Genomic DNA, 56,438 nt, shown 5'->3' with positions numbered 1-56,438 from the left:
GGCCCTGCCGGAAGTCACGGCACCTGCACGATGAAAGCGTAAACTTATCGTTATGCGCTCCCTCACCCACGCCCGCCGCCTGCTCAGCTGCCTTGCGCTGGTGCTGGCGTTGCAGGCGCAGGCTCAGGCGCGGCCACAGGCGCCGGCCGCTGCCGCCCCGGACGCCGAGCCACGCCAGCTGACGGTGGCGGCGCTGGAACTGCCCAGCCGCGACGACGCGCAATGGAAGCTGCGCCGCGAGCAGGTCGCGCAGCTGCTCACCGAACTGCAGCCGGACGTGATCTCGGTGCAGCAGGTGCTGCAGCAGCAGGGCCGCAACCCGGCCTGCTGGCTGGCCAGCCGGCTGCGCTACAGCTGCGACTTCGTCACCGCCGACCCGCCCAGCCAGTCGCTGCGGCATGGCAACGCGATGCTGACCCGGTTGCCGGTCAGCGAAGACGGGGTCACCCTGCTGCATCCCCCGGGCACGTTCAGCGCGGCCGGCATGATGCGCCTGAAGCTGGGCCAGGCGCTGGTGAACATCTACGTGGCGCGGTTGCGCCCGGACCCGGACGAGACGGCCGCCCGCCAGCATCAGACCAGCGACCTGATGACCTGGATCGGCGCCACCGCCGAAGGCATGCCCAGCCTGATCGCCGGTGATTTCTCGGCAACCACGGTGGAACTGGTGCGCAGCACGCCCGGCTTCCAGCCGGCCCGGCGCAATCCCGGCGGCCGCCCCGAACCACCTGCGGCCAGTGGGGGCGGCGCCAGTGGCCACGGCCTGGACGTGCTGTTCCAGGTCAAGCACTTTGGTGGCATCCGCCAGCAGCCGATCCTGCTGCCGGCCGACGGTGACCTGCCCGGCCTGCGCCTGGGCGTGATGGCGACCCTGCGCCTGCAGGGTGATACGGCGTCTGCCGACTAGGTAGTGCGGGCCGCTGGCCGGCTCCTCCGGCACCACACGGTTGCCGGCCAGCGGCCGGCACCAGCGGATGACCGCTGCAACAGAAAAGGCCGGAGTCTCCCCCGGCCTTTTCATTTCATCCAGTCATCCAGTGACGCAGATCAGGCAATCGCATCCTGGTAACGGCGCTCGACTTCGTTCCAGTCGATGACGTTGAAGAACGCGCCGATGTATTCCGGGCGGCGGTTCTGGTACTTCAGGTAGTACGCGTGTTCCCACACGTCCAGGCCGAGGATGGGGGTGTTGCCTTCCATCAGCGGGCTGTCCTGGTTGCCGGTGCTCTCGACCACGACCTTCTTGTCCGGGGTCACGCTCAGCCACGCCCAGCCGCTGCCGAAACGGGTCAGCGCCGCCTTGGTGAAGGCATCCTTGAACTTGTCGAAGCCGCCCAGGTCCTTGTCGATGGCCTTGGCCACGTCACCCACCGGGTTGCCGCCGGCATTGGGCGCCATCACCGTCCAGAACAGCGAGTGGTTGGCATGGCCACCACCGTTGTTGCGCACCGGGCCCTGCAGGTTCTCCGGCAGCGACTTGAGCTTCTTCACCAGCTCTTCGACCGGCAGGTCAGCGTACTCGGTGCCTTCCAGCGCCGCGTTGACGTTGTTGATGTAGGTCTGGTGATGCTTGGTGTGATGGATTTCCATCGTCGCCGCATCGATATGCGGTTCCAGCGCGTCGTAGGCGTAGGACAGCTTGGGCAGGGTGTAGGCCATGATGCATCTCCTGATTGCGAGGGCACCCGACGGCGTCGGGCGGTGCGCGGTGAATGATGGGGACAGACCATCAGATTACCAAGGGGGATGTAAAGGAAATTGCGTCCTGCCGGTGAGCATCAGGGCAATTGTTACGCGGCAGTGACGTGTCGCGCTCCTCATGCACCGTGCAGCGCGCAGGCGCTACAGTGCGTGCATCACCCTCGCCCGCCCCTGCCCATGCGCAACCCCCGGCTGCTGATCACCGCCATCGCCCTGCTCCTGCTCGGCCTGGTCGCCAACCATTTCCTGCAGCGGCCACCGGCGCCGCAGTTCGCGCCCGACCTGCAGGGCACGCCCGCCGCTCGCACAGTGGCGGCGCGAAGTGCCGGCGATGCCAGCGGGCTCCCGTCGTTCCTGCCCGCCGAGGCGCGGCAGACCATCGCCCTGATCCAGCGCGGCGGCCCGTTCCCGCACCGCCAGGACGGCAGCACCTTCGGTAACCGCGAGCAGCAGTTGCCGCAGCGTCCGCGCGGCTACTACCGCGAGTACACCGTCGATACCCCGGGCGCGCGGACCCGCGGCACGCGCCGCATCGTCACCGGCGGCGATCCGCCGGAGGCGTGGTACTACACCGATGACCACTACGCGTCATTCCGCAGCTTCACCGTACCGGCCCAGGGAGCGCAGTGATGAGCCACGATGATTTCGGCCTCGGCCTGCATGACATCAACAATGCCGGCGTTTACGCCATCGACAGCGAGGACATCGGCGCGCTTTCCGCGGCGATGCGCGATGCCGGCCTGAAAGTGATCCGCATCGATCTGGAAGGCGTGGCGGACAAGCGCACATTGCTGGCCCGGCTGGCCGCGCAGCTGGATTTCCCGGCCGGCTTCGGCGGCAACTGGGATGCCCTGTCAGACAACCTGCGCGACCTGCAGTGGCTGCCGGCCAACGGCTATGCACTGTTCCTGGCCGACGTGGACGCACTGCGGGCCGCCACGCAGAAGGACTTCGGCACCCTGCTGGACGTGATGGACGAGACCAGCCGCGACTGGGTCGGCCGCGACGTACCGTTCTGGGTGTTCCTGTCGCAGAGCGCGTAAGGTCACTGCCTTGGCGGATGCCGACCTTGGTCGGCATTTCTGTGCCAACCAGGGTTGGCACCCACCAAAGCGCGAGCCGGCCAGCGTGTGGGGCGTGGCCCCTTGCCTACCGGCTGCCGTTGTTTTCCTGCAGGTCCTTCTTGAACGGGATGTCCGGCGGCGGGCGCGCCACGGCCGGCTGGTCCTGCATGTTCGGATCACTCAGGCCGCAACCGCCACCGGCCTGCAGGATCGAGATCACGCAGGAAATCCGCGTGCTGGTTCCCGGCAGGGGAATCTCCATCGTCTGGATGCCCTTGCGCACCCACTCGGCCAGCAGCGATTCCTGCGGTACCCAGTATTTGTCGAACGAGGTGGGCGTGTAGTCATAAGGCGGCCGCTTCAACCACGTGCCCGACTGGGCAATGCGCTCCCTGCTCCAACCATCATTGGCGCCACCAGGCGCACCGCGCTCGGCATGCCCCTCACCGTCCTGCCCCGGCACGCGCACACTGCCATCGGCATTGAACAGGCCACTGCCCTTGCCGGCAGTACTGGCCTGGCGGGCACCGTTGCTGCTGCCGTCGCGGTTGCGGCTGGAAGCCCCCCAGTCATCGCCCTTGGCAGGTGTCGCCCAGTTGCCTGGATCAGGCGCCGGGCGCGCTCCCGCGTTTGCCGGTGTGCTGCTGGATGCTGACGGGCGCGCGCTGCTGCTCGCCTGCGTCGCGCCGCCATGGGCCGCAGTCGCAGGCGTCGCCGTGGCACTGCCACTGGAGGATGCCGGCGCTGCCACCGGTGCCGAGGCCACTTCACGTTCCCGCACCTGCACGTCGCGGCCAGTGGTCGCGCGTACGGCGGGCTCACGCCCGGCCACCGCCGCCATCCGTACCTGCGGATCGGCCACGGCCTGCACTTCACGTTCGCGCACCTGCACGTCGCGCTGCGGCACGCGCACCTGCACATCGGCCGTGCGCAGCGGCTGCGGTGCAACCGGCGCATCGACCGTACTGACTTCGCGTTCGCGCACCTGGATGTCACGCACCTGCGGCGTGCGCACGGCCAGCTCCGGGGTACGCACCTGGCTTGGTGTCGGCGGCGCCTGCACCGGCCGCACGCTGCGCTCGCGCACAGCGGGTGTGCTGTCACGCGGTACGACGCTGACTTCGGTGCGCGGCACACTGACCGGCGGCACCACGAAATCCGTGCTGGCCTGCGCCACGTCGGTGGCCTGGACGGGCGAAGGCGGCGGCGCGGCCACCGGCGTCGGCTCGGCTTCGGCCGGCGGTGGTGGAACGCTGGCGGTCGGCGTGGATGCCGGGGATGAGGCGGTGGCTTCGGCAGCGACCGGACGCGGCGCAGGGGCCGTGGCAGCGCCCGCCTCCTGGCCCGTCGCAACCCGACCGGCCGGCGCGGCCGCAGCCGCTTCAGCGCCTGGCTGATCGCCGCCGCCCTCCTGGCTGGCGCGGCCGACGAATTCCACCTGAACGCGCTCGCCCTCGGCGCCCTCTTCGTCCGGCGCCGTGGTGCGGATCACCGCCACCCACAGCAGCAGAACAAAGAACAGTAGATGCAGCAGCGCACTGGCCAGCGCGGAAGTCCAGCGCATCCAGCGCTGGTCCCGCGGCGCGGCATCCCAGTCCTGCCAGAACAGGCGGCGCACGGCCTGCCAGGGTGACAAGCCCGGCAGCCGGCCCGGCGGGCCCGGCAGCGGGCGCGGCAGCAGCACCGCAATCACCTCACGGGCGTGCAGTGGCCTGGGCAGCGGACCCAGTGAGCGCAACCACAGCGCCCAGCCATACGGCAGGCGCGTGGTCTTTTCGAGGATAGTGCCTGGCTGCTGGCGCGCCAGCAGCAGGTCGATGAGTTGCTCGGCCCGGGTCAGAGGCACGCGTCGGCGATCAGGCGGCGTTGCCGCGCGGAATGTACGGCGCGTGGCCGCTGTCGTGGTCGGTCGCGTCACGCACAGCGGTCACGCCCGGCACGCGTCCCATCAGGGTCTTTTCGATACCCTGCTTGAGGGTCACGTCGGCCATGCCGCAGCCCTGGCAACCGCCACCGAAGCGCAGCAGCACCACGCCTTCGGCCGAGACTTCCTGCACGGCCACCTTGCCACCATGCGAAGCCAGCTGCGGATTGATCTCGTTTTCCACCACCCAGTGCACACGCTCGACCAGCGAGGCCGCATCGCCGGGCGCTTCGCCCTTGATGCGCGGCGCCTTGATGGTCAGCTGCTGGGTGCCGGCGCTGCCGGCGACGATATCGATCTCGGCGCCGTCGAGCCAACCGACGCTGCCGGCATCGACGTAGAGGGTGAACCCGTCGCAGTCCACCGCCCACTCGTCACCCAGCAGGTCGGTCGGCTCGGCGAATTCCAGCCGGGCGTCGGCACGCGGGGTTCCGGGATCGACGGCGCTCAGGCGCACGCCCATGCCGGGCACGCCCTCGCGTTCGATCAGCTTGCGGAAATGGGTCTGGGCAGTGTCGGAGATCTGGATCATCAGGCTATTCTAGCCAAGTAAGCGTCGGCCGCTCATTCGGTTTATACACCGTCCGGCGCATTGTTCAGTCAATACGAGGTGGAGGAACCCATGTCCGACCTGATTCCGCTGGCACAGGCGCACTGCGTGCCGCGAAAGGGCAGCGACCACAAGCTGGGCGAGGCCCGCCTGGCCGAGCTGCTGCCGCAGGTGCCGGGCTGGGAGCTGGCCGAGGCCGGCCAGGCGCTGGTGCGCACCTTCCGCTTCAGGAACTACTACGAAACGATGGCCTTCGTGAACGCGCTGGCCTGGATCGCCCACCACGAGGACCACCACCCGGACCTGGGCGTGCACTACGACCGCGCCGTCGTGCGCTATTCCACCCACGACGTGGGCGGCCTGAGCGAGAACGACTTCATCTGCGCGGCAAAGACTTCGGCCCTGACGGAGCAACTGCCATGAACGTACGCCTGCTGAGCCTGTCCCTGATTGCTGCGACCGGCCTGTCCGGCTGTGGCCCGTCCGAGCCGCCGGCACCGCCGCCGCCGCCGCCGACCGAAGTGGCCGCGGTGAAGACCCCGCCGCCACAGTACCCGCTTGAACTGGCGTGCATGGGCGTGGGTGGCACCAGCACCTTCAAGGTGACAATCGGAACCGACGGCAAGCCCAGCGAGGTGGCCCTGCTGACCGGCGCCGGCAATCCGCAGCTGGACGAACTGGCCAGGACCGCCGTGCAGGGCTGGCAGTTCAAGGCCGCGACCCGCAACGGCCAGGCGGTGCCGGCCACCATCCAGGTGCCGGTCAGCTTCAACCCGCCGCAGCCGAAACCGGACCAGTGCTTCGCGATCGAAGAACGCCTGCGCCGCGGCGGCTGATCGCGCGCACCCCGACGAGGCCCGCCGACGCCCGCCTCGCTCTCGCCGCCCCGGCCTTGCCCGGGGCGGTTGTCTGTTGACCAGGACCGCGTCGGTACATGCTGCAGATTCCCCCCGAAAACATCTGGATCGCGCTCGCTGTCACCCTTGCGGCCGGCCTGGCAACGGCCATCGGCAGCCTGCTGGTGTTGTTCTCGCGCCGCCCCAATCCGCGCCTGCTGGCGTTCGGCCTGGCCTTCGCCGGCGGCGCGATGGTCTATGTGTCGCTGTCGGAGATCCTCAACAAGTCCATCGCATCGTTCGCTCTGGCCTATGGCGAGCGCACCGGCTTCACCTACGGCACGCTGGCGTTCCTGGCCGGGGTGATCGTGATCGTGCTGATCGATCACTTCATTCCCAATCCGCATGACAGCCTCGACAAGCAGGACCCTGCGTTCCGCGAAAACAGCCGCGAGTACCTGAAACGGGTCGCGCTGCTGACCTCGGTGGCGATCACCGCGCACAATTTCCCGGAAGGGCTGGCGACCTTCTTCGCGACCCTGGAAAGCCCGTCGGTGGGCATGCCGCTGGCCTTCGCCATCGCCATCCACAACATTCCCGAGGGCATCGCGATTGCGGTGCCGGTGTACTTCGCCACCCAGAACAAGTTCTATGCGTTCAGCGCCAGCCTGCTGTCCGGCCTGGCCGAGCCGGTGGGCGCAGCGCTGGGCTACTGGCTGCTGTCCGGATCGCTGTCGCACGCCACCTTCGGCTGGGTGTTCGGGCTGATTGCCGGCGTGATGGTGTTCCTGGCACTGGATGAGCTGCTGCCAGCGGCCAAGCGCTACGCCAAGGGCCACGAAACCGTTTATGGCCTGGTGGCGGGCATGGGCACGCTGGCGATCAGCCTGGTGCTGTTCAAGTGGTGAGGGACTCCCGGCTCGCCCTGTAGAGTCGAGCCATGCTCGACTACTCTCCGGTCGGCTCGCGCGGAACGCCAGTCGAGCATGGCTCGACTCTACAAGGGTTCCTTACTTCAGGCGGTCCAGCGCCTCGGCCAGCTCATCGGCCAACGGCGCATTGAGCACATACGGGGTCTTGCCGTCGTCCAGCGCGAACTCCAGCGAGGCCGCATGCAGGAACAACCGCTTCAGCCCGATCTGCTCACGAAGCCGCTTGTTGACTGCCGGATCGCCGTACTTGTCGTCACCGGCCACCGGATGCCCCAGATGCTGGGCATGCACGCGGATCTGGTGCGTGCGGCCGGTCTCGATGCGCACCTCGCAATAGGAATGGCCACCGCGGCGCTCCAGCACCCGGAAGTGGCTGATCGATTCCTTGCCGATCGCGTTGACCTGCACATGGCGCTCGCCGCCCTGGCGCAGGCCCACGTGCAGCGGCGCGTCCACCGTCATCACACCGTCCGGCATGCGCCCGGCCAGCAGGGTCAGGTAGCGCTTGCGGATGCCGGCGCCGTGGTCCTCGCGCAACAGCGCCTGCAGCTCGCTCAGCGCCGAGCGCTTCTTGGCCACGATCAACAGGCCTGAGGTGTCGCGATCCAGCCGGTGGACCAGCTCCAGGGTCTGCCCCGGGCGCAGCGCACGCAGCGTCTCGATCGCGCCGAAACTGATGCCGCTGCCGCCGTGGCTGGCCACGCCGGTGGGCTTGTTCAGGGCCAGCAGGCGCGCGTCCTCGAAGACGATGGCCCGCTCCAGCCGGCGCATGAACGCTTCGGGTGGGCCCGCCTTGTCTCCTTCTTCCGTGAGACGGACTGGCGGAACACGCACCTCATCGCCCGCCTCCAGCTTGCGTTCGGCCTTGGCGCGGCCGCCATTCACGCGGACCTGGCCGCTGCGCACCAGCTTGTAGACCAGGCTGCGCGGGGCGCCCTTGAGCTGGCCCAGCAGGAAATTGTCCAGGCGCTGGCCGGCACGGTCGTCGGGAACGGTGATCATGCGCACGGACGGCTTGTCGCCGGCTGGCTGGGTGGGGTCTGAGGCAGTCATCTGGCTGTTTATTCTGTTACACTCGGGGGGCGAGATAAGGGATTGATTTCGTTGGAAGTTACTCAGGGCCAGAAGCCCAGCTTCCGACGAATCCGGCACAGTGCGCGACCACCGCCCGCGGGGCGGCCATGTTAGCGGCTCACCGGCCTTCCCGGCCATCGCCGGATGCCTGACACGCAACCGTGCTGAACATGTCCCGCGTGGCGCTCCAGCCTGGCTGACAGCTGCCTGCGGCCCTGCAACACCCAAAACCCATAAGAGTGAAGCGCTCCCGCGGCCTGCCGTGGTGTCGTAGCGCTGGAAACCCAAGCCGCCCTCCCCGCGCTTGCGCGAATGGGCGGCGAGCCGTGTCCAGAGGCGAAACCCCATGGCGTTCCGCGCGGTAGCCGCTTGCGAGGAACGCAACAATGAAGCGAATGCTGATCAACGCCACGCAGGCTGAAGAGCTGCGTGTTGCCATCGTGGATGGCCAGTCGTTGTATGACATCGACATCGAACAGCCGTCGAAGGAACAGAAGAAGTCCAACATCTACAAGGGCCGGATCTTCCGCATCGAGCCCTCGCTGGAAGCGGCCTTCGTCGAATACGGCGGTGGCCGTCATGGCTTCCTGCCGCTGAAGGAAATCTCCCGCGACTACTTCCAGGCCGGCGTCGACCACAACAAGGCCGGCATCCGCGAGCTGCTCAAGGAAGGCCAGGAAATCGTCGTCCAGGTCGACAAGGAAGAGCGTGGCAACAAGGGCGCGGCCCTGACCACGTTCATCTCGCTGGCCGGCCGCTACATGGTGCTGATGCCGAACTCGCCCAGCGCCGGCGGTGTTTCCCGTCGGATCGAGGGCGAAGACCGTGCCGCCCTGAAGGACGCGCTGGACAAACTGAACATCCCCGACGACATGGGCGTGATCATCCGCACCGCCGGCGTCGGCCGCGATGCCGAAGAGCTGCAGTGGGACCTGGACTATCTGCTCAATGTCTGGCGCGCCATCGCCGACGCCGCGCTGAGCAAGCCGGCCCCGTTCCTGATCTACCAGGAATCGCGCCTGATCGTGCGCGCCCTGCGTGACTACCTGCGCGCCGACATCGGCGAGATCCTGGTGGACACCGAGGAAATGTACGAGCACGCCCGCGAGTTCATGCAGCAGGTGATGCCGCAGACCCTGCGCAAGCTCAAGCATTACAAGGACGACATCCCGCTGTTCAACCGCTTCCAGATCGAATCGCAGATCGAGGGCGCCTACGAGCGCAACGTGCGCCTGCCGTCGGGCGGCTCGATCGTGGTCGACCAGACCGAAGCGCTGACCGCGGTCGACGTGAACTCCTCGCGCGCCACCAAGGGCAGCGACATCGAGGACACCGCGTTCCAGACCAACCTGGAAGCGGCCGAAGAAGTGGCCCGCCAGCTGCGCCTGCGCGACCTCGGTGGCCTGGTGGTGATCGACTTCATCGACATGGCCTCCAACAAGCATCAGCGCGAAGTCGAGAACCGCCTTGCCAATGCGCTGAAGTACGACCGCGCACGCGTGCAGGTCGGCCGCATCTCGCGCTTCGGCCTGCTGGAAATGAGCCGCCAGCGCCTGCGCCCGAGCCTGGGCGAATCCAGCCAGATCGTCTGCCCGCGCTGCGACGGCCACGGCCGCATGCGCAGCGTCGAGTCGCTGTCGCTGTCGATCATCCGCGTTGCCGAAGAGCACGCGATGAAGGAAAACACCGGGCAGGTGCTGGTGCAGGCCCCGGTGGAGATCGCCAACTACCTGCTGAACGAGAAGCGCAGCGCGCTGCGCGAGATCGAGCGCCGTCACGAAGCGCCGATCGTGATCGTTGCCGACGAGCAGCTGCACACCCCGCACTACACCGTGACCCGCCTGCGCGAGAACGAGCTGGGTGAAGAGAGCAACAAGCCCAGCTACCAGCGTGGCACCCCGCGCAAGCTGCCGGTGCATGCGCTCACCAAGGGCCAGCTGAACATCCCGCCGCCGGCGGTGACCCAGGTCAAGCACACCTCCCCCGCCCCGGTGCGCGAGGACGTGGAGCCGGCCAAGGCCGCGCCGGCTCCGGTTGCCGCAGCGCCGGTGGCACCGGCCCCGAGCGGTGGCGTGATCGGCTGGCTCAAGCGCGTGTTCGGTGGCGAACCGGCGCCGGCCCCGGCGGCAGCGCCGGCGGCACGCCAGCAACAGGATGGCGGCCGCAAGGACCGCAACAAGGATCGCAACAAGGACCGCAAGGACCGCCGCGACGACAACCGTGGCAATGGTGGCAACGGCAACGCGCAGCAGCAGAAGGACGGCGGCAACCGCAAGGACCGCGGCGAGCAGCGCAAGGACGGCCGCAACGGCAACAACGGCAATGCCCAGCAGCAGCCGCAGCAGGGCAAGCAGAAGGAGCCGCAGCAGAAGGATGGCCAGCCGCAGCAGAACAAGCCGCGCAACGAGCAGCAGGGCCAGAACCAGGGCCAGCAGCAGCCGAAGCTGAAGCAGCCCAAGCAGCCGCGTCCGCAGCAGCAGGACGGCGACAAGCCGGCCGACAAGCCGCAGCGCAGCGCCGCCGAGGCACCGGTCGACGCAGTGACCGCAGCTGCCGCTGTGGCCGCCAACGCCGTCGCCGCCAACGTGGTGACCGCGCAGGAAGCCACTGCACCGGTCGCCCCGGTTGCCCCGGTGGCCGCCGCTCCGGTGGACGCAGTACCGGTCGAGACCGCTGCCGGCGAGGCCGAGGTGGTTGCGGTTGCCGGTGAAGAGGCTGCAACCGACGCCCATGGCGAGCAGGCAGGCGAAGGTGCGACCCGCCGTCGTCGTGGCCGTCGTGGTGGCCGCCGTCGTCGTCGCGGTGGCGCCGAGAACGCCGCCGGCAGCGATGCCCTGGGCGATGACCAGGATGACGCTGACGAAGGTGATGACAGCGACAGCACCGACCAGGTTGCCGACAGCAACGCCGGGGCTGCGCCGGTTGCCGTGGTGCAGCCGACGCGCTCGCAGCCGGAGTTTGATTTCGATGATGAAGCCGAGCCGGCGACCGTTGAAGCCGACAAGCCGGCCCGCGCTGCCGCTGCCGTGGCTGCCGCACCGGTTGCGGTGGTGAGCAGCGCCGTCGTCGCCCCCGCAGCGCCGGTCGTGGCCGAAGCTCCCGCCCCGGTCGAAACCGCAACCCAGGCCGGACCTGTGTCCTCGCCGGTGCAGACCAGCATGCTCGACGCCATCGACGCAGCGACCCCGGTCCAGCCGGTCGCCGCTGCCGCGCCGGTGATCGAAGCGATTGCGCCGGTGGCTGAAGCCAAACCGGTGGCGGTCGAGCCTGCGCAGGTGGTTGAAGCGAAGCCGGAGATGGTCGAAGCCGCTCCGGTGGTCGAAGCCAAGCCGGTGGCCGTTGAGGCTGCTCCGGTGGTCGAAGCCAAGCCGGTGGCCGTTGAGGCTGCACCGGTGGTCGAAGCAAAGCCGGTCGTCGAGCCCGTCGTGGCCGCCGAACAGCCGGTCGCTCCAGTGGCGGTGGAAGCCGCGCCGATCGAAGCCGCTGCACCGGTCGCCGAAGCGGTGCTGGCGCCGTCGATCGACCCGGTCGCCGATGGCCACGCCGACGCTGCAGCCCAGGCTGCAGAAGCCAAGGCCGACGAAGAAGACGAAGAGGCCGCCAAGCGCGCGCCGCCGGCGAACTGATCGCTCCTTGATCGCGTGAAAACGAAACGGCGGGGATCAATGATCCCCGCCGTTTCCATTTGTGCGTCGGGCGCGTGCAGCGCTCTGGTAGAGGCCAACCCTGGTTGGCGCCGTTGTTCGAGCGAACGCGGACACATCCGTGCCAACCAAGGTTGGCACCGACCGAAGCGTGCCGTCAGGGGTTCGGCGCGAACTGCAGGCGGGACCACACGCCGTAGTGATCGGAAGCCCAGCGACCGCTGTCATCGGGCTGGTCGAACAGGATCTCCGCTTCGCGCGCGACCATCGCGTCCTGCTGGAAGAAGATGTGGTCGATCCGCGACGGTGCCTGGTAGTAGTGCCGATTCAACGTGCTGACCCCGGCCAGGTCGGTGTTGACATGCACGCTGCCGTAGCTGTCACCGTAATGGCTGCGCAGCTCACTCAGGTCTCCGGCATCGACCAGCGCGTTGAAATCGCCGGCGATGACCACCGGTGCGCCTGCCGAGGTGGTGCTGATGAAGCGCAGCAGGTCCTCCACCTGGGTGCGCCGGATGCGCTGGCCACGCTCGTCGCTGCGCTCGTTCAGATGCGTCGCGTACACGTTCACCGGGCGGCCGTCGACATCAATACGCAGATGAGCCACCGTGCGGTAGTCATCCAGCGGTTGCAGCAGATGATCGCCGCGCGCCAGGATCGGGCGCCGGGTCAGCAACGCATTGCCATAGCGCTTGGGCGCGCCCACCGGATCGGTCGACACGAACACGTACTGGTAGCCCAGCTGGCTGGCCAGCCATTGGGCCTGGTTGCGCACGTTGCGGCGCTGGATCACCTCCTGCAGGGCCACTGCATCGGGTTGCAGGCGCTTGAGCTCGGCCAGAATGGTGCGGCGGCGGCTCGGCCAGTCCTCGCGGTCATGGTGCAGGTTGAACGTGACCATGCCCATGCCCGCTGCCCTGGCAACGTCGGTCGCCGCAGTCGTGGTGGCTGGCTCGGCCGCCATCACAACGCCCGGCAATGCCAACGCAATCGCCAGCCCCAGGGCGCGCACCGATGCGCGCGCCCTCGCTCCCAACTCCCTCATGGTTACTGCCCCTTGCGTTCGGCGCGGCGCACCGCGCTCGGTACATCGATCTCGACCCGCGCCGGCAGCTGGTGCACGTGCAGCTCCTTGTTGATCCACTCGGCCGCTTCGCCGTTGATGGTCGCCTCGCCCGGCTCACCGGTATACGGCCATGGCAGCACCACGCCGCCAACCGGTGGCAGCAGGCCCGGCTGCATCTCCAGCACCAGCTGCTTGTCGCTGCGTTGCAGGCGGTAGTTGAGCTGGCCCTGCGGCGTGCGCAGGCCCTGCACGGCGATGCCCTCACCCTGCAGCCACGACGTCGGCACGCCGGCAGCCAGCACCAGCGCGTCATCCATGTCGCGGCTGTAGGCGAACATGTCCAGCGCCGAACGCACGAAGTCCGACGCCACCCACGCATGCGGCAGGTCACCGACGAAGAACGGCTTGCGCGGCGTGCGCGAGACCACTTCGGCCCACTGGTTCCAGGCCTGCGGCGCACGGTCCTTGAAGAAGAACTCGGTCGCCTGCCAGGCACGATCGCGCCAGCCCAGGCGCACGAACGCCGCCACATTGCGCCACTCGTACGGGGTGTAGTCCTTCCACTCACGCGTGCCGTCGCGGCGGGCCACGAACTCCTTCCAGTAGCGCTCGAAGGTCGCCTCCAGGGCCTGCTGTGGCAGGCGGCCCTGCTCGCCGCCCGGGGCCAGCGCGATGGTGGTGGAGGTGGCATCGAAATCGCCCAGCTCGGCCGAACCCGGCAGGTAATCGATGTGATGCTGCTGCATCGCCGACAGCAGCGACGCCTGCAGGTCATCCCGGAACTGGTCGCGCGATTCGGCCATCTGCATCGCCTCGACCTTGCCGAGCTGGGCCGCCAGCAGCGCCGCGTCCTTGTAGCCGCGCAACGCCCAGAAGTTGTCCCAGTACGAATGCATCGGCTTGGCCGAATAGCCTTCGTGGCTGATCGAGGCCGGCATCATGCCGTAGAAGGCCGGATTGCGCGCACGGTTCTCTTCGGTACGCTCGCTGGCACGCAGCTGCTCCATGTAGGTGTAAGCGCCCTGCACGTGCGGCCACATCAGCTCGGCAAAGGTGCTGTCGCCGGTGTAACGCCCGTACTCGGCGATGCTGTAGATCAGTTCGCCGTGGCTGTCGTTCTCCGGCACCGGGTCGCTGCCGCGCGCATCGACACAGCACGGCACCTTGCCGTTCTCGAACTGGAACGGCGCATACCAGTTGATGTAGTCACGTACCGCGTCGCTGCGGCCCATGCGCAGCAGGCCTTCGGAAATCATCGCGCCATCGCGGATCCAGCTGCGCGCGTACGAACGCGTGCCCGGCTGCAGGCGCGGCCCCACGCGCGAAATCAGCATGTGCGCAACTGCCGTACGCAGGGTGTCGACCAGCGCCTGGCCGGCGGCGGGCACCTGCAGCGAGACCACGCCCAGCTTCTGCCGCCACTGATCGGCCACCTGCGCCTGCGCCTTGGCCACGTCCAGCGCCTTCGGCGCCCAGCCACCGGTCTGCGGCAGCACCACCGCCACTTCCCGGCTCTGCCCCGGCTCCAGCTTGATGGTGTACAGCAGCGCGCCGGAGGCCATGCCGGTGCTGTCCTTCACCGCGGTGGTGGACGGGTACCTGCCGTCCGCCAGATGCATCGCATCAAGCTTGCCATCGAAGGTACTGGCAAAGCGCGCGTCCGGCACCTGCAAAGGATAGAGGCGAGGCTCGCCATTGACCCGCACCAGCTGCTCGCCGACATCCAGCGCATCAATCCGGCTGAAACCGCCGACCGTGTTGAGGAACTGGGTGGGCGGATTGACCTGCCACGGGCGGATCGCCAGTGCCAGGGTGTACTCGTGCGCGACCTTGTCCGGATTGCTCAACCGGTAGCGGCCGATCAGCTGCGCACGCTCCGGGGTGCCCTGCACGAAGCTGGTCACCGCCAGCCCGACCTTCTCGTGCACCCAGTCAACATTGGCGATCGGCAGGTAATGGTCCTGCAGCGACTGGGTGATGGCGACCTTGGACCAGTCCAGCAGCTTGCCATCGAGGCGGATGAACGGCTCAATGCTGAAGCTGCCCTTGGCCGGCTCCAGCGCGCCGTCCTCGCTGATCAGCGCCTGTTCCTGGCCGCCATCGAGGCCGAGCAGGGTCCAGTAGGGCTGCTCGCCCACATACGCACGCGGCAGTGAACCGCGCGGCAGGTCGGCCGCCACCGAGGACAGGAACGCGTTCGGCGTCGCGGCGAAGGCCAGCGGCTTGAGCGTGATGTCACGTATGCCATAGCGCCAGTTCGGGCCATCGAGCAGATCGAAGCGCACGTAGCGTGCGTCGGTATCCGGCAGGGCCAGCCAGTCGCGGCCTCCCGCGCCCCCGGTCACCTCGCGCACCGTGCGCCAGTCGCGGCCATCCTCGGATGTCCGCACGGTGTAGCGATTGGCCTCCAGGTTCGGCAGCCAGTCGATCACCGCACCGCCGATTTCACGGCTCTTGTGCAGGTCCAGGCTGATGGTCTGCTGCTTGACCCCGCCGCTGATCCAGAACGTATCGCTCTTGCCGTCGATCATGCGGTCCTGCAGCGCGGTGGCGGTATCGGCGATCACCGACGGCACCAGCGCCGAATCATCCTGCGGTGGCAGGCCCTGCAGGGTCAGCTTGTCGAAGCACACCGTGCCACGCCCGCCGACCTTGCTGTAGATCGTGAACTCGACTGCGGCACTGCGCGCCATCTCCTTCTCGGGCGAGGGACCCCACGCCTTGTCGATCTGGCGACGACGGTATTCGACCAGCGTCCACGCCTTGGCGAAGCTGTAGCCCGGACGGTTGACCCACCAGACGTTGTCGCCGCTGGCGTCGATCAGCTTGAACTGCAGGTCGTTGGCCGGCGAATCGCCGCGCAGCTGGAAGCCGAAACGGTAATTGGCCGGGTATTGGATGTTCAGTGCGCGGCGGATGCCGACGTAGCCGGACACCTCGTGGAAGTCGTAGTCCAGGCACAGCGCGCGGCCACCGCCGGCGCCACTGACCGGGCGCAGCGAACCGCTGACCTGGTCGGACAGCACCAGCTTCCAGGCACCGATATCGTCGAAGTCGTCCAGCACTTTTGGTGCCGGCAGTGCCGGTGGTGCGGCGATCGCCAGGGAGGTCCACAACAGTCCCAGTCCAACGGCGATCGCTCGCTTCATCCCTTGACGCTCCCCAGCAACAGACCTTGGATGTAGTACCGCTGCAGCACCAGGAACAGCGCCAGCACCGGAACCACGGTGACCACCGCGCCGGCCATCATCATTTCCACATCCATGATGTGCTCGCGCGAGAGGGTGGCCAGCGCCACCGGCAAAGTGTAGTGCTCCTGGTCGGTCAACACGATCAGCGGCCACATGAAATCGTTCCATGCGCCCATGAAGGTGAAGATGGCCAGCGTCACCAGCACCGGCTTGAGCATCGGCAGCACGATCTGGAAGAAGATACGCAGCTCCCCTGCACCGTCGATGCGCGCCGCTTCCAGCAGTTCGTCCGGGATCGAGCGCGCGTACTGGCGCACCAGGAAGATGCCGAACACGCTGGCCAGCGCCGGCACGATCACGCCGCCGAAGCTGTTGACCAGGCCCAGCTGCTTCATCAGCAGGAACAACGGCAGCATCGCCACCTGCGCCGGAATCACCAGCGCCGCCATCAACACCTGGAACAGGCGTTCGCGGCCGACGAAGTTCAGCTTGGCGAAGGCATAGCCGGCCATGGTGTTGAGCAGCAGCGAGCCAAAGGTGATCGCCAGCGAGACCAGCAGGCTGTTGGCAAAGTTGCCGCCCATGCCGGTACGCGCGAACAACTCATGGTAGTTGTGCGTGGTGATGCTCGAAGGCAGCAGCGGCGGCGGGAAATGACTGGCCTCGCCCTGCGGCATGAACGAGACCGACACCATCCACAACAGCGGCGCCAGGCTGACCAGGGCCAGCACCAGCAACGCGCCATTGATCATCCACGGGTACCAGCGCGACTGGCCGATTTCACGACTCATACCAACTGCCTCCTGCGGCCAAAGCGGAGCATCACGGTGGTCACCGCCAGGATGATCAGGAACAGCAGGAACGCCACAGCCGATGCGCGTCCCAGGTTCCACCACTTGAAGCCTTCCTCGAACATGAAATACAGCACGCTGACGGTGCTCTGCAGTGGGTCGCCGCGGGTCATCACGTAGGGCTCGGCGAACAGCTGGAAGTAGCCGGACACGGTAATGACACCGACCACCAGCAGCACCGGGCCAAGCATCGGCAGGGTGATGTGCAGGAACTGCTTCCAGCGCGAGGCGCCGTCGATGCGCGCCGCCTCGTACAGGTCATGCGGGATCGCCTGCAGGCCGGCCAGGAAGATCACCATGTTGTAGCCGAAGTTCTTCCACACCGCGAACAGCATGATGGTCGGCATGGCCCAGTTGGGATCTCCCAGCCAGTCGATCGGACTGATGCCCAGGTGGCCCAGCCCGTAGTTCACCAGGCCGTAGCTGGTATGGAACAGGTAGCGCCAGATCACCGCCACCGCCACCAGCGTGGTCACCACCGGGGCGAACAGTGCGGTGCGGAACAGGGCCTTGAAGCGTGCGGCCGGTGCGTTGAGCAGCATCGCCGCGCCCAGCGACACCCCGATCGACAACGGCACGCCGATCAGCACGAAGTAGGTGGTGTTCCACAGCGACTTCCAGAACATCGGCGTCTGCAGCAGGTCGATGTAGTTGCCCAGGCCGACAAAGCGCAGGTTGCTGCTGTCGGCCAGCGCATACAGGTCGAAGTCGGTCACGCTCAGCGCCAGCGCCGAGGCCACCGGCAGGCCGAAGAACACGCCCAGCACGATCAACGAGGGGCCGGCAAAGATCCAGCCGGCAAGCGAAGTACGTTTCATTGCGCGCTCCCGGCGGCCACGGCACTGCTGGACTGCGACGACGGTGCGCGCTGCTGCAGGCGTTGTTGTTCATGCATCCAGCGGCGCTTGGCCAGCACCTTGTCCACGCGCTGGTCCAGCTCTTCCACCGCCTTGTCCTGCGCCAGGCCACCGCGCACCACCTTTTCGGTGACGATGCGCATTTCCTGCACGATGCGCTCCCATTCGAGCACCTTCGGCGTCGGCTTGACCCGCTCCAGCTGGTCGCGGAACGCCGCTGCCAGCGGATCATTGGCCAGCGACGGCGCGCTCCAGGTGCTGCGGCGCGGCGGCAGGTCGCCGATGATCGAATGGAATTGCGCCTGGATCCGCGGCCGCGATAGGAACTCGATCAGCTTCCACGACGCTTCCTTCTGCTGCGACTTGCGGAAGATCACCAGGCTGGTGCCACCGGCGATGCCGGCACCGGGGCCATCCGGGCCGGGAAGTGCCGCAGTACCCCACTGCCCTTCCAGTTCCTTCGGCTGCAGCTTCTTGAACTCACGGATGTTCCAGGGCCCGGAGATGTAGAACACGTTGAAGCCGCGGAAGAACTCGTCCCAGACGTTGGAGATCTGCGTCTCGGACATCTTCGGCGCCCAGCCCTGCTCGAACATGTTGGCGTAGAAGGCCAGCGTGCGGCGGAAACCCGGGCTGGCGAAGTTGCCCCGGGTGTCGTCGTCGCGCAGCAACGGATCGGGCTGCTGCAGGGCCAGCGACAGCTGCTGCTCGAACTCGTTGATCGGCATCAGCACCGCATAGCGGTTCGGGCCCTGCATGCGCTTGATCGCCGCCATCTGCTCGTCCCACTCGGCCCAGGTACGCGGCGGGTGGTCGTAGCCGGCCTTGGCCAGCAGGTCCTTGCGGTAGTAGATCAGGCGCGTATCGACGTACCACGGCACGCCTACCAGCTCCCCGTGGATCACGTTGGTATCCCAGATGCCCTGGAAGTAGTCCTTCTCATCAACCACCGCCGAGTGATCGACAAACGGCTGCAGCGGCGTCAGCGCATCGAGCTCGGCGAACTCGGGCACCCAGGTGTTGCCGAGCTGGCACACGTCCGGCAGGCCGTCGGCGGCAAACGCGGTCAGCAGCTTTTCGTGCGCGGCCGTCCAGGGAATGTTCTGCACATCCACCTTGATGCCGGGGTTCTCGGCCTCGAACTCGTGGATCAGTTCGCTGACCACCTCCGCTTCGCGACCCATTGCCCAGAAGCGCACGGTGGTGGTGCCCGGCTCGGTGCGTGCGCAGCCGGCCACGGCCAAAGCGGCCAGGGCGGGCAGCGCCCAGCGGCGCAGGCGGTCGGTCCAGTTCGGCATCAGGTTACTTGCCCTGGCCTGTGGTGCGGTTGGCATTGTTCTTCTGTTCCTGCGCGGCAGCCGCGCGTGATTCGGCGATACCCACCGCGCGTGCCGCCGCGGCCTTCTCATCCTTCTGCAGTTCAAGCGGCTGGAACGAGCCTTCCGGCGCCAGCCAGCCACCACTGAACCCGGCCCGCTCCAGTCCCTTGCGGATGTACGGGTTCTTCTTCATCACTTCCCACACGAAATCATCGCGGTAATTGGCGATCATGGTCAGGATCGGGCCCTGGTCGATGGCGATGTAGTCGCTGGCGACCCAGCCACGATCGGGGATGACGCGGCCGGTCTTGATCGGGATGTCGTAGTTGAAACTGGGGTTGAACGAATCCAGGAAGCCGTAGCTGGAATAGATGTAGTCGCCGTAGCGCTTGTGCATCTCCAGCGTGGCCGGGATCACCTGCTCGGGCGCGAACACCACCGAGGCGATCGCGGCGGTCGGGGCGATGGTGCCGTCATCGAAGTTCTCGCGCAGGCCGGCGCCGCGCGAGGAGTAATGGCGGAACTGGCGCTGCTCGCCGCGGTACTCCTGCGTGGTGTTCTGCGGGCCATCGCTGGCGGTCAGGCCCCACACGTTCTCGCCGTAGTCTTTCCATTGCATCGGATTGGCGATGGCGTATTCGCGCTGGGCCAGCGCAGCCGAACGGCTGTTGAGGAAATAGGTGCTGCCACGCTCGCGCATGTACGCGTCCTGGATATCGCGGAAGTCGATCCAGACGTGGCTGTACTGGTGGCCGAACAGCGGGCCGAAGGACAGGTATTCCTGGCCCTGGTAGACGCCCCAGTCGTTGTCGTAGGTGCGCGTCCACACCGTCCACGCATCCGGGCTGACCGGGTGCGTGGGCGAACCCAGGGCGAGGATGTAGACCATCATCGCCTCGTTGTAGCCCATCCAGTCATGGTCGATGAAGCCGCTCTCCGGGAACCAGCCCATCGAGATCAGCGGTGCACGCTGCTGCAGCCACGGCCAGTCGACCTTCTTGTACAAGGTATCGGCGATCTGGCGGATTTCCTTCTCGCGCGGATCGTCGCCGTCGTAGTACGACTGCGCGAACAGCACACCCATCATCAGCAGTGCGGTATCCACCGAGGACAGTTCGACCCAGCTGTCGTAGCGACGGCCTTCCTGCATGTCCAGGAAGTGGTAGTAGAAGCCCTTGTAGCCGGCCTTGCCGGTTCGCTGCGGGCCCATCGGCACGTCGCGGAAGAACTTCAGCGTGGTCAGCGTCCGATCGATCGCCTGGTTGCGGCTGACCCAGCCGTTCTCGATACCGATCGGATAGGCGGTCAGCGCGAAGCCGACCGAAGCGATGCTGGCGAACGGCCGCGACGGATAGCGGTCCGGGGTCAGGCCGTTCACTTCGTTGGTGGTGTCCCAGAAGAACTGGAAAGTGCGGCGCTCGATGTCGTCGAACAGCGGCGGCAGCTCCGGTTTCATCGGCCGCGGCGGTGCGTCGGCCTCGATCAGGATCACCGGCGGCCGCGGCTTGGCAGGCTCCTGCTGGGCCGGCTGGCAGGCGGCCACGCCCAGGCTCAGCGCGGCGGCGGACAACAGATGGCGTGCCTGCATGGCGCGGTTCCTCCGGTAGTCTGATCGATGGGAAAGCATAACGTCCAATGATCTGAAATCGTTTACAAGGCGCGCGCTTAAAAAACCACGATAGACGTGGCCTGACACCGCGATCATTGCCCACGCCGCTGCCCCCTGGCCGGCAGCGGCGTGGGCAATGGACCGGCACAAGGCCGGCCATTGCCGTTTTAACCGATGCCGCCAGCGAGCCGGCGGCATCGGGTCCTGCATCACCGCCCGGGCTTAGAAGCGGAAGCCCACTTCGGCCTTGACCTGGCGCGGCGTACCGACGATGTCGCCGGTCTCGTTGTAGCTGGCCTGCAGCTTGCCGTTGGTCTTGACGTAGTTGTAGGTGGAGAAGTTGTCGAAGTTGAACACGTTGATGATGTCGATACGTGCGTACAGCTCGGTATCGCCCGCCAGCTTGAACGTCTTCGTCGCCTGCAGGTCGACCGAACGGTAGCCGAAGATCTTGCCACCCACCAGGAACTTGCCGGTAGCGTTGGGCACGGCCGCCTGCGGGGTCGGCAGGGTGTAGCCGCTGGCCTGCATCACCGGGTACCAGTCGTTGACGGCGGTAGGGGTGGCCAGGGTGATCTTGCCGCCGAAGGTGATGCCCCAGAAGCCCGCATACGAGCCGGTCACCACCAGGCGGTGGCGCGGTGCGCCGTTGGAGCGGATGGTCGGGTAGTCACCGATCAGGCCGCGGTCAAAGGCGTACTTCTCGTTGATGTCGCGGTTATGGCGCGCGGTGGTCCAGGTGTAGGCGATCGAGGTGCCCCAGCCGCTTTCCTTGGTGAACGGCTTCTGCGCCGACAGCAGGACCTGGGTGGCACGGGTCTTGATGCCCTGCTGGCCGATGATCAGGCTGCCGAAGCCCGGCACGTTGCAGCTCCAGGCCTGGCTCAGGCCCGCGGAGGTGCCACCGCACAGGCGCGGATCATCGAAGAACTGGCCGGTCGGATAGCGGTTGCCCAGGGTGAAGGCGAAGCCGTCGTAGCTCAGGGTACGAGCAATGGTGGCGTCGGTCAGCCAGTCGCCGATCTGGTTGCTCATGCCCAGGCTGAACTGGTCCGAGTACGGCGCCTTCAGCTTGTTGTTCAGCAGGTCCACTTCCAGGCCGGCATTGCTGGTCGCGCCGACCAGTGCCTGCAGGTTGCCGATGCCGTTGAGCAGGTTCGGGTTCCAGTCATAGCAGGCAGCCTGGCCGTTGATGCAGGCGCCGGTGGCCGGGTTGCGGAAGTAGATGGTCGGCTGCGGCAGGGCCAGCTTGGTGGTTTCCAGCTGCAGGTTGTCGAACAGGTCACGGTCGTAGGAACGGCCGGCACCACCGTGGATCACGTGCTGCTCGTCGGCATTGATGTCATACGAGAAGCCCAGGCGCGGCTGCCAGGCGTCCTTGAATGCCTTGCGGTTGTGACCGTTGCTGATGTAGTCGCTGATGTCCAGGCCACCCAGTGCCAGCGAATCGGCGTAGGTCTGGCCGGCGGGGGCGCGCGGATCCTGCGAATAGATGGCGTCGACCACCTGCTGCGGGGTCACGAAGTCCAGGTAGGACGGGGTCTTTTCGTAGTCCCAGCGCAGGCCGATGTTCAGCTGCAGGTGGTCGTTGACCTGCCAGTCGTCCTGGATGAACACGCCGTACTGCTTGGACTTCGAACGCACTTCGCCGGACACGCCGGTCACGCCGGTCACCGGCTTGACGAACTGCGCCTTGTACGGAATGGAATCGGGGAAGTCCGGATCGCCCAGCGAGTAGGTGAAGGTCGGGTTGATCTGCGCCGCATCGGAAGCGTACAGGTCGATCTGCTTGTACTTCACGCCCATCTTGATGGTGTGGTCGCCCGCCCACTGGATGCCATCCAGGGTCAGGTTGTCTTCGATCGACCAGCCCTTCTGGCCCTTCACCTGCGAATCCAGCGCTGAGGCGCCACCGATCTTCACGATGGTGCGGTCCTCGGGGCCGTCCGGTGCGGTGTAGGTGATGCCGTTGGCCAGCGTCAGCGGAGTCGGGTTGTTGAACGAGTCTTCGTGGGTGACCATCAACTCGTTGTAGTAGCGCTCACCGCTGTGGTTCCAGCGCAGGGCGTAACGACGGTCGGTGTTGACCACTTCACGGCCGGCTTCCGGCGAGGTCTGGCCACTGAACTGCGACTGGGTTTCGTCGCGGTCCTGGAAGGTCAGTTCAATGCGATCGTTGTCGGTCGGCTCGAAGTCGATCTTGCCGAAGATCAGGTCCTGCTGGAACGGCTGGCTGGCCGGGCCGAGGCCGGCGGCGCCGGCCGGCGGCAGCAGGCCGGCAGCGCCGGTGACCGCGCCGTCCGGCGCGATGGTGACCGGCAGATCGAAGCGCTTGGCTTCGTAGGTCACGAAGAAGTGCGCCTTGTCCTGGATGATCGGACCGCCCAGGGCGAAGCCGTATTCCTTCTCGGCCGAGACCATCTTCTCCTTGCCACCCTGGCGCTCGGCCGGGGTCTTGGCACGCATGTCTTCATCGGTGTAGCGGTAGAACGCCTCACCCTTGAACTCGTTGGTACCGGACTTGGTCGCAGCCGTCACTGCGGCGCTCGACACCTGGCCGTACTCGGCCTTGTAGTTGCCGCTGATGACCTTGTATTCACCGATGGCCAGCTGCGGGAACGGGTTGCCGGCGCTGCCGGACTGGCCGGCCACGCCGCCGCCCTTGACGTAGCTCTTCTGGCCCACGCCGTCGATGTACACGTTGGTGCCATCGGCATTGGTGGCGCCGCCGCGCAGCGAGGTGTTGCCCTTGGCGTCGCGGGTGAAGATCAGGCCCGGCACCGCGTCGGCAAACTCCAGGAAGTTGCGCGACACCTGCGGGGTGGTCTGGATCTGCTGCAGGCTGACGGTCTTGCCGACTTCGGAGGTGCGCACTTCCTGCAGCAGGGTCGGTGCGACGACGTTGACGGTGTCCAGGTTGGTGGCAGCGGTCGAGCCCGGCGTGCTGCTGGCAGCACCGGCGAAGTTCAACGTGGCGGTCGAGGCCACGGTGACGGTGACCTTCTGGGTCTGGCCGTTGGCGACCACGTTGTAGGTGCCCGGATCCAGGCCCATCAGCGAGTAGCTGCCATCGGCACGCACGGTGCCGCGACGGACGGTACCGGTGGCCACGTTGGTGGCGGTGACTTCAGAACCGGCCTGGGCGCCGGCAACCTGGCCGCGCAGGCTGGCGTTGGCCGACTGCGCCATGGCGTTGGGGGCGGCGGCCAGCATCAGGCAGCTGACCAGTGCGGTGCTCAGCAGCCGGCGCGCCGGCGTGCGGAAGGTGGTATGCATCATCAACTCAATCTCCGGGTGGCGGTGACCGCTCGCGCGGTCCCTGCGATCAATCAAAAAAGAAGGAACGCCTCTGGCTTCAACGGCCGGATGGCGGAGTGGTGGAATCGCGAACTATCAAGCGGGGAACCAGGGTCTGCTTGTCCCCTGTCCCATCCGTGGAGGTGCCGTCCATCAACTGCATCAGGCGCGTCATGGCCCGATCGCCGAGCTCGGCGATGCTGACCTGCATGGTGGTCAGCGACGGGTGGACGAAACGCGCCAGTGGAATGTCATCGAAACCGGCCAGGGCGACATCCGACGGCACATGGACACCTGCCTGCGTGAACGCATACAGGCAACCCAGGGCCATCATGTCGTTGGCGGCGAACACGGCATCGGGCAGCGCTCCGGCTGCCAGCAACTCCTGACCGGCGCGGTGGCCGGAAGCTTCGTCGAAATCACCGGGCAGCTCGATGCCTTCGGCGCCACTGCCGAAGGCCGCCAGCGCGTCACGGAAGCCGCGCAGGCGCTCGCGCGCGTCGAAGTTGAGGTCCGGGCCAGAAATGAAAGCGATGCGGCGGTGACCGGCCTCCAGCAGGTGGCCGGTCATGGCCATCGCACCGGCGTGGTCGTCGATGCTCAGCACCGGGTGGTCCTGCCCGGGCAGATAGGTGTTGATCAGCACCGTTGGCAGCGACTGCGGCAGGTTGTCGGTCAGGAAGCCCGGGCTCTCGGCGTAGGGCGAGAGCACCAGCAACCCGTCGACCCGGCCACGCATGGCACGCAGGGCCGCGCCCTGCTGCTCCTGGTCGCCGTGGTAGCTGGACACCAGCAGGTGCTGGCGGCGGTTGCGGGCGACATTGTCGATGCCGCGCATCAGCTCGGAGAAGAATTCGCCGTACAGGTCGGGCAGCACCACGCCGACCGTGTTGGTACGGCGGCTGCTCAGGCTGCGGGCGGCGGCGTGCGGGGTGTAACGCAGCCGGGCGGCCACCTCCAGCACAAGCTGGCGGACCGGTTCGGCGACATTTTCATGCCCGTTGAGCGCGCGCGACACCGTGGCCACGGAGACCCGGGCTTCGCGAGCGACGTCTTTGATTGTGATAGCTGCCTTGTTCACGAAGCCGCCCTCCACGGCTTGGACCTACCAGCATTGGCGCGGAATGTAAGCGTTTCCATCTGGGCTTGTAAACAGTCCGTTAGGCGAATGTCCTGAAATGGACATGGAAACCTGTCCATCACCGGCCTTGGCGAAGACCTGCGATGACAGCGCGGGACAAGGGCTCAGCCCTGTTCTGACGGGGTGAATGCGCGGATGGACAACGCATGGATGTCGGTGTCCATCATCGTCCCCAGCGCGGCATAGATCGCCCGGTGGCGCGCCAGCGGGCCCAATCCGGCGAAGCGCTCGCTGACCACCAGCACGTTGAAATGGCCGCGACCATCGCGGGCTCCGGCATGGCCGGCATGGCGATGACTGTCGTCCTCGATTTCCAGCCGGGTCGGGGCCAATGCCTGCTGCAGCGCATCACGGATCCGTTCGATCCGTCCGGCGTTCACGGCAGGACCTTGCGGAATGGCCGCACCTGCACGTGCGTGTAGACCCCCGCGGCGACGTAGGGGTCGGCGTCGGCCCAGGCCTGTGCCTGCGCAAGCGACTCGAACAGGGCGATCACCACCGACCCGCTGAAGCCGGCCGGACCGGGGTCTTCGCTATCCACCGCCGGACAGGGGCCGGCCAGCAGCAGGCGGCCTTCGTCGCGCAGCGCGTGCAGCCGCGCCAGGTGTTCCGGCCGGGCCTGCAGCCGCTGTGCCAGCACATCCTGGCCGTCATACCCCTCGATCACATACCACACCGGCGTTACCTCGCTTGCGTTTTCGGGTCCGCAGATTCTAGCCAATGGCCCCTGCCGCCGCCCTCGGCTGGACACCCGCGCCACAAAGGCTTACCCTAGCGTCCATTGCACGTGGCTGGATGCAGCAGCTCGTCGGTGCCTGCGGCCAATGCGGCCCCCGACGACCGACCTGCCGCTTCAAAACCGGATCGCCTGACCGGGCCACGTAGACGACCTCCCCGTAGTTTCGTCGCTGCCGCTCGCTGCGGCGCGTCCTGCTGTTTGATATGTGTGGAATCGCGCCGATCCCGGCGTGTCTGGTGCCCTGGGGCTCCGCGGCGTTGGCCCGGCGAACCCGGTGCCGCGACTGGTCCGTTGCAATCCTGATGTCCATTAGATGACTTCCGAACTCGCGCTCGACGCGAACCCGCCAACCCGGCCGCCCGCCCCCCAGCAGCAGGAAATGCCGCTGGCCGTGGTGCATGGGCAACCGGTCCTGCAGATCCCGCAGGACCTGTACATCCCGCCGGACGCGCTGGAAGTCATCCTGGACGCCTTCGAAGGCCCGCTGGACCTGCTGCTGTACCTGATCCGCCGGCAGAACCTGGACGTGCTGGACATTCCCGTGGCCGAGATCACCCGGCAGTACGTGGAATACATCACGGTGATGCGCGAGCTGCGCTTCGAGCTGGCCGCCGAGTACCTGGTGATGGCCGCGATCCTGGCCGAGGTGAAGTCGCGCATGCTGCTGCCGCGGCCGGTCAGCGAGGAAGGCGATGAAGCCGACCCGCGCGCCGAGCTGGTGCGCCGGCTGCAGGAGTACGAACGCTTCAAGCAGGCCGCCGAGGACATCGACGCCCTGCCCCGGCAGGACCGCGACACCACGGTGGCGCATGCCTTCATGCCCGAGCGCGCCACGGTGAAGCTGCCGCCGCCGGTGGACCTGAAGGAAATGCTGCTGGCCCTGCACGACGTGCTCAAGCGCGCCGAGCTGTTCAGCGGCCACGCCATCAAGCGCGAGGCACTGAGCGTGCGGCAACGCATGGGCGAGGTACTCGGCCGCCTGGAAGACGGCAGGTTCTATCGCTTTGAAGGACTGTTCACGGCCGAAGAAGGCAAGCTGGGCGTGCTGGTCACGTTCCTGGCGGTGCTGGAGCTGGCCAAGGAACAGCTGCTGGACATCGTCCAGGAAGAACCGCTGGCGCCGATCTACGTGAAGTCGCTGGCGGCCGGCAATACCAACGCCCCGCTGCAGTTCAGCAGCGAGTTCGACGACAACGACGACGCCGCCAATGCCAATGAGTGAGCGCTGACTGCCGATGGATCAATCGCTGATCGACCGCATTGTCGAGGGTGCCCTGCTGGCTTCCAGCCAGCCGCTCACCCTGGCCCAGCTGAAGGACCTGTTCCCGGAAGAGGAACCGGCACCGCCGGGCAGCATCGAACGTGCGCTGGAACGCCTGCGCGAGGCCTGCGAAGGCCGCGGCGTGGAACTGGTCGAGGTCGCCTCCGGCTTCCGCTACCAGGTGACCGGCGAAGTGCACAGCTGGATCAGCCGGTTGTGGACTGAACGCAAGACCCGCTACACCCGTGCCACGCTGGAAACCCTGGCACTGATTGCCTACCGGCAACCGATCACCCGCGGCGAGATCGAACAGGTGCGCGGCGTGGCGGTCAGCAGCAACATCATCCAGGCCCTGGAAGAACGCGAATGGATCCGCGTGGTCGGCCACCGTGACGTGCCCGGCAAGCCGGCGCTGTTCGGCACCACCAAGGGGTTCCTGGACTATTTCGGCCTCAAGCGCCTGGACGAACTGCCGCCCCTGTCCGAACTGAAGGACCTGGGCGAGCTGGAACCGCAGCTGGCCCTGGACCGCGATGGCCCGGCCGCTGCCGGTGCGGACGGCCCGGATGTTTCGGCCGGCGCTGACGGCGCCGCCGCCAACGATGACGCCGGCCTGGCCGGCGGTGATACCCCAGATTCCGCCGATGCAGACGCTGCATCGGCTTCCGATGAGCAAGCACCTTCGCCCTTCGATGATGGGCACCCCGATTCCGCGCCGGGCGAGCGCGCGGTGCCCCTGAACGAACGCGAAGACAACGCCGTCGCGATGACGACCGTGGCTGTTGACCAAGCCGATTCCGAACCAGAGGCCGACCTCGAAACCGTCGGCCGGAGCAAAACTGATGAGTGACACCCCTCGCAAGCTGTCGTTGAACAAGCTCTCGCTGAAGCGCGAAGCCACCTCCGAACAGTTCAAGTTGGAAGAACGCCTGCACAAGGTGCTGGCCCAGGCCGGCCTCGGCTCGCGCCGCGCGCTGGAACAGCGCATCGCCGAAGGCCTGGTCAAGGTCAACGGCGAAGTCGCGCAGACCGGCATGTCGGTCAAGAGCGGCGACAGGATCGAACTGGACGGCCGCGGCTTCGTCGCCACCGCCCTGGCCGAGCCGTCGCGCGTACTGGTCTACAACAAGCCGGAAGGCGAAGTGACCACCCGCGAAGATCCCGAAGGCCGCCCGACCGTGTTCGAATCGCTGCCGCCGCTGAAGGGCGCGCGCTGGATCGCGATCGGCCGCCTGGACATCAACACCACCGGCCTGCTGCTGGCCACCACCGACGGTGAGCTGGCCAACGCCATGATGCACCCGTCGTTCGAGGTCGAACGCGAGTACGTGGTCCGCGTGCGCGCCCCGGAAGGCGAGGAAAAGGTCTCCGACGCCATCGTCGACCGCCTCGCCCGTGGCGTCGCACTGGAAGACGGCCCTGCCAAGTTCGACGAGATCGAACGTATCGGCGGCACCGATTCGCACGACTGGTTCCGCGTCGTGGTGAAGGAAGGCCGCAACCGCGAAGTGCGCCGCCTGTGGGAATCGCAGGGCTGCCAGGTCAGCCGCCTCAAGCGCACCCGCTACGGCAAGGTGAGCCTGCCGCGCGAACTGGCCCGTGGCCATTCGGTGGAACTGGGCACCGCCCAGGTCGAAGCCCTGCGCGCACAGCTGAAGCTGGAAGAGGGTGCGCCGTCGGCGCTGACCCTGCAGCCGGTGATCGGCCAGCGCCGCGCTGCCAAGACCACCGTGCGCGTGCGCGAAGGTGGACGTGGCAATGCCTACGTCAACGGCCACAACACGGCCGACGAAGGCCGCGAACTGCGCCGCTTCGACAACGTGCGCGAAGATCGCGGCCGTGGCCGCGGTGGCAAGGGTGGCGGCTTCAAGGGCGGCCTGACGGTCAGCGGTGAAGCGGCGGCCAAGCAGTCGCAGAAGCCGTTCAAGCAGCGCGCGCCGAAGAATGATCGCTCGCTGCCGGAAGGCAACCCGGCCGCGTTCCGTACCTGGTACGTGCCGGACGGTGTCAGCACCGGCCCGAGCGGCCATCGCAATGCCGGTCCGGGCGCACGTGGCCCGGGTGCCCGTGGTCCGGGTGCAGGCGGCCAGGGCCGTCCGTACGGCAAGCCGAAGGGCCCGGGCGCAGGTGCCGGTGGCGGCCAGGGCCGTGGCGGCTTTGGTGGTGAAGGCCGTGGCGGCGCAGGCGGCCAGGGTCGTCCGGCCGGTGGCGGCAACCGCTCGCAGGGCCAGGGCAACAAGCACCCGTACGGCCATCCGGGCAACGCCCCGAGCTTCCCGTCCGACCACGCGACCCCGGGCTTCAACCCGTATGGCAGCCCGAAGCCGGCACACGGCGCCCGTCCGGGCGGTCGCGGTCCGGGCGGCGGTAACAACCGCGGCCCCGGCGGTAATCGCGGCCCCGGCGGTCCGGGTGGCAACCGTGGCCCGGGGGGCCCCGGCGGCAACCGCGGTCCGGGCGGCCCGCGCCGCAGCGGCCCGCGCGGCGGCTGATCACTACTGCGACTGAAATGCGAAACCCCGGCTCCGGCCGGGGTTTTTCTTTGTCTGGCAGGTCGACCCGCGGGTGCATCCACGCCACGCGTGGATGAAAAGCGTGCGTTAGGAATTCTTTGAAAACGTGCAATTAGTGCCACAGGTCGACGCGAGCAACGCGATGAACGCCTATCGTCAAGCCTCTCACCGCATAAGGAAACGACGATGGCATGGCATACCAGCGGCTCTGTGCTGACATTGGTAAATCCCACCAATACCTGGTGGAACACAGTCTACGGCCCGGGCCACACTGTTCCCGTTTCAGGTATCTACGCCTGCCTTGGCTGCGGGCGTGAGATCACGAGCAATCAGAACGACCCCTTCCCGCCGCAGTCGCACCATCAGCACTCGACCCAGCAGGGCAGCATCCGCTGGAAACTCAATGTACGCACGAACACCGACGGCGCCTGATGTAAAACAGGGACGGAGGGGATTAAGTCGTTTCTGCCTCGCCAATTCACAATGTGGCAAAAACGACTTAATCCCCTCCGTCCCCTTTTTTGTTGTCAGCGACGGCTGATGGTGAAGGCGGCGCCGTCCACGCCCAGGTCCCAGCCCTTGCCGGTGCCGGACAGGGCCAGCGAGATGTCGCCCTTGGTCATCACCTGCGCGTTGCTGGACTTCACGGCACCCGCATGCGCGCCAACCGAGGCGTAGGTGCCCAGCAGCTCGTTGACGCTCACGGCACCGGTGAAGCTGCCACGGCCATTGGTGATCTTCGACTTGCCCACGGTCAGGCCGCCGCCCTTCACTTCGATGCGCACCGGCAGGCTGGTGCCGTTGCTGCAGCTCACCGTGCCATTGCCGGAGGCGGTCTTGTAGATCAGTGACCAGCCGGACAGGTTGTAGCGCAGCTGGCAATCAAGGTTGCCGGCAGCGTGCGCGGCCGGGGCCAGCGTTGCAGCGGACAGGGCCAGCAGCAGGGCGAAGGGCTTGTTCATGGCAGGACTTCCAGTTCGGTCGGACTGCCGGCGAATCTAGCAGCGCGCGCGTGCACGTTGGATGCAGGCGCGCGCTGCTGCGTGGCAGGCATTCAGCCGCCGTCGTGCTGTTTCAGGCCTGCTCGTCCAGATGGAAGGCATCGGCATCGAGCATCGCCGGGAAACGCGCGCGATGTGCAGCCAGTGCTTCGGCCGAAATGGTGGTGGTCACCACCTGTTCGCGTTCGCGGATCTCGACCTGCGGCTGGCCGAGGAAATCCAGCACTGCGCTGTCGCCGGCGTAGTGCAGCTGGTTGCCATCGACGCCGATGCGGTTCACCGCCGCCACGAAGCACAGGTTCTCGATTGCCCGCGCACGCAGCAGTGTCTTCCACGCATAGGCGCGCGCCGACGGCCAGTTGGCGACGAAGATCTGCAGGTCGAAGTCCAGCTGCCCGCTCCGCTCCACGTTGTAGCGGTTGCGGCAGAACACCGGGAAGCGCAGGTCGTAGCAGACCTGCGGATTGATCCGCCAGCCCTTCCATTCCACGCTCAGGCGCTCGCGACCGGCGGCATAGCGCTCGTGCTCGCCGCCGTAGCGGAACAGGTGGCGCTTGTCGTAGTACTGCAGTTCGCCGTCCGGCGTGGCAAACAACAGCCGGTTGTAGACGCCGTCACCCTCGCGCAACTGCACGCTGCCGATCACCGCAGCGTTCAACGCCCTGGCCTGCTCGCGCACCCAGGCCACGGTCGGCCCATCCATGCCTTCGGCCTGGGCGATGGCGTCGTTGGAGAAGCCGCTGGTGAAGGTCTCCGGCAGGATCACCAGGTCGGTGGTGCCGGCCAGCGGTGCCAGCAGCGCGCCGTAGTAGGCGCGGTTGCCGGCCGGGTCATGCCAGCGGGTGTCGCCCTGGACGAGGGAAATGCGCAGGTCCTGCATGTCCGTGCCTCCGCTCACAGCAGGCGCAGGCGTTCGATCGCCGCGTCCATCGTTGCTTCATTCTTGGCAAAGCACAGGCGCACCAGGCGCTGGCCGGCCGGCGGGCTCTCGTAGAACGGCGACAGCGGAATGGCGGTGACGCCCTTCTCGATGGTCAGCCACTTCACGAATTCGTGGTCCGGCAGGTCGCTGATCGCCGAATAGTCGACCAGCTGGAAGTAGCCGCCCGGCACCGGCAGCGCCTTCAGGCGGGTGCTGGCCAGCTGCTCACGGAAGCGATCGCGCTTGGCCTGGTAGAACGCGCCCAGCTCCAGGTGGTGTTCGGGTTCGTCGCGGATCATCGCGGCGAAACCGTACTGTGCCGGGCCGAAGCTGGTGAAGGTGTTGTACTGGTGCACCTTGCGGAACTCGGCGGTCAGCGCCGGCGGGGCGATCGCATAACCGATCTTCCAGCCGGTGCAGTGGTAGGTCTTGCCGAAACTGGAGATGACGAACGCGCGCTCGCGCAGTTCCGGGTAGCGCAGCGCCGATTCATGGCGGCGACCGTCGTAGATGATGTGCTCGTACACCTCATCGGAAATCAGGTAGATCTGCGTGCCGCGCAGCAGCGCGGCCAGCGCCTGCATGTCAGCCTCGTCCAGCATCGCACCGGACGGGTTGTGCGGGGTATTGACCATCAGCATGCGGGTGCGCGGGGTGATCGCCGCGCGCACGCGGTCCCAGTCCACGGCGAAGGTCTGCGGGTCCAGCGGCACGTGCACGGCGGTGGCCCCGGCCAGCTCGATCGCCGGCTCGTAGCAGTCATAGGCCGGGTCGAGCACGATCACTTCCTCGCCGGCACGCACCACGGCGTGGATGGCATTGAAGATGGCCTCGGTGGCGCCGCTGGTGACGGTGATTTCGGTGTCCGGGTCGATGGTGGCGCCGTACAGGTCCAGCGACTTCTGCGCGATGGCCTGGCGCAGCGGCGCGACGCCGGTCATCGGCGGGTACTGGTTGAGCCCGGCGGCCATCGCCTTGGCCGTCTCGTCGATCAGGCGCTGCGGCGCGGAAAAGTCCGGGAACCCCTGGCCCAGGTTGACCGCGCCGTGTTCGGCGGCGAGCTGGGACATCACGGTGAAGATCGTGGTACCGACCTTGGGCAGCTTGGTGGTGGGTTGCATCGGCCTGGGGATATGGGGAGACAGCCCCTGAGTTTACGCAATCCCTGCTTCGGTAGTGCCGGCCGCCGGCCGGCAACCTCGGCCACTCTGCGACGCTTGGCCGCATCTGCCGGCCAGCGGCCGGCACTACCCTGTGAATTCACGGCTACAATTGCCACCGCACTCCGGCATGAAGACCCCTGCCCCTTGAACACCCCTGCATTGCTGGCTGCCAGCGGCCTGAGCTTCTCCCGCAATGACGAGCCGGTGTTCGGCCCGCTGGACTTCCATGTGGACGCCGGCGAAGCCCTGCTGGTGCAGGGCGGCAATGGCGCCGGCAAGACCACCCTGCTGCGCGTGCTGGCCGGCCTGGCCCGGCCCGGCGCCGGCCAGGTGCGGATCGACGGCAGGCCCGCCAGCAATGCCGAGCGTGCGCGCTATGTCGCCTACCTCAGCCATCTGCCTGCCCTGAAGCCGGACCTCGGTACACTGGAGAACCTGCACTTTCTGTGTGGCCTGCATGGGCGCCGCGCGCGGCAGATGCCCGGCAACGCACTGGCCATCGTCGGCCTGGCCGGTTATGAGGACACCCTGGTGCGGCACCTGTCGGCCGGACAGAAGCGGCGGCTGGCACTGGCGCGTATCTGGCTGTCGCCGGCGCCGCTGTGGCTGCTCGACGAACCCTACGCCAACCTCGACCTGGAGGGCATCACCCTGGTCAACCGGATGATCTCGGCGCACCTGCGCGCCGGTGGCGCTGCGCTGGTCACCACCCATGGCGCCTATGCCGCACCGCCGGTGCGTACCCGCCAGCTCGACCTCGGCGGTGCCGCATGATCGCGCCGGGCACAGAACCGGGCCTGTGGCAGACCGCAGGCGCCCTGCTCAAGCGCGACCTGCGCCTGCTCTGGCGCCGCCGCGGGGATGCGCTGCAGCCGCTGCTGTTTGCAGTACTGGTGGTGGTGCTGTTCGCGCTGGCCCAGGGCCGCGAACCGAAACTGCTGAGCGCCACCGCCGGTGCGGTGCTGTGGCTGGCGGTGCTGCTGGCGGGACAGCTGGCGCTGGATTCGCTGTTCCGCTCCGACGCCGAGGATGGCTCGCTGGAACAATGGCTGCTGGCGCCGGTGCCGCTGGCCTGGCTGGTGCTGGTGCGCGTGCTGCTGCATTGGGCCACCACTGCGCTGCCGCTGATCGTGGTCAGCCCGCTGCTGGCCGAAATGCTGCATCTGCCGCATGACCAACTGCCGATGTTGCTGGCATCGTTGCTGCTGGGCACGCCGTTGCTGAGCCTGATCGGTGGCGTGGTCGCCGCGCTGACCGTCGGCATCCGGCGCTCTGGTATTCTCGTGGCGCTGCTGTCGTTGCCGCTGTACGTGCCGGTGCTGGTGTTCGGCGCCGGCAGCCTGGCGGCCGCCGGACGCGGGCAGGATCCGGTCGGTGCGCTGCTGCTGCTGGGCGCCGGACTGCTGGTCGCGCTGGTGCTGGCGCCGCTGGCCACTGCCGCTGCAATACGCATTTCTCTGAGTTGACCGAGCTGAGAGCCAATCCACCCCTGCTGGATAGCCGCCACGCATGAATCCGTTTGTCCGCTGGTTCCACCAACTCGGTTCGCCTCCCACGTTCGACCGTTTCGCTGCCCGCTGGTCGCGGGTGTTCTACCTCGCGGCGGTGCCGGTACTGCTGGTCGGCATGTGGCAGGCGCTGCTGGTGGTGCCGCCGGAAGCCAAGCAACTGGACAGCTTCCGCATCCTCTACATCCACGTGCCCAGCGCCTGGATGAGCCTGTTCGTGTTCGCGCTGATGGCGCTGTATGCGGCCATCGCGCTGATCTGGCGGATCAAGGTCTGCGAGATCCTTGCCATGGCCTGCGCGCCGATGGGCGCCGGTTTCACCCTGATCACCCTGCTGACCGGCAGCATCTGGGGCAAGGGCACCTGGGGTACCTGGTGGGACTGGGACCCGCGCATGACCAGCGAGCTGGTGCTGCTGTTCCTGTATCTGGGCGTGATCGGCCTGTACCACGCCATCGAGGACCGCCGCAGCGCAGCGCGCGCGGCCGGCCTGCTGGCCATCGTCGGTGTCAGCCTGCTGCCGGTGATCCGCTATTCGGTGGACTGGTGGGGCGGCCTGCACCAGCGCCAGTCGATCAGCGTATTCGGTGAATCGGCGATCAGCAGCGCAATGATCGCGCCGCTGTGGTGGATGGTGATCGGCACCAAGTTCTGGTTCGCCGGTTCGGTGCTGGCCAAGGCGCGCGCCGACAATCTCGACCGCGAGGCCGGCAAGGCCTGGATCGGTGGCCGCGTCGAACCGCAACGCCCGGCCCGGGAGGCCCAGCCATGACCCACCTGCCCTATGTGATCGGCGCCTACGCGGTGTTCGTGCTGGTGCTCAGCGCCGATGCCCTCGGTTCGTGGCTGCGCCTGCGCGTGGCACGCCGGCTGGCGCTGGCCCGCCAGCAGCGCCAGCAGACCCGTGCCGGCAAGCAGGAGACGGCCGCGTCACTGTCGACGGAGCTGGAACGATGACCCCGGTCCAGCGCCGCCGCCTGGCATGGGTGCTGCTGGCCCTGCTTGCCTCCGGCCTGGCCACCGCACTGGTGGCGATGGCACTGGAGCGCAACATCGCCTACCTGTACACCCCCTCGGAAGTCCTGCGCGGCGATGTCGATGCGCAGTCGCGCTTCCGCCTCGGCGGCATGGTGGTGAAAGGCTCCTTCAACCGTCCGCCCGGCTCGCTGGAGGCACGCTTCGAGGTGACCGACGGCGACGCGCAGCTGGCGGTGACCACCTCGCGGATCCTGCCGGACATGTTTGCCGAAGGCACCGCGGTGGTCGCCAGCGGCCGCCTGCAGGACGGCACCTTCGTCGCTGACGAAGTGCTGGCCAAGCACGATGAGAAGTACGTGCCGAAGGAAGTGGCCGACAAGATGGGCGACGCCCACCGCAAGCACGACGTGCCGGTACCGGCACCCGAGGTGCGCTGAGTGCTGCCCGAACTGGGTCAGATCCTGCTGTTGTGCGCGCTGCTGGCCTCGCTGCTGCAGACCGGCCTGCCGCTGGTCGGCGCACATCGCAACAACACGGCATGGATGGCAGTGGCACGACCGGCCGCCTTCGCGCAGCTGCTGCTGCTCGCCGGCGCGTTCGCGGTGCTGACCGCCGCGTTCGTGCAGCAGGATTTTTCGGTGCGCTACGTGGCCGAAAACTCCAACTCGCTGCTGCCGATGATCTACCGCTACTCGGCGGTGTGGGGCGCGCACGAAGGCTCGCTGCTGATGTGGGCGCTGGTGCTGGCACTGTGGACCGGCGCGGTCGCGCTGTTCTCGCGGCACCTGCCGGCACCGGTGCAGGCCCGCGTACTGGCGGTGATGGGCATCGTCAGCGTCGGCTTCCTCGCGTTCCTCATCTTCACCTCCAATCCGTTCCTGCGCCTGAACCCGGCGCCGCTGGAAGGCCGCGACCTCAACCCGCTGCTGCAGGACCCAGGCCTGATCATCCACCCGCCGATGCTGTACCTGGGCTACGTCGGCTTCGCGGTGCCGTTCGCCTTCGCCGTGGCTGCACTGCTGGAAGGCCGCATCGATGCGCGCTGGCTGCGCTGGACGCGGCCGTGGACCAACGTGGCCTGGGGCTTTTTGACCCTCGGCATCGCACTGGGCAGCTGGTGGGCCTACTACGAGCTGGGCTGGGGCGGCTGGTGGTTCTGGGATCCGGTGGAGAACGCCAGCTTCATGCCATGGCTGGTGGGCGCGGCGCTGATCCACTCGCAGGCCGTCACTGAAAAGCGTGGCACCTTCGGCAGCTGGACCCTGCTGCTGGCGATCGCCGCCTTCGCGCTGTCGCTGCTGGGCACGTTCCTGGTGCGCTCCGGCGTGCTGACCAGCGTGCATTCGTTCGCCGCCGATCCCTCACGCGGACTGTTCATCCTGGTGTTCCTGTCGGTGCTGGTGGGCGGCAGCCTGCTGCTGTATGCGCTGCGTGCCAGCCAGCTGGGCGTGGACGCCGACGATCCACGCCGCGGCTTCACCGCCACCTCGCGCGAGACCCTGCTGCTGGCCAACAACCTGCTGCTGGCCACCGCCTGCGCGATGGTGCTGCTCGGCACGCTGTATCCGCTGCTGGCCGATGCGCTGTCGCTGGGCAAGATCTCGGTCGGCCCGCCCTACTTCGGCAGCCTGTTCCTGCTGCTGATGGCGCCGATGATCCTGTTGCTGCCGTTCGGCCCGCTGGTGAAATGGCAGCGTGACCAGCCCTCGCGCGCCTTCGCGCTGCTGGCACCGTGGCTGGGCCTGGCGGTGGTGCTGGGTGCGTTGGCCTGGTGGCAGGCGCCGCAGAACGGCTGGAAGGCCGGCATCGGTGTGGCCGCCGCCGCCTGGGTCGGGCTCGGCACCGCGCGCTTCGTCTGGCAGCGCCTGCGCGGCAATGGCCGCTTCACCGCCGAGATGCTCGGCATGATTGTTGCCCACACCGGCATCGCGGTGTTCCTGGCGGGTGCACTGCTGGTCGAAGCCCTGAATGTGCAGCGCGAGGTGGCGCTGGCGCCGGGCCAGCAGCTGATGGTCGGCCGCTACGAAGTGCGCTTCGAGGGCGTGGACCATCGCGAAGGGCCGAATTTCATCGCCGACCGCGGTCATCTGCGGGTGTTCCGCAACGGCCGTGAGCAGGCCCTGCTGCACCCGGAGAAGCGCCAGTACGCCAGCGGCGGCCAGGTGATGACCGAGGCCGGCATCGATGCACGCTTCGACGGCGATGTCTACGTGGCATTGGGCGAGCCGCTGGGCAACAATGCATGGGCGGTACGGGTGCATATCAAGCCGTTCGTGCGCTGGATCTGGCTGGGCGCGCTGCTGATGGCCCTGGGCGGATTCATCACCGCCGCCGACCGCCGTTTCCGTCGTCCGTAGGAGTTTCCATGTCCGAGTCCCCCGCCCCGCGCCCCTCCCGCCCGCTGCCGCCGGTAGCCATCGTGATCGGCGTGCTGTTCTTCTTCGGCCTGCTCGGGCTGATGATCTATGGGGTGATGAAATCGGGCGACCCGCAGCGGGACGTGCTGCCTTCGGCTTTGATCGACAAGCCGGCGCCGGCGTTCGCGCTGCCGGTGCTGCACGACCCGGCGATGATCGTGCGCAGCGATGAGCTGCGCGGTGCGCCCTACCTGCTGAACGTATGGGGCAGCTGGTGCGCGGCCTGCCGCGAGGAGCACCCGGTGCTGACCCGTTTCGCCGAGAGCAAGCGCGTGCGCGTGATCGGCTACAACTGGAAGGATGACCCGACTGACGCGCTGCACTGGCTGGAACAGCTGGGCAATCCGTTCATGGTGGTGCTCAGCGATGTCGAGGGGCGTACCGCGATCGACTGGGGCGTGACCGCTGCGCCGGAGACCTTCCTGGTCGATGGCAGTGGCGTGGTGCGCTGGAAGTACAGCGGTGCGATGACCCAGGGTGTGATCGACGAGAAGCTGATTCCGGCGCTGGAAAAGATCGAAAAGGCGCAGGGCAATGCCGGCACCACCCTGCATACGGCACCGTAATCCGATGCGCTGGCTGCTGGTGCTGCTGCTGATGCTGCCACTGGCCACGCTGGCCCAGCAGCCGCTGCACGATCCGCGGCCGCTGCAGTTCCAGGATGACGCCGAAGAACGCCGCTTCCACGCGCTGGCCGCGCAGCTTCGCTGCGTGCAGTGCCAGAACCAGTCGCTGGCCGACTCCAATGCCCAGATTGCCCAGGACCTGCGCCGTGAGGTGCTGCAGCTGATGCAGCAGGGCCACGACGATGCGCAGATCAAGCAGTTCCTGGTGGTGCGCTATGGCGAGTTCGTGCTGTACCAACCGCCGCTGCAGCCGGGTACCTGGCTGCTGTGGGGCGGCCCGTTGCTGGTACTGGGCGCCGGTGCGCTGGTGGTGCTGGGCATCGTCCGCCGCCGCGGGCGCACGATGGTTGCCGCGCCAGCCAGCAAGGGCGATGAAGGAGATGGCTGGTGAACCTGTGGCTGCCGACAGTGGCCGGAACCGTGGCGGCACTGATGGCAGTGCTGGTGCTGTGGCCACTGCGCCACCACGGCCGCAAAGGGTTCGTCGTGGCTGTGCTCGCGCTCGCCGTTGCCGGTGCCTGCCTGTATGTGCTGGTGGGCGATCCGCGCGCTGCGCAGCTGAAACCAGCGGCCACGGTGGCGACCTTGCAGGACGGGGTGCAGGCCCTGCAGGACGCGCTGAAGCGCGATCCGCAGCGTGCCGATGGCTGGGTCCTGCTGGGCCGTTCGCAGGCCGAACTGGGTGACGCTCCCGCAGCGGCGGCGGCGTTTGCGCGCGCCGCAGCGCTCGCTCCCGATGATCCGGGCGTGCTGGTGGAAGCGGCGCAGGCGCGCGCCCAGGCCGAGCCGGCCAAGCAGTTCGATGACACCGCGGTGGCCTGGTTGCAGCAGGCTCGGGTATTGGCCCCCGACGCGGAGCGGGCCAGTTGGTTGCTGGGCATCGCCCTGCGCCAGCGTGGCCGCGATGCCGAGGCCGCTGATGTCTGGAGCAGCCTGCTGCCACGGCTGGAGCCCGGCGCCGCGCAGGCGTTGCAGGCGCAGATCGCCATCGCGCGCGAGGCCGCCGGCCAGGCGCCCGATGCTGCGCCTGCGTCGCCATCGGCGCTGCTGCAGGTGCGTGTGCAACTGCCTGCGTTGAAGGGCACCGAGTGGCCGGCCAGCACCCAGGTCTTCGTGCTGGCCCGTGCCGTCGGCGGGCCGCCAATGCCGGTGGCCGCACGCAAGCTGCCACTGGCCGGCTTCCCGGCCACGGTCGGGCTGGGCGACGGTGACAGCCCGATGCCGACCGCACCGCTGTCCGCCCATCGCGAAGTGGAAGTGGTCGCGCGCATCTCGCGCAGCGGCAGCGCCAATCGCAGCGACGACGACCTGCAGAGCGTACCGGTGAAGGTGAGCCTGCCCCACGACGGTGTTGTGGAGCTGCGCTTCCCGTAACGCGTCGCCCGGTAGTGCCGATGGAAACCAGCGTGTCGCCAGCTCCACATGCAGCCCCGCTAGAATGCCCGCATGACCGAATTCATCCCGCCCGGCACCCGTTTCCACGCCCTGCCCTCTCCGTTCCCGTTCAAGCGCGGCGGCGCCCTGCATGACGCACGCGTGGCCTTCGAAACCTGGGGAACGCTGGCGGCCGACGCCAGCAATGCGATCCTGATCGTGACCGGCCTGTCGCCGGACGCGCATGCCGCCGCCAATGACGCCAATCCGGCACCGGGCTGGTGGGAAGCGATGGTGGGGCCGGGCAAGCCGATCGATACCGACCGCTGGTTCGTGGTGTGCGTCAATTCGCTGGGCAGCTGCAAGGGCTCGACCGGCCCGGCCTCGCTCAACCCGGCCAGCGGTGAGCCCTACCGCCTCGATTTCCCCGAACTGTCGATCGAAGACGGTGCCCGTGCTGCGGTCGAGGTCGTGCGGGCGCTGGGCATCACCCAACTGGCCTGCGTGATTGGCAATTCGATGGGCGGCATGACCGCGCTGGCCGTACTGATGCTGCACCCGGGCATCGCACGCAGTCACATCAACATCTCCGGCAGCGCGCAGGCACTGCCGTTCTCGATTGCGATCCGCTCGCTGCAACGCGAGGCGATCCGCCTCGACCCGCGCTGGAATGGTGGCCACTACGACGACGCCGAGTACCCCGAGTGCGGCATGCGCATGGCGCGCAAGCTGGGCGTGATCACCTATCGTTCGGCACTGGAATGGGACGGTCGTTTCGGCCGCGTGCGGCTGGATTCGGACCAGGCCGACGACGACCCGTTCGGCCTCGAATTCCAGGTGGAAAGCTACCTGGAAGGACACGCGCGTCGCTTCGTGCGCTTCTTCGATCCGAACTGCTACCTGTACCTGAGCCGCTCGATGGACTGGTTCGACCTGGCCGAGTATGCCGGCGGCGACGTGCTTGCAGGGCTGGCGAAGATCCGGGTGGAGAAGGCGCTGGCGATCGGCGCCAACACCGACATCCTGTTCCCCGTGCAGCAACAGCAACAGGTCGCCGACGGCCTGCGTGCCGGCGGTGCTGAGGCGCGCTTCATCGGCCTGGAATCGCCCCAGGGCCACGATGCGTTCCTGGTCGATTTCGAGCGATTCGGCCCGGCCGTGCGCGACTTCCTCGACGCGCTGTAAGTGGCGTGGCGGCGTCACCTCGCACTGGCCGCGTTCGGTGCCTTGATCGCGCTGATGATCAGCGATGTCCTGCCGCTGTGGCTGGGCGGTTGGTGCCTGCTGGCCAGTGCGGTGTCGTTCGGGTTGTATGGCCATGACAAGCGCGCGGCGCAGCGAAAGCAGTGGCGCATTCCAGAACGAACATTGCAGCTGCTGGCCTTTGCCGGCGGCTGGCCCGGCGCGCTGCTGGGCCAGGCCGTGTTCCGCCACAAGCACCGCAAGGCGGCATTTCAATGGGCGTTCTGGTTGTGCGTACTGGCCAACGTCGCCTCGATCGCGGTGATGCTGCGCGAGTTCTCGCGGTAACCCCCGCAATCGGTTGTGCCGGCCGCTGGCCGGCAATTCCGTGTCCGTATCAAGCGCCATGAGGTTGCCGGCCAGCGGCCGGCACTACCGGTTCACGCTTCGCCGACCAGAGCCCCGTCGCGCAACCGGTACTGCGCATCGACCACGCCCTCGGGCAGTTCGTCATGGGTGATCATCACCAGGCTGCGACCGTCCAGCAACCCCGAAAGATCCTGCAACAGCGCGCGTGCGGTATCCACGTCCAGGCCTTCGGTCGGTTCGTCCAGCAGCAGGATCGGCGCATTGCGCAGCAGTGCGCGGGCCAGCGCCAGTCGCCGTGCCTGACCGGCCGACATCGTCGCGCCATTCTCGCCCACCCAGGTCTGCAGGCCACCGTTGTGCTCGGCCCATTCGCCCAGCCGCACCCGACGCAGCACCGCCCACAGCGCTGCGTCGCTGGCATCGGGATCACCCAATCGCAGGTTCTCGGCCACGCTGCCGGCAAACACCGGTGCGTTCTGCGGCAACCAGGCCAGCTGCCGATGCCACTCGGCCTGGGCGAAATCGCGCAGATCGCGGCCACCATAGGTCAGCCGTCCCTGCTGCGGATCCCACAGGCGCAGCAGCAGGCTGGACAGCGTGGTCTTGCCGCTGCCGCTGTCGCCGCGAATCGCGATGCGTTCGCCCGGCGCCAGGGTCAGCTGCACACCGGACAGCACCGGCCGCGCTGCACCCGGCCACTGGAAATGCACGTCATCCCAGTGCACGCGCGCCGCCTGCGGCACCGGCTGCGGTGCCTGCGGGTCCTCCACGGCCGGCGGCTGCTCAACAACGGCCTGCAGGCGATCGGCGGCGATGCGCCCGGACTGCAGCGACTGCCAGGCCAGCCCCATGCCGGCCCACAACTCGATCAGCGCGACGGTGAGGAACACCAGGCCCGCCGCCATTGCCGCCGCGATGCGCTGCTGTTCGGCCGCATGCAGGGCCAGTGCCAGCATCGCCACCAGCCCGAGCCCGGCGACCAGGCCGTGCAGCGTGGAGCCGGCAATCAGCCGCCAGCGCCGGCGCCGGTCGCGCGAGGCCAACTGCTTGGCGGCGACGCGCACCTTTAGCTGCCACGCTGCATCGGCATGCAGCGCGGCCAGATCAGCCGCGCCCTCCAGCCCTTCGAAGGCCGCAGTACGCAGCGCGGCGCGATGCGCGGCGCGATCGGCCTCTTCAGCATCGTGGCCACGCACGCCCAGCCACGGCACGCCAAAGGCGATCAGCAGCGCCAGCAGCGCCAGCAGCAGTGCCGCCGACGGCAGGATCATCGCCGCCGAAACGACTGCGACCAGCGACAATCCGCCCAAGGCCACCAGCGGACCGATGGCACGCACCAGCAGGCCATCGACCTCACCGATGTCACCGAGCAGGCGCGCCAGCAGTTCGCCGGTACGGGTGGCACCCAGCCGGGCCGGTGCCAGCGGCAGCGCGCGGCGGAAGAACCACACGCGCAGATCGCGGGCGATGCGCAGCGTGGCATCGTGGCCGACCAGCTTTTCAAAGTAGCGCGACACGATCCGGGCCATGGTCAGGCCACGGATGCCCGCAGACGGTGAGAAGAAGTTGAAGCCCTGGCCCAGCCCGGCCGCACCGGCCAGCGCAGCAGCGGTGAGGAAGCCACCGGACAGGCCCAGCAGTGCAGTGCCGGCCAGCATCGTGGTCCACAACAGCAGCACGGTCAGCAGCAGGCGCGGCCGATGGCGCAGGAACACCGCGCGCAGGGAATCGGGCGAACGGTTCATGCGCGCACCGCCTGCGCCGGTTCGACCAGGCGACCTTCCGGCAGCAGCAGGCAGCGGTCGGCCCAGGCGATCACGGTCGGGCTGTGGGTGGCCACCACCACGCTGCGCCCGCGCGCATACGCGGCCAGGCTGCGCAGCAGTGCCGCCTCGGTATCGGCATCGAGGAACGCGGTGGGTTCGTCCAGCAGCAGCACCTGCGGATCACGCAGCAGCAGGCGGGCCAGGCCGATGCGCCGTGCTTCGCCACCGGACAGGCCGAAGCCGCGTTCGCCGATCATCGTGTCCAGGCCCTGTGGCAGGCGCTGTGCGAACTGCAGCACCTGCGCGGCCTCGGCAACCGCACGCAGGCGCGCGTCGGTGGCCCCGGGATCGGCCAGCCGCAGGTTGTCGGCGATGCTGCCGTGGAACAGGTACGGGCGTTGGCTGGCGTAGGCCACCTGCAGCCCGGGGCGCAACTGCAGTTTACCGGCGCGCGGCGGCAGCCAACCGGCCAGCGCTTCCAGCAGCGTGCTCTTGCCACTGCCACTGGGGCCGACCAGAGCCAGCCGCTGGCCCGGCTCCAGCAGCACGTCCAGATCCTGCAGCACATCCTGAGGCGCCCCCAGCGGGCGCAGTGCCAGGCCCCACGCCTGCAATGGCGGCAACGCGGCCTCGGCCGGCTCCACCGCCAGCGGCGTGCTCTCGCTTTCGATCAGGCCCTGCTCTTCCGGCAGCGACTGCAGCAGGCGCTCCACTTCGGCGGCCGCGGCCAGTGCATTGGCGCGATCGTGGTAGTGCGCGGCCAAGCGCCGCAGCGGGGCGTAGAACTCCGGCGCCAGCAGCAGGCAGAACAAGCCGGCGCCGAGGCTCGGCACGCTCGCGTGCAGCGACATCATGCCCAGGTAGCTCAGGCCCAGGTACAAGGCCACCATCGCCACGCTCACCGAGGCGAAGAATTCCAGCACCGTGGACGACAGAAACGCGATGCGCAGTACCTTCAGGGTCCGCAGCCGCACGCCTTCGGCGGCCGCTTCCACACCCGCCAGCTCCGCCTCGCCGCGGCCGTACAGGCGCAGCAGGCCCAGTCCCTTGATGCGGTCGGCGAAATGGCCACTCATCCTCGCCAGCTCGCCCAGCTGCGCACGGCCGGCCGCCTCGGCGCCCCATCCCACCAGCATCATGAAGAACGGCACCAGCGGCGCGGTGAACAGCAGGATCAGCGCCACCACCCAGTCGACCCAGGCCACCGCGGCCAGGATCAGCAGCGGTACCACCACCACTTCGGTGCGTACCGGCAGGAAACCACTGTAGTAATTCTCAATCGCATCGCCGTGATGCAACATCAGTTCGCCCAGCTCGCCGATTCGGCGCTGGCGCAGCCACAGCGGGCCATGGCCCAGCAGGCGTGCGAACACACGCTCGCGCAGTGCCAGCCGTGCGGCATCGGCCACATCGCCGGCGGCCGCCTGCGTGGCGCTGCCCAACAGGGTGCGCAACACCAGAATCAGCGCCAGCACGCCCAGTGCCGGCAGCCCCGATGCCAGCGCGGCGCGCTCCACCAGCACCTGCTGCACCAACCAGGCGATGCTGGCGGCCTGCCCGATCAGCAACGCGCCTGACACGCTGATGCACAACGCTGCCAAGCGCTGGCGGCCGCGTGCGGCATGCGCCAGATCGGCCAGCCAGGCCGTGCGCGCGCGCCGCTGACGGGTAGTTTCAGCGTCCGGGGACAGGCTGGCGGAAGTCGTTTCGGCAGCGCTCAAGGGGTCTTCACGGTCAACGGGGGAGACAGGGCATTGTAGGCGCAGGCAACAGCCCGCCCCTGCGGCCGGCGGTCGCAGTCTTCATCAGGTTGGCATACGATCGACCGGGGCACCTGTTCATACATTGATCTGGATCAAGGCTTTCTGAAGTAGTCGGTCACATCATTCACGTCGTAGACCACCCTTCCCGCCACCTGCAACGGCACTATCCAACGAGGTAGCCAGGCCATGATTGATCAGACAGTCGTAGAACTGTCGCGGCTGCAATTCGCGCTGACCGCGATGTACCACTTCCTATTCGTACCGCTCACCCTCGGCCTGTCCTTCATGGTGGCCATCATGGAGAGCGTGTACGTGATGACCGGCAAGGAGATCTGGCGCAGGATGACCCTGTTCTGGGGCGTCCTGTTCGGCATCAACTTCGCCATGGGCGTCGCCACCGGCATCGTCATGGAATTCCAGTTCGGCATGAACTGGTCCTACTACAGCCACTACGTCGGTGACATCTTCGGTGCGCCGCTGGCCATCGAAGGCCTGATGGCGTTCTTCCTGGAAGCCACCTTCGTCGGCCTGTTCTTCTTCGGCTGGAACCGGCTGAGCAAGGTCAAGCACCTGACCGTGACCTGGCTGATGGCGCTGGGCACCAACCTGTCGGCGGTGTGGATCCTGGTGGCCAATGGCTGGATGCAGAACCCGACCGGTGCGGTATTCAACCCGGAAACCATGCGCATGGAAGTGGTCGACTTCATGGCCGTGGTGTTCAACCCGGTAGCGCAGGCCAAGTTCGTGCATACGGTCAGTGCCGGCTACGTGACCGGTGCGGTGTTCGTGATGTCCATCAGCGCCCTGTTCCTGCTGCGCAACAAGCACAAGGACCTGGCCCGCCGTTCGTTCGCCGTGGCCGCGGCGTTCGGCCTGCTGTCCTCGCTGTCGGTGGTGGTACTGGGTGACGAGAGCGGTTATGCCGCCAGCGAGCACCAGAAGATGAAGCTGGCTGCGATCGAAGCGATGTGGGAGACCGAGCGTGCGCCGGCCGACTTCACCGCCTTCGGCATCCCCAACCAGCAAACCCACCAGAACGACTACGCGGTGAAGATTCCGTACCTGATGGGCCTGATCGCCACCCGTTCGCTGGACCAGCCGATTCCGGGCATCCTGGAACTGGTGGAGCGTGCCGAGCACCGCGTGCGTGGCGGCCAGCTGGCCTACGGTGCACTGGAACGCCTGCGCGCCAACAAGAACGACGTTCAAGCACGCGAGATGTTCGACCGTCATTGGCAGGACCTCGGCCATGGCCTGCTGCTCAAGCGCTACCGCGATGACATCCTCAACGCCACCCCGCAGGAAATCTCGCAGGCGGCGATGGATACGGTGCCGCGCGTGATGCCGCTGTTCTGGACCTTCCGCGTGATGGCCGGCCTGGGCTTCTACCTGATCGCCTTCTTCGCACTGGCCTTCTACTACTCCTGCCGCAACAACTTCCAGGACAAGCCGTGGTTCCTCAAGCTGGCGCTGTGGACGCTGCCGGCACCGTGGATCGCCATCGAGTGTGGCTGGTTCGTGGCCGAGTACGGTCGCCAGCCGTGGGCGGTCGATGGCGTGCTGCCGACCTTCTATGCAGCATCGGGCCTGGCGCTGCACCAGATCGTGCTGACCCTGGCGGGCTTCACCGCGATCTACACCGCGCTGATCGTGGTCGAGATCAAGCTGATGCTCAAGGCGATCCGCAAGGGTCCGGACGAGGTGCTGCCGTCGTTGCAGTCGCCCCAGCCGCATGCTTCCCACAATGCCGCAGCGCCGGCCACCGGCCAGGCCTGAGGCAGGAGAACCAAGATGGACTTCATTCTTCTGGACTACACCACGCTGCGCGTGATCTGGTGGCTGCTGCTCGGCATCCTGCTGATCGGTTTCGCCGTGATGGATGGCTTCGACCTGGGCGTGGGCACCCTGCTGCCCTTCGTCGCCCGCAACGACGCTGAGCGCCGGCTGGTGATCAATACCATTGGTCCGGTATGGGAAGGCAACCAGGTGTGGCTGATCCTGGGTGGCGGCGCGATCTTCGCCGCGTGGCCGCCGCTGTATGCGGTCAGCTTCTCCGGGTTCTACCTGGCGATGTTCGTGATCCTGTTCGCGCTGATCCTGCGCCCGGTCGGCTTCAAGTTCCGCAGCAAGATGCCGAGCGAGCGCTGGCGCAACACCTGGGACTGGGCGCTGTTCATCGGCGGCTTCATTCCGGCGCTGATCATGGGCGTGGCAGTGGGCAACGTGGTGCTGGGCGTGCCGTTCCACTTCGATGACAGCATGCGCATCTTCTACACCGGCTCGTTCTTCGGCCTGTTGATGCCCTTCGCGCTGCTGGCCGGCCTGCTCAGCGTGTCGATGCTGGTCGCCCACGGTGCCGCCATGCTGGTGCTGAAGACCGAGGGCCCGGTGGCCGAGCGTGCGGCCCGCTTCGGCAGCATCGCGGCGTTGATCGCTTTCGTGCTGTTCGCGCTGGGCGGTGCCTGGGTGGCCTTCGGCCTGCCGGGTTACCAGATCACCTCGCAGGTGGTCACCGACGGCGCCACCAATCCGCTGCTGAAGACCGCCGAACTCGGCGCCGCCGGTGGCTGGATGCGCAACTACAGCACGATGCCGGCCACGATCCTCGCCCCGCTGGCGGGCCTGATCGGCCTGCTGGCCAGTGCGGTGCTGCTGCGGGCCCGTCGCGGCGGCCTGGCCTTCATCGCCTCCGGCGCGGCCATCGCCGGCATCATCCTGACCGTCGGCTTTGCCATCTTCCCGTTCCTGCTGCCGTCCTCGAGCCAGCCCAACTCCAGCCTGACCGTGTGGGATGCCTCGTCCAGCCACCTGACCCTGTGGATCATGCTGCTGGCCACGGCGGTGTTCCTGCCGATCATCCTCGCCTACACCACCTGGGTGTACCGCGTGCTGAAGGGCAAGACCACCAGCGAAGAGATGGGCAACAACCCGAACGCATACTGATTGACGGTGTGCCGGGCCACGCTCGGCATACCCTTTGGACAGAGGAGATTGACCATGTGGTATTTCGCCTGGATTCTCGGTGCCGGCCTCGCCTCGACGGTGGCCATCCTCAACGGCATGTGGTTCGAAGCCCGCGAGCAGAACCGCATCGAGAGGGAAAATCGTCACTGAGCCGTAAAAAAGCCTTGCCGCCTCGGCCTTCACACGGTATCTTAGGCGGCTCCTTCGGGGTGTAGCTCAGTCTGGTAGAGCGCTACGTTCGGGACGTAGAGGTCGCAGGTTCGAATCCTGTCTCCCCGACCACTCTTGTGGTCGCATTGAAGCCTGGTGAAGTCGTCCAGGCTTTTTTGTTCCCTGAAGTGGCACTGCTTCGGCAGTGTGAAGAAAACAGCATTTACCCCTTGCCGCCATCGGGGTGAATCGCTAGAATAGGCGGCTCCCTTCGGGGTGTAGCTCAGTCTGGTAGAGCGCTACGTTCGGGACGTAGAGGTCGCAGGTTCGAATCCTGTCTCCCCGACCACTTCGGTGGTCAGCAAGAAGCCTGGAAGACGACAGTCCTCCGGGTTTTTTTGTGCCTGCTGTTCAGGCGCCCCTGCCTTTGAAGCGCTGCAACGTGGCAAGGCAGCCGCCCTGCCCCGTCACACGGCCCGGCGTCAGCAGGGCCGCACGTTGAGGCCGGCGTACAGGCCCAGCGCGCGACTGGCCTGGATCAGGCCCTCGATCGCGCGACCGCCTGCGTCCTGGCCCGGCCCGCCATCCTGCTGCGCCCGCCATGGAACGCGGACGGATTGCCAGCCGGCGCCGTACGAGGCGACGCTGGCTGACAAGCGCAAACACGGCTGAGGCTCGAGTTTGCGGTGGTGGGCATTCGCGCCATTGCGGTGATTCGTGCGGTTCCCGTCATTGTTGCGCGGGGTCGGTAGTGGTGCTGCATCCTGCTGGGCAAGCGCTTGCAGGTGTCAGGTGTCACGCTGCCTGGGAAGTGACGCCCACTGGGCGCCTGCGCACAGCCCCCAGCACGACGGATCGCGCACGCGGGGAGCGTTCTGCGCGAAAACCGGAAATGGCCCTAGCCCTTGAGGCTCGGGTCGGTTACCGGCAACAGGTCATAGCTGGCCAGATCCATTTCGACGCGGTGCACCTTGTCCACCTGCGCGTCGTCGGTGGGGTCAAACACACCCGGCACCGAGACGATGACCGTGCCCAGGCCATCGACCGGGTGGACGGCATGCGCGTCGGGGATCTGCGCGTGGGTGATCTGCGCGGGGACGAAGCCCATCCAGCCAAAGTAACGACGGTGTCGATACAAGCGCCTGTCTAGCTGGTAGGTCACGAGACCCTTCTCAGGTGTTCTTGCATTGACATCCGTGCTCGCGAATGTGGGCTCTATTACCACCACCATTCTGATCAACGCATTGAGCATCAGCGAGGAAGTGGATGCTCCAAACGGCTCGACTCCCTCCAGGCTGAAGCAGTTGAAGCCTGTTGTCGGATCCAGTTCGAGCACTGCAACTCCTGGCTTACACCAGTCACGGTCGTTATCGACGTTGGCAAGCGACAAAGAAGCGCCAAGTTCGGGATAGTCACCAAATTTCCTGCGATCCTGCTCAACCTTCCCGCTGATCCGGTTAAAAAGCGCATCACTGTCTTCCAAGGGAATTGCTTTCTCGGAACGAATTGAAGGGAGCGCATACCATCGCTTCATTAGTGGATGCTGCTGTGACAAATATCGGGTCAGACTCTTCGCCAAGCTTATGACTTCCTCGGGTGATCGCGCGACAGGCGTCGTCCAAAGGTTGGCCTGGGAACTCAGAATCATCTTTCTTCTCCAAGGAAAGGCTCGTATCTGCAGAGCGAAGAATCGATTCCGCCTGTCGATACGGCCGCCGCCATCGTGCGTCGTTGCATGAAGCACCAGATAAGCCGGCCTTGCGGCTCGGCAATCGCGATAGCAGCGCGCTGCCTGAGCATCTGCTTTCGCCATGAGTTGAATATTCCAAGCCGCACAAAACTGTACTTAGCCCGACCATTTTCATCCAGAAAATGCTCATACCTCCCCTTCGCTTCCACCACCGTACAGTCCTTCAACCAGAACCCATCAAACTCGCAGGCGTTGAAATGCCACTCCTGCACGGTGCGTGAGAACCCATCGCGCTCAAGGTAGTCAAACAACGTATCCACCGAGAACAACCGCCGATCAGGATCCGCCTTGTCGGCAACCATGAAACCAAAGCGCAGCGGTGCCGAGCGCAGGTTGGCGATGTACAGCTGGTACTCGTAGTTGATCAGGTTGCTTTGGGTCACATAGCGCGGGGTGAGAGGCGGACCGACGAACCCCTCCTTCAGCAGGCACTCGTTGCACGCGGTCTCGTCGGGCATCTGCGAGCAGTCCACCTCCCGCGCCTTGGCCGTCGGCTCGGCGCGCGCATCCGGCTTGGCTTCACCACGCACCCGCTGCTGGATGCCGTACACGGCATCGCGAATGCCATCGACCACGTCGCCGGTGGTCGGCCCTCCGTAGGGCTCCACCGGATTGCCGTCTTCATCCACGCCGCCGTTGCCGCCTCCCATGCCGGGCCCAAGCCAGGGCCGCGGACCGATGATTCTGGTGCCCATCGTTGCTCCTAGTGTCCTGCCAGATTCGACGGCAGATCGGCCGCTGCCAGATTCGGATCCGTCGCGGCGCGCATCCACATGTCCGCGGCCGGGACGGCGCGCAGACCGCGCGCCCACGCCATATCCGCCTTCACCCAACGCACCAGCACCGGCAGGTGGGTGACGCGCAGCACATAGGCTGCATGGTCATGGCTTCGCACCACGTCATCCATCAACGCGCCATCGCTCAGATGACCGACGCTGCCGGGGTACTCCTCGCGGATCTCCCGGCACAACAGCGGGAAAAAGGTGGAGGGGTCAGGCAGGCGCAGCAGAGCCTCCTGCTTTTCGTTGATCTCAAACATCAACCAGTCTCCGCTGCATACAACGTGTCACGTTCCAGGGCGTAGCGCTGGCCCAGCATCTGGAAGCGCCACTGCCGCAGCGGACCCATCAGCTGCCTGCGCTGCTGCAGCGTGAAGACGCGCTGCAAGCGCACGAACACGCGACCATCCCAATAGCGCAGCAGTGCGAGTTTGCCGCTGGGGCGGCGCAGGTCCAGGCAGGCTTCCAGGTGCTGGAACACCGCTTCAAATCCGGCGTCGCTGCTGAGCCAGGCCACGACCGGCTTGTCCAGCTCCAGCGCGCGCAACCATCCCTCCACCGGGGTCTGATGCTGCGCAGGCAACTGGATCAGCCAGGGACCCAGGGAGGCGTGCGCCGCCTCGGGCTGGCGTGCCAACAGGGTCCGGTGCGGCAGGTCCTGCGCATACCAGGCCAGCGCCTTGGCCGTGTCGGCATGGGCCGCTGCATCGACAATGACGTACCGGTTCATTCAGCGCCCCAGGAAGGTCGCGCCGGAGCGCGAGGCGGCCAGCAGGCATGCTTCGCACACCGGCGGCTTGCCGGCCTGCGGCACTACGGGCAGCGCGGCCAGATCCGAGGCAGCAGCGGCGTGGCTGGCGCCGTCAGCCGCGCCGCCTCCCCCGCCCGTGTCCACATGGACACGGGACTGCTTGCCGGACATCAGCGAGCAGCCGCATGAGAGCCTGTCGCCGTGGCGAGCCACGGGCTGGCCTTCAAACGTCAGCGTGATGTCGCCGCTGACGATGGTGGCCACGCACTGGTGTTGGGGGCAGGTGGCCTTGTCGCCCACCCGCGCCACGGCCATGCCCTCGATGTCGGTAACCGGGGAGCCGGTGATGACCCTGCCACCGCCCGTGGTTGCATCACCCACCACAATCAACGTCCTTGCCACCCTGCAACCCTTCGGCCATGGATGTGGCCCGAACCTAGCAACGCCCCACACCCCCTGCACTTCGATACGGCGTCCGTCGCGGCGTGCCTGCCGCGGCCAAACGCGCGCAGGAGTCCGCAACGCAAGGGGTTGACCGGTTTCACGGTGCCTATCCAGGCCGCACCGGCCGCCCTCACCCGGCTATGCAGATCGCGACAAATCGCGCCAACAGGACCTCTCCCCGCCAGCCACGTACAATGACGCCCTCCCCCACCCACCGCGCCGGCACAGCCCTGCGTGGCACTGCACGCCAAGACGCGGCGTGCGACACCTGCAAGGACCACCGATGAGTTCCTCCCCTTCCGATTCGCCGTCGCTGCTGCACGGTCGCGTCCTCGCGTTCGCCGCAATCCTGCTGGCAGCGATCAACCTGCGCACCGCCGTCACTTCGATCACGCCCCTGCTGGACGTGCTCGGCCAGCAGTTCGGCTTCGGCACCACCATGACCGGCGTGCTCGGCATGCTGCCGACCGCCTCGTTCGCCCTGTTCGGCGTGGCCACGCCGGCACTGGCGCGCCGGCTGGGGCTGGAGCGCACCACCCTGCTGGCGATGGTGATGGCGATGACCGGCCTGCTGCTGCGCTCCAGCGCCGGCAATGTCGGCACGCTGCTGCTGGGCTCGGTGCTGGCATTGGCTGGCATGGGCATCGGCAACGTGGTGGTGCCGCCGCTGGTGAAGCGCTATTTCGCCAACAAGGTCGGCACCATGAGCACGCTCTACATCAGCGTGCTGCAGCTGGGCACGATGCTGCCGGCGCTGCTGGCAGTGCCGGTAGCCAACGCGGCAGGCTGGCGCGTATCGCTGGGCATGTGGGCACTGCTGGCGCTGGCCGCCGCGCTACCGTGGCTGATGCTGGCCCGGCGCGCGCCGAAGCCGCAGGCCGACGCCACCGATCCGACCGCACAGCCGCATGGCAAGGTCTGGCGCACTTCGCTGGGCTGGAGCATGACGCTGATGTTCGGCATGACCTCACTGATGACCTATTCGATGTTCACCTGGCTGCCGCGCATCGTGGTCGAGGCCGGTGGCACGCCGGCCTTCGGCGGGGTGATGGTGGCGGTGTTCTCGGCCCTGGGCCTGCTGCCGTCGCTGCTGATTCCGTCGATGGCGGTGCGCCTGCAGAACCCGTTCCCGCTGGTGCTGATCGGCTTCTTCTCGTTCGTGATCGCCTTCACCGGGCTGCTGCTGGCACCGATGAAAGCGCCGCTGCTGTGGGCCTGCCTGCTCGGCGTTGGCCCGTCCACGTTCCCGCTGGCACTGACCCTGATCAACCTGCGTACGCGTACCCCCACCGGCTCGGCAGCGCTGTCGGGCTTCATGCAGGGCGTGGGCTACAGCTTCAGCTGCCTGGGGCCGTTCCTGGTCGGCTGGCTGCACACCGTCAGCGACGGCTGGACGCTCCCGTTCAGCTTCCTGTTCGGCTGCGCAACGCTGATGCTGTGCGCCTCCTGGGTGGCCTGCAAGCCGCGCAAGCTGGAAGACCTCTGGTAAGCCCCGTGGGGCCCGCAACCGGCCCCACCTACCGCTCGTCAGCCCGATCGCGCATTTTGACGCCGGGCTGACAATTCCGGGCGGATAGTGCCCACGAATGCCCATCCTTGCCGCGTGCCGGCATCGGGCATGGGGGCGGCACCGCCGCCCAGGCCACCACTCGGTGTGCGGGGGACTCTCGTTTCAGACAAGACATTGCAGGTCGCTGTCCTGGTTCCGCCCATCCCTGCTGGATGGGAGTTCGCGAGGGGAGTGACGCAGGTCACGGCCATCCCAAAATCTGGCATGTGATTTGCGTCACATTTTTCAGGTTGTCTGGTTCGGAAGCCAAGGGGGTCCCCAATGGTTGTCCACCGCCGGCTGGCGCTCTGCGTCGGCCTCGCCTGCTCCGCGCTGGCCTGGGCCAGCAGTGCCGCACCGCCGGACCGCGAGGCGGCGCTGGCCGAGATTGGCCGCTACCGTGACCAGGCCCGCTGGCTGGACGCGCTGGGTGCGATCGAACGCGCGAGCCAGCAACAACCCAATGATGACCTGCTGTTCAAGTTGCGTGTCCTGACTCTGGGCGACATCGGCAATGCGTGGCGCGCCTGGGAGCTGTACCAGCAGCGGCCGCAGCTGTTCGACCAGGCCCAGAAGCAACGCCTGGAAGGCGACTATCTGGCCAAGCTGGTGGTCTGGAGCCTGGCCTACAGCCGCAGCGAAGACACCCGCCTGGAAGAGGCCGAATCCACCCTGGCGCGCATGCAGCGCTATCTTGGCAGCGAAGGCACGCCACCGGCCCAGGCCCCGCTGCGCATCCGCATGGACCGCCTGATCCTGCTCAACCGGCTGGGGCGCCACGCACAGGTGCGCGAGGAAGCACGCGTCCTGCAGGCCGAGGGTCACACGCTTCCCGACTACGTGCTGCCTGCGGTGGGCGATTCACTGATGGGAACGCTGCACCCGCAGGAAGCCATTCCGGTGCTGCAGGCGGCGGTGGCCGGCGACCCCACGCGCGATGCCTCGCACTCGCAGCTGGCCTATGCCTACCTGGAAAGCGAGCAGCAGGAAAAAGCCATCGACCTGCTGCAGGCATGGCGCGACAAGGAGCCGGCGTGGCGCTGGAGCAATGGCAAATCGCCGTATGCCAACTGGTCGCGCTACGAAGCCGACCTGAACCTGGCGATGGTGCGCGCCTACAGCGGCGATCTGTCTACCGCGCAGCACGACCTGGAATCGATGGTCGATATCGCACCGGGCAACGGCGGCCTGCAGAGCGCACTGGGCAGCGTGTACATGATGCGCGGCTGGCCACGCCGGGCGCTGCAGCGCCAGCAGATGGCACACACGCTTGACCCGCGTGACGTGGAAGCCCGGCTGGGCATGGAAGAGGCCTACCTCGCCCTGCAGCGCGATGACCTGGCGCGGCCGCTGCACGATGACCTGATCGCGCGCTACCCCACGCAACCGGCGGTCGAACGCATGGACCAGGCATGGCGCGTGCATCGCGGCTGGCAGCTGAAGGCATGGGCCGATATCGGGCGCAGCTCCGGTGGTGGTGGCACCTCGCCACTGGGCAACAACGACCGCCACTACGGCGTGGAAGTGGAGACTCCGATCCTCGATGACCGCTGGCGCCTGTTCGCCCTGGCCGACCGGCGCTCGACCGATTTCCAGGACCAGCGCATCGATCCCCTGTGGCTGGGTGCGGGCGTGCGCTACCGCTTCGGGCAGCTGGATGCGGAAGCGGCGGTCCTGCGCGCCAACGACCACATCGGCGACACCGGCCTGCGCGTCGGCGTCGGCTGGCAGTTCAACGATTACTGGCACGCTGGCCTGGTGGTCGCGCGCAATGACCCGGAGGCCTCGATGCAGGCGCGCGCGGCCGGCATCACCGCCGACAGCGTGAGCGCACAGGCGGACTACCGGCGCAGCGAGCTCACCCATTGGACGTTCGGCGCCAGCCGCTTCCGCTATGACGATGGCAACCACCGCGAGCTGTTCGGCACCCGCGTCCAACAGCGCCTGCTGACCCGCCCGCGCTGGCTGATCGATGGCCTGGCCAGTGCCTACACCAGTCGCGGCAGCCGCGACGATGCGCCCTACTTCAACCCGAGGCGCGACCGCATGGTCGAGATCGGGCTGCGCATCGACCAGCAGCTGTGGCGGCACTACGAGCGCCACTTCCGGCATCGCCTGACCGTCTCGCTGGGTGACTACTGGCAGGAGGGTTTCGGCAGTGCACTGGTGCCGTCGGTGTCCTACATGCATGAGTGGCAACTGGGCCCGGGCCGCGTGTTCGAGTACGGCGTGCGCTGGTCACGGCCGGTCTACGACGGACACCGCGAGCGCCACATCGGCTTCGAAGCCGCACTGCGCTGGGGAGACTGACATGGCCCGCATCCTGCGACTGATCGTTCTCCTGCTGCTGGCCATTGCGCCATCGGCCCCGGCGCAGCAGGCCCTGGATCTCGATGCGGTCGACAACGGCCTGTTGATCCTCAGCTACCACGACATCCGCGACCAGGTCGCCGCCAAGGGCGATGCCGACAGCTACGCGGTGAGCACGCAGAACTTCGCCGCCCACCTGGACTGGCTGGGCGCACACGGCTACCACCCCGTTTCGCTGTCGCAGCTGATCGAGGCCTCGCAGGGCCGCGCCACGCTGCCTCCAAAGCCGGTACTGCTGACCTTCGACGATGGCCTGCGCAGCGTCTACGACAAGGCCTTCCCGCTGCTGCGGGCCTACCGCTACCCGGCGCTGGTGGCGGTGATCACCGACTATGTGGACATGGCACCAGGCCGCACCATCGACTACGGCTACCGCCCGTTCGGCCACGACGACTTCGTGACCTGGGCGCAGCTGAAGCAGATGCACGACAGTGGCCTGATCGAAGTGGCCAGCCACACCGATGACCTGCACCACGGCGTGCTTGCCAACCCGCAGGGGAACTCCACGCCCGCCGTGGTCACCCGCATCTACAGCCCGGCCACGCACAGCTACGAGAGCGAGACGCAGTATGAGCAGCGCCTGCGCACTGATCTTTCGCGCAGCGTGCAGCGCATCCAGCAGCACCTGGGCGTGCGCCCGCGTGCCATCGTCTGGCCCTATGCGGCCTACAACCAGTTGAGCAACGACATCGCCGAGCAGCTGGGCATGCCGGTTTCGTTCGACCTGGAAGGCCGCAGCACGCCGGTGGCCAGCGACCTGCACGGGCTGGCGCGGTTGCTGGTGAGCAACAACCCGACCGTGGAAAGCCTGGCGTACGAACTGCGCCGTGACGTCGCGCTCGATGGCATCCGCGCCCTGCAGATCGACCTGGATGATGTGTACGACGCGGACCCGGCGCAGCAGGCACGCAACCTCGATGCGCTGATCGAGCGCGTCAAGCGCATCGCGCCTACCCACGTCTACCTACAGGCGTTCGCCGACCCGGACGGCAACAACACCGCCGACGCGCTGTACTTCCCGAACCGGCACATGCCGATGCGCG

The 56,438-nt window shown here is 67.2% G+C and carries 53 protein-coding genes and 2 tRNA genes (1 of these 55 only partly in view); 30 read left to right on the top strand and 25 right to left on the bottom strand.

The features are described 5' to 3' along the window. Positions 1-52: 52 nt before the first annotated feature. Positions 53-907, top strand: coding sequence for an endonuclease/exonuclease/phosphatase family protein (locus ARC23_RS01550; RefSeq protein ID WP_057495587.1), 855 nt, complete (start codon positions 53-55; stop codon positions 905-907). Positions 908-1,047: 140 nt separating this feature from the next. Here the strand turns inward: ARC23_RS01550 and ARC23_RS01545 are convergent, their stop codons facing one another. Then, entirely contained in the window at positions 1,048-1,659 is a 612-nt protein-coding gene (locus ARC23_RS01545; protein WP_049458515.1) for a superoxide dismutase, read from the bottom strand. Between the two features lie 219 nt (positions 1,660-1,878). Between ARC23_RS01545 and ARC23_RS01540 the strand changes: the two genes are divergently transcribed. Together ARC23_RS01540 and ARC23_RS01535 are read left to right on the top strand one after the other, a co-directional pair. After that, positions 1,879-2,331, top strand: a complete 453-nt coding sequence (locus ARC23_RS01540) for a guanyl-specific ribonuclease (protein WP_057495586.1) — start codon at positions 1,879-1,881, stop codon at positions 2,329-2,331. Next, a complete protein-coding gene (locus ARC23_RS01535) occupies positions 2,331-2,744 on the top strand; it encodes a barstar family protein (RefSeq protein WP_057495585.1) in 414 nt (137 codons plus the stop codon). The genes ARC23_RS01540 and ARC23_RS01535 overlap by 1 nt, the downstream gene beginning before the upstream one ends. Before the next feature lie 106 nt (positions 2,745-2,850). Here ARC23_RS01535 and ARC23_RS01530 read toward each other — a convergent pair whose 3' ends face one another. Further along, positions 2,851-4,611 (bottom strand): hypothetical protein, encoded by a 1,761-nt coding sequence (locus ARC23_RS01530; protein ID WP_057495584.1) that lies wholly within the window; start codon positions 4,609-4,611, stop codon positions 2,851-2,853. 10 nt (positions 4,612-4,621) lie between these two features. Continuing rightward, the gene (locus ARC23_RS01525; protein ID WP_005410314.1) at positions 4,622-5,221 is read right to left on the bottom strand and encodes an NfuA family Fe-S biogenesis protein; all 600 of its coding nucleotides are present in this window, start codon (positions 5,219-5,221) and stop codon (positions 4,622-4,624) included. Between the two features lie 90 nt (positions 5,222-5,311). Here ARC23_RS01525 and ARC23_RS01520 point away from each other — a divergent pair, with 90 nt between their 5' ends. The 3 genes from ARC23_RS01520 (at position 5,312) to zupT (ending at position 6,983) form a co-directional block, all read left to right on the top strand. Further along, positions 5,312-5,662, top strand: a complete 351-nt coding sequence (locus ARC23_RS01520) for a 4a-hydroxytetrahydrobiopterin dehydratase (protein ID WP_057495583.1) — start codon at positions 5,312-5,314, stop codon at positions 5,660-5,662. After that, positions 5,659-6,075 (top strand): energy transducer TonB, encoded by a 417-nt coding sequence (locus ARC23_RS01515; RefSeq protein ID WP_057495582.1) that lies wholly within the window; start codon positions 5,659-5,661, stop codon positions 6,073-6,075. Before ARC23_RS01520 ends, ARC23_RS01515 begins: the two co-directional genes overlap by 4 nt. Before the next feature lie 98 nt (positions 6,076-6,173). Further along, entirely contained in the window at positions 6,174-6,983 is an 810-nt protein-coding gene (zupT, locus tag ARC23_RS01510) for a zinc transporter ZupT (RefSeq protein ID WP_057495581.1), read from the top strand. Between the two features lie 102 nt (positions 6,984-7,085). On the opposite strand, the gene ARC23_RS01505 is transcribed toward zupT, so the two are convergent. Continuing rightward, positions 7,086-8,060 carry an RluA family pseudouridine synthase gene (locus tag ARC23_RS01505; RefSeq protein ID WP_057495580.1) on the bottom strand — a complete coding sequence of 325 codons (975 nt, stop codon included), beginning with the start codon at positions 8,058-8,060 and terminating at the stop codon, positions 7,086-7,088. Positions 8,061-8,467: 407 nt separating this feature from the next. On the opposite strand from ARC23_RS01505, the gene rne reads away from it, so the two are divergent. Continuing rightward, positions 8,468-11,707 carry a ribonuclease E gene (rne, locus tag ARC23_RS01500; protein ID WP_057495579.1) on the top strand — a complete coding sequence of 1,080 codons (3,240 nt, stop codon included), beginning with the start codon at positions 8,468-8,470 and terminating at the stop codon, positions 11,705-11,707. Positions 11,708-11,882: 175 nt separating this feature from the next. Here rne and ARC23_RS01495 read toward each other — a convergent pair whose 3' ends face one another. The 10 genes from ARC23_RS01495 to ARC23_RS01450 all read right to left on the bottom strand — a co-directional run bounded on the left by ARC23_RS01495 (position 11,883) and on the right by ARC23_RS01450 (position 25,732). Next, a complete protein-coding gene (locus ARC23_RS01495; RefSeq protein WP_057495578.1) occupies positions 11,883-12,770 on the bottom strand; it encodes an endonuclease/exonuclease/phosphatase family protein in 888 nt (295 codons plus the stop codon). A 2-nt stretch (positions 12,771-12,772) separates the two neighbouring features. After that, a complete protein-coding gene (locus ARC23_RS01490) occupies positions 12,773-15,940 on the bottom strand; it encodes a discoidin domain-containing protein (protein ID WP_057495577.1) in 3,168 nt (1,055 codons plus the stop codon). After that, complete coding sequence (locus ARC23_RS01485) at positions 15,937-16,773, bottom strand: carbohydrate ABC transporter permease (RefSeq protein WP_057495576.1); 837 nt, start codon at positions 16,771-16,773, stop codon at positions 15,937-15,939. Before ARC23_RS01485 ends, ARC23_RS01490 begins: the two co-directional genes overlap by 4 nt. Continuing rightward, positions 16,770-17,651, bottom strand: a complete 882-nt coding sequence (locus ARC23_RS01480) for a carbohydrate ABC transporter permease (protein ID WP_006456348.1) — start codon at positions 17,649-17,651, stop codon at positions 16,770-16,772. The genes ARC23_RS01485 and ARC23_RS01480 overlap by 4 nt, the downstream gene beginning before the upstream one ends. Then, positions 17,648-18,988, bottom strand: coding sequence for a sugar ABC transporter substrate-binding protein (locus ARC23_RS01475; RefSeq protein ID WP_057495575.1), 1,341 nt, complete (start codon positions 18,986-18,988; stop codon positions 17,648-17,650). The genes ARC23_RS01480 and ARC23_RS01475 overlap by 4 nt, the downstream gene beginning before the upstream one ends. Positions 18,989-18,992: 4 nt before the next feature. Further along, positions 18,993-20,597, bottom strand: coding sequence for a glucoamylase family protein (locus ARC23_RS01470; protein WP_057495574.1), 1,605 nt, complete (start codon positions 20,595-20,597; stop codon positions 18,993-18,995). A gap of 243 nt (positions 20,598-20,840) precedes the next feature. Further along, entirely contained in the window at positions 20,841-23,897 is a 3,057-nt protein-coding gene (locus tag ARC23_RS01465; RefSeq protein ID WP_057495573.1) for a TonB-dependent receptor, read from the bottom strand. Between the two features lie 76 nt (positions 23,898-23,973). Continuing rightward, positions 23,974-25,011, bottom strand: a complete 1,038-nt coding sequence (locus ARC23_RS01460; protein WP_057495572.1) for a LacI family DNA-binding transcriptional regulator — start codon at positions 25,009-25,011, stop codon at positions 23,974-23,976. Between the two features lie 149 nt (positions 25,012-25,160). Then, positions 25,161-25,436, bottom strand: a complete 276-nt coding sequence (locus ARC23_RS01455) for a BolA family protein (RefSeq protein WP_057495571.1) — start codon at positions 25,434-25,436, stop codon at positions 25,161-25,163. Beyond that, the gene (locus ARC23_RS01450) at positions 25,433-25,732 is read right to left on the bottom strand and encodes a YciI family protein (protein ID WP_057495570.1); all 300 of its coding nucleotides are present in this window, start codon (positions 25,730-25,732) and stop codon (positions 25,433-25,435) included. The genes ARC23_RS01455 and ARC23_RS01450 overlap by 4 nt, the downstream gene beginning before the upstream one ends. Before the next feature lie 376 nt (positions 25,733-26,108). Between ARC23_RS01450 and ARC23_RS01445 the strand changes: the two genes are divergently transcribed. The 4 genes from ARC23_RS01445 to ARC23_RS20235 all read left to right on the top strand — a co-directional run bounded on the left by ARC23_RS01445 (position 26,109) and on the right by ARC23_RS20235 (position 30,001). Next, a complete protein-coding gene (locus tag ARC23_RS01445) occupies positions 26,109-27,017 on the top strand; it encodes a segregation and condensation protein A (RefSeq protein WP_057495569.1) in 909 nt (302 codons plus the stop codon). 13 nt (positions 27,018-27,030) lie between these two features. Further along, complete coding sequence (gene scpB, locus ARC23_RS01440; protein ID WP_057495568.1) at positions 27,031-27,906, top strand: SMC-Scp complex subunit ScpB; 876 nt, start codon at positions 27,031-27,033, stop codon at positions 27,904-27,906. After that, positions 27,899-29,548 carry a pseudouridine synthase gene (locus tag ARC23_RS01435; protein ID WP_057495567.1) on the top strand — a complete coding sequence of 550 codons (1,650 nt, stop codon included), beginning with the start codon at positions 27,899-27,901 and terminating at the stop codon, positions 29,546-29,548. The genes scpB and ARC23_RS01435 overlap by 8 nt, the downstream gene beginning before the upstream one ends. Before the next feature lie 207 nt (positions 29,549-29,755). Then, positions 29,756-30,001, top strand: coding sequence for a protein L (locus tag ARC23_RS20235; RefSeq protein WP_080392985.1), 246 nt, complete (start codon positions 29,756-29,758; stop codon positions 29,999-30,001). Between the two features lie 95 nt (positions 30,002-30,096). Here the strand turns inward: ARC23_RS20235 and ARC23_RS01430 are convergent, their stop codons facing one another. The 3 genes from ARC23_RS01430 to ARC23_RS01420 form a co-directional block, all read right to left on the bottom strand. Then, positions 30,097-30,531, bottom strand: a complete 435-nt coding sequence (locus ARC23_RS01430; RefSeq protein ID WP_014037831.1) for a hypothetical protein — start codon at positions 30,529-30,531, stop codon at positions 30,097-30,099. Between the two features lie 112 nt (positions 30,532-30,643). Continuing rightward, positions 30,644-31,450 carry an amidohydrolase gene (locus ARC23_RS01425; RefSeq protein ID WP_057495566.1) on the bottom strand — a complete coding sequence of 269 codons (807 nt, stop codon included), beginning with the start codon at positions 31,448-31,450 and terminating at the stop codon, positions 30,644-30,646. Between the two features lie 14 nt (positions 31,451-31,464). Continuing rightward, positions 31,465-32,613 carry a pyridoxal phosphate-dependent aminotransferase gene (locus tag ARC23_RS01420; RefSeq protein ID WP_057495565.1) on the bottom strand — a complete coding sequence of 383 codons (1,149 nt, stop codon included), beginning with the start codon at positions 32,611-32,613 and terminating at the stop codon, positions 31,465-31,467. A 186-nt stretch (positions 32,614-32,799) separates the two neighbouring features. Here ARC23_RS01420 and ccmA point away from each other — a divergent pair, with 186 nt between their 5' ends. From ccmA to ARC23_RS01365, 11 genes are all read left to right on the top strand, one after another. Continuing rightward, entirely contained in the window at positions 32,800-33,429 is a 630-nt protein-coding gene (gene ccmA, locus ARC23_RS01415; RefSeq protein WP_057495564.1) for a heme ABC exporter ATP-binding protein CcmA, read from the top strand. Continuing rightward, on the top strand, positions 33,426-34,121 hold the full coding sequence (gene ccmB / locus ARC23_RS01410; protein ID WP_057495563.1) for a heme exporter protein CcmB: 696 nt from the start codon (positions 33,426-33,428) through the stop codon (positions 34,119-34,121). Before ccmA ends, ccmB begins: the two co-directional genes overlap by 4 nt. Before the next feature lie 43 nt (positions 34,122-34,164). Continuing rightward, a complete protein-coding gene (ccmC, locus tag ARC23_RS01405; RefSeq protein WP_057495562.1) occupies positions 34,165-34,935 on the top strand; it encodes a heme ABC transporter permease CcmC in 771 nt (256 codons plus the stop codon). Then, positions 34,932-35,120 (top strand): heme exporter protein CcmD, encoded by a 189-nt coding sequence (locus tag ARC23_RS01400; RefSeq protein ID WP_057495561.1) that lies wholly within the window; start codon positions 34,932-34,934, stop codon positions 35,118-35,120. The genes ccmC and ARC23_RS01400 overlap by 4 nt, the downstream gene beginning before the upstream one ends. After that, positions 35,117-35,578, top strand: a complete 462-nt coding sequence (gene ccmE, locus ARC23_RS01395; RefSeq protein ID WP_057495560.1) for a cytochrome c maturation protein CcmE — start codon at positions 35,117-35,119, stop codon at positions 35,576-35,578. The genes ARC23_RS01400 and ccmE overlap by 4 nt, the downstream gene beginning before the upstream one ends. After that, on the top strand, positions 35,579-37,498 hold the full coding sequence (locus ARC23_RS01390; protein ID WP_057495559.1) for a heme lyase CcmF/NrfE family subunit: 1,920 nt from the start codon (positions 35,579-35,581) through the stop codon (positions 37,496-37,498). 8 nt (positions 37,499-37,506) lie between these two features. Continuing rightward, complete coding sequence (locus tag ARC23_RS01385; protein ID WP_057495558.1) at positions 37,507-38,124, top strand: DsbE family thiol:disulfide interchange protein; 618 nt, start codon at positions 37,507-37,509, stop codon at positions 38,122-38,124. A gap of 4 nt (positions 38,125-38,128) precedes the next feature. After that, the gene (locus ARC23_RS01380; protein WP_057495557.1) at positions 38,129-38,575 is read left to right on the top strand and encodes a cytochrome c-type biogenesis protein; all 447 of its coding nucleotides are present in this window, start codon (positions 38,129-38,131) and stop codon (positions 38,573-38,575) included. After that, positions 38,569-39,558 carry a tetratricopeptide repeat protein gene (locus tag ARC23_RS01375; RefSeq protein ID WP_057495556.1) on the top strand — a complete coding sequence of 330 codons (990 nt, stop codon included), beginning with the start codon at positions 38,569-38,571 and terminating at the stop codon, positions 39,556-39,558. The genes ARC23_RS01380 and ARC23_RS01375 overlap by 7 nt, the downstream gene beginning before the upstream one ends. A 72-nt stretch (positions 39,559-39,630) precedes the next feature. After that, complete coding sequence (gene metX, locus ARC23_RS01370; protein WP_057495555.1) at positions 39,631-40,743, top strand: homoserine O-acetyltransferase MetX; 1,113 nt, start codon at positions 39,631-39,633, stop codon at positions 40,741-40,743. Continuing rightward, entirely contained in the window at positions 40,744-41,088 is a 345-nt protein-coding gene (locus ARC23_RS01365; RefSeq protein WP_057495554.1) for a DUF1294 domain-containing protein, read from the top strand. A 92-nt stretch (positions 41,089-41,180) separates the two neighbouring features. Here ARC23_RS01365 and cydC read toward each other — a convergent pair whose 3' ends face one another. Both cydC and cydD read right to left on the bottom strand, forming a co-directional pair. Next, complete coding sequence (gene cydC, locus ARC23_RS01360; protein ID WP_057495553.1) at positions 41,181-42,854, bottom strand: thiol reductant ABC exporter subunit CydC; 1,674 nt, start codon at positions 42,852-42,854, stop codon at positions 41,181-41,183. Continuing rightward, complete coding sequence (cydD, locus tag ARC23_RS01355; RefSeq protein WP_057495552.1) at positions 42,851-44,596, bottom strand: thiol reductant ABC exporter subunit CydD; 1,746 nt, start codon at positions 44,594-44,596, stop codon at positions 42,851-42,853. Before cydD ends, cydC begins: the two co-directional genes overlap by 4 nt. A gap of 228 nt (positions 44,597-44,824) precedes the next feature. Between cydD and ARC23_RS01350 the strand changes: the two genes are divergently transcribed. The 5 genes from ARC23_RS01350 to ARC23_RS01330 all read left to right on the top strand — a co-directional run bounded on the left by ARC23_RS01350 (position 44,825) and on the right by ARC23_RS01330 (position 48,101). Next, on the top strand, positions 44,825-46,414 hold the full coding sequence (locus ARC23_RS01350; RefSeq protein WP_057495551.1) for a cytochrome ubiquinol oxidase subunit I: 1,590 nt from the start codon (positions 44,825-44,827) through the stop codon (positions 46,412-46,414). A 15-nt stretch (positions 46,415-46,429) separates the two neighbouring features. Beyond that, positions 46,430-47,581: a cytochrome d ubiquinol oxidase subunit II gene (cydB, locus tag ARC23_RS01345; RefSeq protein WP_057495550.1), complete on the top strand. Its 1,152-nt coding sequence runs from the start codon at positions 46,430-46,432 to the stop codon at positions 47,579-47,581. Between the two features lie 54 nt (positions 47,582-47,635). Further along, entirely contained in the window at positions 47,636-47,752 is a 117-nt protein-coding gene (cydX, locus tag ARC23_RS01340) for a cytochrome bd-I oxidase subunit CydX (RefSeq protein ID WP_057495549.1), read from the top strand. A 55-nt stretch (positions 47,753-47,807) separates the two neighbouring features. Continuing rightward, positions 47,808-47,884, top strand: a tRNA-Pro gene (locus tag ARC23_RS01335). 140 nt (positions 47,885-48,024) lie between these two features. After that, positions 48,025-48,101, top strand: a tRNA-Pro gene (locus ARC23_RS01330). A 133-nt stretch (positions 48,102-48,234) separates the two neighbouring features. Here the strand turns inward: ARC23_RS01330 and ARC23_RS20970 are convergent. The 6 genes from ARC23_RS20970 to ARC23_RS01305 all read right to left on the bottom strand — a co-directional run bounded on the left by ARC23_RS20970 (position 48,235) and on the right by ARC23_RS01305 (position 51,413). Then, positions 48,235-48,408, bottom strand: coding sequence for a hypothetical protein (locus ARC23_RS20970; protein ID WP_160321650.1), 174 nt, complete (start codon positions 48,406-48,408; stop codon positions 48,235-48,237). Positions 48,409-48,650: 242 nt separating this feature from the next. Continuing rightward, a complete protein-coding gene (locus ARC23_RS20230) occupies positions 48,651-49,235 on the bottom strand; it encodes an Imm52 family immunity protein (RefSeq protein WP_160321649.1) in 585 nt (194 codons plus the stop codon). A gap of 161 nt (positions 49,236-49,396) precedes the next feature. Then, positions 49,397-50,197: a Tox-REase-5 domain-containing protein gene (locus ARC23_RS01320; protein ID WP_057495547.1), complete on the bottom strand. Its 801-nt coding sequence runs from the start codon at positions 50,195-50,197 to the stop codon at positions 49,397-49,399. An 8-nt stretch (positions 50,198-50,205) separates the two neighbouring features. After that, the gene (locus ARC23_RS01315; protein WP_057495546.1) at positions 50,206-50,541 is read right to left on the bottom strand and encodes a hypothetical protein; all 336 of its coding nucleotides are present in this window, start codon (positions 50,539-50,541) and stop codon (positions 50,206-50,208) included. Continuing rightward, positions 50,541-51,011 carry a DUF4123 domain-containing protein gene (locus ARC23_RS01310; protein ID WP_057495545.1) on the bottom strand — a complete coding sequence of 157 codons (471 nt, stop codon included), beginning with the start codon at positions 51,009-51,011 and terminating at the stop codon, positions 50,541-50,543. The genes ARC23_RS01315 and ARC23_RS01310 overlap by 1 nt, the downstream gene beginning before the upstream one ends. Beyond that, positions 51,012-51,413, bottom strand: coding sequence for a PAAR domain-containing protein (locus tag ARC23_RS01305; protein WP_238985159.1), 402 nt, complete (start codon positions 51,411-51,413; stop codon positions 51,012-51,014). A gap of 346 nt (positions 51,414-51,759) precedes the next feature. Here ARC23_RS01305 and ARC23_RS01300 point away from each other — a divergent pair, with 346 nt between their 5' ends. The 3 genes from ARC23_RS01300 to pgaB form a co-directional block, all read left to right on the top strand. Then, positions 51,760-52,965 carry a CynX/NimT family MFS transporter gene (locus tag ARC23_RS01300; RefSeq protein ID WP_057495543.1) on the top strand — a complete coding sequence of 402 codons (1,206 nt, stop codon included), beginning with the start codon at positions 51,760-51,762 and terminating at the stop codon, positions 52,963-52,965. A 342-nt stretch (positions 52,966-53,307) separates the two neighbouring features. Beyond that, entirely contained in the window at positions 53,308-55,335 is a 2,028-nt protein-coding gene (gene pgaA / locus ARC23_RS01295; RefSeq protein WP_057495542.1) for a poly-beta-1,6 N-acetyl-D-glucosamine export porin PgaA, read from the top strand. Between the two features lies 1 nt (position 55,336). Continuing rightward, on the top strand, positions 55,337-56,438 hold the 5' portion of the coding sequence (pgaB, locus tag ARC23_RS01290) for a poly-beta-1,6-N-acetyl-D-glucosamine N-deacetylase PgaB (RefSeq protein WP_057495541.1). 785 nt of this gene lie beyond the right edge of the window; the window shows 1,102 of its 1,887 coding nt (coding positions 1-1,102); it begins with the start codon at positions 55,337-55,339; its stop codon lies off the right edge, out of view.

The organism is Stenotrophomonas beteli, assembly GCF_001431665.1.
Classification (GTDB): domain Bacteria; phylum Pseudomonadota; class Gammaproteobacteria; order Xanthomonadales; family Xanthomonadaceae; genus Stenotrophomonas; species Stenotrophomonas beteli.
The sequence above is the reverse complement of the archived record's forward strand: the minus strand, read 5'-3'. Positions and strand labels throughout refer to the sequence as shown.

Bases quoted from the DNA above. Each gene is read 5' to 3' on its own strand.
- ARC23_RS01515 (WP_057495582.1), top strand. From the start codon at position 5,659: ATGAACGTACGCCTGCTGAGCCTGTCCCTGATTGCTGCGACCGGCCTG.
- ARC23_RS01485 (WP_057495576.1), bottom strand. From the start codon at position 16,773: ATGAGTCGTGAAATCGGCCAGTCGCGCTGGTACCCGTGGATGATCAAT.
- ARC23_RS01465 (WP_057495573.1), bottom strand. From the start codon at position 23,897: ATGATGCATACCACCTTCCGCACGCCGGCGCGCCGGCTGCTGAGCACC.
- ARC23_RS01425 (WP_057495566.1), bottom strand. From the start codon at position 31,450: ATGCAGGACCTGCGCATTTCCCTCGTCCAGGGCGACACCCGCTGGCAT.
- ARC23_RS01540 (WP_057495586.1), top strand. From the start codon at position 1,879: ATGCGCAACCCCCGGCTGCTGATCACCGCCATCGCCCTGCTCCTGCTC.
- ARC23_RS01435 (WP_057495567.1), top strand. From the start codon at position 27,899: ATGAGTGACACCCCTCGCAAGCTGTCGTTGAACAAGCTCTCGCTGAAG.
- cydC (WP_057495553.1), bottom strand. From the start codon at position 42,854: ATGAACCGTTCGCCCGATTCCCTGCGCGCGGTGTTCCTGCGCCATCGG.
- ARC23_RS01480 (WP_006456348.1), bottom strand. From the start codon at position 17,651: ATGAAACGTACTTCGCTTGCCGGCTGGATCTTTGCCGGCCCCTCGTTG.
- ARC23_RS01505 (WP_057495580.1), bottom strand. From the start codon at position 8,060: ATGACTGCCTCAGACCCCACCCAGCCAGCCGGCGACAAGCCGTCCGTG.
- ccmB (WP_057495563.1), top strand. From the start codon at position 33,426: ATGATCGCGCCGGGCACAGAACCGGGCCTGTGGCAGACCGCAGGCGCC.
- cydX (WP_057495549.1), top strand. From the start codon at position 47,636: ATGTGGTATTTCGCCTGGATTCTCGGTGCCGGCCTCGCCTCGACGGTG.
- metX (WP_057495555.1), top strand. From the start codon at position 39,631: ATGACCGAATTCATCCCGCCCGGCACCCGTTTCCACGCCCTGCCCTCT.
- ARC23_RS01400 (WP_057495561.1), top strand. From the start codon at position 34,932: ATGACCCACCTGCCCTATGTGATCGGCGCCTACGCGGTGTTCGTGCTG.
- ARC23_RS01475 (WP_057495575.1), bottom strand. From the start codon at position 18,988: ATGCCGAACTGGACCGACCGCCTGCGCCGCTGGGCGCTGCCCGCCCTG.
- zupT (WP_057495581.1), top strand. From the start codon at position 6,174: ATGCTGCAGATTCCCCCCGAAAACATCTGGATCGCGCTCGCTGTCACC.
- ARC23_RS01310 (WP_057495545.1), bottom strand. From the start codon at position 51,011: ATGAACCGGTACGTCATTGTCGATGCAGCGGCCCATGCCGACACGGCC.
- ARC23_RS01315 (WP_057495546.1), bottom strand. From the start codon at position 50,541: ATGTTTGAGATCAACGAAAAGCAGGAGGCTCTGCTGCGCCTGCCTGAC.
- ARC23_RS20235 (WP_080392985.1), top strand. From the start codon at position 29,756: ATGGCATGGCATACCAGCGGCTCTGTGCTGACATTGGTAAATCCCACC.
- ARC23_RS01535 (WP_057495585.1), top strand. From the start codon at position 2,331: ATGAGCCACGATGATTTCGGCCTCGGCCTGCATGACATCAACAATGCC.
- ARC23_RS01520 (WP_057495583.1), top strand. From the start codon at position 5,312: ATGTCCGACCTGATTCCGCTGGCACAGGCGCACTGCGTGCCGCGAAAG.
- ARC23_RS01380 (WP_057495557.1), top strand. From the start codon at position 38,129: ATGCGCTGGCTGCTGGTGCTGCTGCTGATGCTGCCACTGGCCACGCTG.
- ARC23_RS01300 (WP_057495543.1), top strand. From the start codon at position 51,760: ATGAGTTCCTCCCCTTCCGATTCGCCGTCGCTGCTGCACGGTCGCGTC.
- cydB (WP_057495550.1), top strand. From the start codon at position 46,430: ATGGACTTCATTCTTCTGGACTACACCACGCTGCGCGTGATCTGGTGG.
- ARC23_RS01525 (WP_005410314.1), bottom strand. From the start codon at position 5,221: ATGATCCAGATCTCCGACACTGCCCAGACCCATTTCCGCAAGCTGATC.
- ARC23_RS01490 (WP_057495577.1), bottom strand. From the start codon at position 15,940: ATGAAGCGAGCGATCGCCGTTGGACTGGGACTGTTGTGGACCTCCCTG.
- ARC23_RS01470 (WP_057495574.1), bottom strand. From the start codon at position 20,597: ATGCAGGCACGCCATCTGTTGTCCGCCGCCGCGCTGAGCCTGGGCGTG.
- ARC23_RS01385 (WP_057495558.1), top strand. From the start codon at position 37,507: ATGTCCGAGTCCCCCGCCCCGCGCCCCTCCCGCCCGCTGCCGCCGGTA.
- rne (WP_057495579.1), top strand. From the start codon at position 8,468: ATGAAGCGAATGCTGATCAACGCCACGCAGGCTGAAGAGCTGCGTGTT.
- scpB (WP_057495568.1), top strand. From the start codon at position 27,031: ATGGATCAATCGCTGATCGACCGCATTGTCGAGGGTGCCCTGCTGGCT.
- ARC23_RS01445 (WP_057495569.1), top strand. From the start codon at position 26,109: ATGACTTCCGAACTCGCGCTCGACGCGAACCCGCCAACCCGGCCGCCC.
- ccmE (WP_057495560.1), top strand. From the start codon at position 35,117: ATGACCCCGGTCCAGCGCCGCCGCCTGGCATGGGTGCTGCTGGCCCTG.
- ARC23_RS01350 (WP_057495551.1), top strand. From the start codon at position 44,825: ATGATTGATCAGACAGTCGTAGAACTGTCGCGGCTGCAATTCGCGCTG.
- ARC23_RS01545 (WP_049458515.1), bottom strand. From the start codon at position 1,659: ATGGCCTACACCCTGCCCAAGCTGTCCTACGCCTACGACGCGCTGGAA.
- ARC23_RS01320 (WP_057495547.1), bottom strand. From the start codon at position 50,197: ATGGGCACCAGAATCATCGGTCCGCGGCCCTGGCTTGGGCCCGGCATG.
- ARC23_RS01420 (WP_057495565.1), bottom strand. From the start codon at position 32,613: ATGCAACCCACCACCAAGCTGCCCAAGGTCGGTACCACGATCTTCACC.
- ARC23_RS01550 (WP_057495587.1), top strand. From the start codon at position 53: ATGCGCTCCCTCACCCACGCCCGCCGCCTGCTCAGCTGCCTTGCGCTG.
- ARC23_RS01430 (WP_014037831.1), bottom strand. From the start codon at position 30,531: ATGAACAAGCCCTTCGCCCTGCTGCTGGCCCTGTCCGCTGCAACGCTG.
- pgaA (WP_057495542.1), top strand. From the start codon at position 53,308: ATGGTTGTCCACCGCCGGCTGGCGCTCTGCGTCGGCCTCGCCTGCTCC.
- ccmC (WP_057495562.1), top strand. From the start codon at position 34,165: ATGAATCCGTTTGTCCGCTGGTTCCACCAACTCGGTTCGCCTCCCACG.
- ARC23_RS01495 (WP_057495578.1), bottom strand. From the start codon at position 12,770: ATGAGGGAGTTGGGAGCGAGGGCGCGCGCATCGGTGCGCGCCCTGGGG.